General features: G+C 35.5%; 46 protein-coding genes and 1 pseudogene. 32 read left to right on the forward strand and 15 right to left on the reverse strand.

Annotated elements, in window-relative coordinates; genetic code table 11:
• The first annotated feature begins 616 nt into the window (after positions 1 to 616).
• Together AWJ19_RS03330 and AWJ19_RS03335 are read left to right on the forward strand one after the other, a co-directional pair.
• The gene (locus tag AWJ19_RS03330) at positions 617 to 898 is read left to right on the forward strand and encodes a CD3324 family protein (RefSeq protein WP_039876272.1); all 282 of its coding nucleotides are present in this window, start codon (positions 617 to 619) and stop codon (positions 896 to 898) included.
• Positions 899 to 1030: 132 nt separating this feature from the next.
• Positions 1031 to 1372 (forward strand): annotated as a pseudogene (locus AWJ19_RS03335) (AAA family ATPase); the annotation flags it as partial.
• A gap of 774 nt (positions 1373 to 2146) precedes the next feature.
• Here the strand turns inward: AWJ19_RS03335 and AWJ19_RS34545 are convergent.
• Complete coding sequence (locus tag AWJ19_RS34545; RefSeq protein ID WP_128083488.1) at positions 2147 to 2476, reverse strand: hypothetical protein; 330 nt, start codon at positions 2474 to 2476, stop codon at positions 2147 to 2149.
• A 721-nt stretch (positions 2477 to 3197) separates the two neighbouring features.
• On the opposite strand from AWJ19_RS34545, the gene AWJ19_RS03340 reads away from it, so the two are divergent.
• Both AWJ19_RS03340 and AWJ19_RS03345 read left to right on the forward strand, forming a co-directional pair.
• Positions 3198 to 3662 (forward strand): hypothetical protein, encoded by a 465-nt coding sequence (locus AWJ19_RS03340; protein WP_082707678.1) that lies wholly within the window; start codon positions 3198 to 3200, stop codon positions 3660 to 3662.
• Positions 3662 to 4480, forward strand: a complete 819-nt coding sequence (locus AWJ19_RS03345) for a hypothetical protein (RefSeq protein WP_068721552.1) — start codon at positions 3662 to 3664, stop codon at positions 4478 to 4480. The genes AWJ19_RS03340 and AWJ19_RS03345 overlap by 1 nt, the downstream gene beginning before the upstream one ends.
• A 572-nt stretch (positions 4481 to 5052) precedes the next feature.
• Here the strand turns inward: AWJ19_RS03345 and AWJ19_RS03350 are convergent.
• Complete coding sequence (locus AWJ19_RS03350; RefSeq protein WP_068721558.1) at positions 5053 to 5523, reverse strand: hypothetical protein; 471 nt, start codon at positions 5521 to 5523, stop codon at positions 5053 to 5055.
• A 180-nt stretch (positions 5524 to 5703) separates the two neighbouring features.
• Positions 5704 to 5913: a hypothetical protein gene (locus tag AWJ19_RS03355; protein ID WP_068721560.1), complete on the reverse strand. Its 210-nt coding sequence runs from the start codon at positions 5911 to 5913 to the stop codon at positions 5704 to 5706.
• A 710-nt stretch (positions 5914 to 6623) separates the two neighbouring features.
• On the opposite strand from AWJ19_RS03355, the gene AWJ19_RS03365 reads away from it, so the two are divergent.
• The 11 genes from AWJ19_RS03365 (at position 6624) to AWJ19_RS03415 (ending at position 14509) form a co-directional block, all read left to right on the forward strand.
• The gene (locus AWJ19_RS03365) at positions 6624 to 6830 is read left to right on the forward strand and encodes a hypothetical protein (protein ID WP_068721564.1); all 207 of its coding nucleotides are present in this window, start codon (positions 6624 to 6626) and stop codon (positions 6828 to 6830) included.
• Positions 6827 to 7783, forward strand: coding sequence for a hypothetical protein (locus tag AWJ19_RS03370; RefSeq protein WP_068721566.1), 957 nt, complete (start codon positions 6827 to 6829; stop codon positions 7781 to 7783). Before AWJ19_RS03365 ends, AWJ19_RS03370 begins: the two co-directional genes overlap by 4 nt.
• 4 nt (positions 7784 to 7787) lie before the next feature.
• Positions 7788 to 8276, forward strand: coding sequence for a hypothetical protein (locus tag AWJ19_RS03375; RefSeq protein ID WP_082707679.1), 489 nt, complete (start codon positions 7788 to 7790; stop codon positions 8274 to 8276).
• Complete coding sequence (locus AWJ19_RS03380) at positions 8263 to 10284, forward strand: hypothetical protein (protein WP_068721568.1); 2022 nt, start codon at positions 8263 to 8265, stop codon at positions 10282 to 10284. The genes AWJ19_RS03375 and AWJ19_RS03380 overlap by 14 nt, the downstream gene beginning before the upstream one ends.
• Positions 10285 to 10411: 127 nt before the next feature.
• Positions 10412 to 10924 (forward strand): deaminase domain-containing protein, encoded by a 513-nt coding sequence (locus AWJ19_RS03385; RefSeq protein WP_068721570.1) that lies wholly within the window; start codon positions 10412 to 10414, stop codon positions 10922 to 10924.
• Between the two features lie 14 nt (positions 10925 to 10938).
• Positions 10939 to 11289 carry a hypothetical protein gene (locus AWJ19_RS03390; protein ID WP_068721572.1) on the forward strand — a complete coding sequence of 117 codons (351 nt, stop codon included), beginning with the start codon at positions 10939 to 10941 and terminating at the stop codon, positions 11287 to 11289.
• A gap of 469 nt (positions 11290 to 11758) precedes the next feature.
• On the forward strand, positions 11759 to 12904 hold the full coding sequence (gene tnpB / locus AWJ19_RS03395) for an IS200/IS605 family element RNA-guided endonuclease TnpB (protein WP_198536461.1): 1146 nt from the start codon (positions 11759 to 11761) through the stop codon (positions 12902 to 12904).
• Between the two features lie 199 nt (positions 12905 to 13103).
• Entirely contained in the window at positions 13104 to 13376 is a 273-nt protein-coding gene (locus tag AWJ19_RS35565) for a hypothetical protein (protein WP_068721576.1), read from the forward strand.
• A gap of 15 nt (positions 13377 to 13391) precedes the next feature.
• Positions 13392 to 13667 carry a hypothetical protein gene (locus AWJ19_RS03405; protein ID WP_068721578.1) on the forward strand — a complete coding sequence of 92 codons (276 nt, stop codon included), beginning with the start codon at positions 13392 to 13394 and terminating at the stop codon, positions 13665 to 13667.
• A complete protein-coding gene (locus tag AWJ19_RS03410) occupies positions 13667 to 14176 on the forward strand; it encodes a hypothetical protein (RefSeq protein ID WP_068721581.1) in 510 nt (169 codons plus the stop codon). The genes AWJ19_RS03405 and AWJ19_RS03410 overlap by 1 nt, the downstream gene beginning before the upstream one ends.
• Before the next feature lie 72 nt (positions 14177 to 14248).
• The gene (locus AWJ19_RS03415; protein ID WP_068721583.1) at positions 14249 to 14509 is read left to right on the forward strand and encodes a hypothetical protein; all 261 of its coding nucleotides are present in this window, start codon (positions 14249 to 14251) and stop codon (positions 14507 to 14509) included.
• 528 nt (positions 14510 to 15037) lie between these two features.
• Here the strand turns inward: AWJ19_RS03415 and AWJ19_RS03420 are convergent.
• A complete protein-coding gene (locus tag AWJ19_RS03420) occupies positions 15038 to 15928 on the reverse strand; it encodes a hypothetical protein (RefSeq protein ID WP_068721585.1) in 891 nt (296 codons plus the stop codon).
• 694 nt (positions 15929 to 16622) lie between these two features.
• Between AWJ19_RS03420 and AWJ19_RS03425 the strand changes: the two genes are divergently transcribed.
• The 4 genes from AWJ19_RS03425 to AWJ19_RS03440 are packed head-to-tail and all read left to right on the forward strand — an operon-like array spanning position 16623 to position 22106.
• Complete coding sequence (locus tag AWJ19_RS03425; RefSeq protein WP_068721587.1) at positions 16623 to 17816, forward strand: site-specific integrase; 1194 nt, start codon at positions 16623 to 16625, stop codon at positions 17814 to 17816.
• The gene (locus AWJ19_RS33820; RefSeq protein WP_198536457.1) at positions 17800 to 20022 is read left to right on the forward strand and encodes a site-specific integrase; all 2223 of its coding nucleotides are present in this window, start codon (positions 17800 to 17802) and stop codon (positions 20020 to 20022) included. The genes AWJ19_RS03425 and AWJ19_RS33820 overlap by 17 nt, the downstream gene beginning before the upstream one ends.
• Positions 19994 to 21634, forward strand: a complete 1641-nt coding sequence (locus tag AWJ19_RS03435) for a hypothetical protein (protein WP_068721589.1) — start codon at positions 19994 to 19996, stop codon at positions 21632 to 21634. The genes AWJ19_RS33820 and AWJ19_RS03435 overlap by 29 nt, the downstream gene beginning before the upstream one ends.
• Position 21635: 1 nt before the next feature.
• Entirely contained in the window at positions 21636 to 22106 is a 471-nt protein-coding gene (locus AWJ19_RS03440) for a hypothetical protein (protein WP_068721591.1), read from the forward strand.
• A 92-nt stretch (positions 22107 to 22198) separates the two neighbouring features.
• On the opposite strand, the gene AWJ19_RS03445 is transcribed toward AWJ19_RS03440, so the two are convergent.
• Positions 22199 to 22420, reverse strand: coding sequence for a YegP family protein (locus AWJ19_RS03445; RefSeq protein WP_198536458.1), 222 nt, complete (start codon positions 22418 to 22420; stop codon positions 22199 to 22201).
• Positions 22421 to 22543: 123 nt separating this feature from the next.
• On the opposite strand from AWJ19_RS03445, the gene AWJ19_RS03450 reads away from it, so the two are divergent.
• Both AWJ19_RS03450 and AWJ19_RS03455 read left to right on the forward strand, forming a co-directional pair.
• A complete protein-coding gene (locus tag AWJ19_RS03450; RefSeq protein WP_068721593.1) occupies positions 22544 to 22942 on the forward strand; it encodes a DUF3908 family protein in 399 nt (132 codons plus the stop codon).
• 103 nt (positions 22943 to 23045) lie between these two features.
• Positions 23046 to 24299 (forward strand): replication-associated recombination protein A, encoded by a 1254-nt coding sequence (locus AWJ19_RS03455; protein WP_068721594.1) that lies wholly within the window; start codon positions 23046 to 23048, stop codon positions 24297 to 24299.
• Between the two features lie 80 nt (positions 24300 to 24379).
• Here AWJ19_RS03455 and AWJ19_RS03460 read toward each other — a convergent pair whose 3' ends face one another.
• The gene (locus AWJ19_RS03460) at positions 24380 to 24910 is read right to left on the reverse strand and encodes an ImmA/IrrE family metallo-endopeptidase (RefSeq protein WP_068721596.1); all 531 of its coding nucleotides are present in this window, start codon (positions 24908 to 24910) and stop codon (positions 24380 to 24382) included.
• Between the two features lie 28 nt (positions 24911 to 24938).
• The gene (locus AWJ19_RS03465; RefSeq protein WP_068721598.1) at positions 24939 to 25250 is read right to left on the reverse strand and encodes a helix-turn-helix transcriptional regulator; all 312 of its coding nucleotides are present in this window, start codon (positions 25248 to 25250) and stop codon (positions 24939 to 24941) included.
• Between the two features lie 388 nt (positions 25251 to 25638).
• On the opposite strand from AWJ19_RS03465, the gene AWJ19_RS35570 reads away from it, so the two are divergent.
• The 3 genes from AWJ19_RS35570 (at position 25639) to AWJ19_RS03480 (ending at position 27702) form a co-directional block, all read left to right on the forward strand.
• Complete coding sequence (locus AWJ19_RS35570; protein WP_198536459.1) at positions 25639 to 25809, forward strand: hypothetical protein; 171 nt, start codon at positions 25639 to 25641, stop codon at positions 25807 to 25809.
• Between the two features lie 273 nt (positions 25810 to 26082).
• Positions 26083 to 26757, forward strand: coding sequence for a hypothetical protein (locus AWJ19_RS03475; RefSeq protein WP_068721602.1), 675 nt, complete (start codon positions 26083 to 26085; stop codon positions 26755 to 26757).
• Between the two features lie 72 nt (positions 26758 to 26829).
• Positions 26830 to 27702, forward strand: a complete 873-nt coding sequence (locus AWJ19_RS03480) for a hypothetical protein (RefSeq protein WP_068721604.1) — start codon at positions 26830 to 26832, stop codon at positions 27700 to 27702.
• 19 nt (positions 27703 to 27721) lie between these two features.
• On the opposite strand, the gene AWJ19_RS37165 is transcribed toward AWJ19_RS03480, so the two are convergent.
• Positions 27722 to 28009, reverse strand: coding sequence for a helix-turn-helix transcriptional regulator (locus AWJ19_RS37165; RefSeq protein WP_347231081.1), 288 nt, complete (start codon positions 28007 to 28009; stop codon positions 27722 to 27724).
• A 114-nt stretch (positions 28010 to 28123) separates the two neighbouring features.
• Here AWJ19_RS37165 and AWJ19_RS03490 point away from each other — a divergent pair, with 114 nt between their 5' ends.
• From AWJ19_RS03490 to AWJ19_RS03500, 3 genes are all read left to right on the forward strand, one after another.
• Positions 28124 to 28546 (forward strand): hypothetical protein, encoded by a 423-nt coding sequence (locus AWJ19_RS03490; protein ID WP_068721609.1) that lies wholly within the window; start codon positions 28124 to 28126, stop codon positions 28544 to 28546.
• Between the two features lie 27 nt (positions 28547 to 28573).
• On the forward strand, positions 28574 to 29464 hold the full coding sequence (locus AWJ19_RS03495; protein ID WP_068721611.1) for a hypothetical protein: 891 nt from the start codon (positions 28574 to 28576) through the stop codon (positions 29462 to 29464).
• A 464-nt stretch (positions 29465 to 29928) separates the two neighbouring features.
• Positions 29929 to 31761, forward strand: a complete 1833-nt coding sequence (locus AWJ19_RS03500) for a hypothetical protein (protein ID WP_068721613.1) — start codon at positions 29929 to 29931, stop codon at positions 31759 to 31761.
• A gap of 518 nt (positions 31762 to 32279) precedes the next feature.
• Here AWJ19_RS03500 and AWJ19_RS03505 read toward each other — a convergent pair.
• From AWJ19_RS03505 to AWJ19_RS03530, 6 genes are all read right to left on the reverse strand, one after another.
• Positions 32280 to 33815 carry a methyl-accepting chemotaxis protein gene (locus AWJ19_RS03505; protein WP_068721615.1) on the reverse strand — a complete coding sequence of 512 codons (1536 nt, stop codon included), beginning with the start codon at positions 33813 to 33815 and terminating at the stop codon, positions 32280 to 32282.
• 88 nt (positions 33816 to 33903) lie between these two features.
• The gene (locus AWJ19_RS03510; protein WP_068721617.1) at positions 33904 to 34263 is read right to left on the reverse strand and encodes a hypothetical protein; all 360 of its coding nucleotides are present in this window, start codon (positions 34261 to 34263) and stop codon (positions 33904 to 33906) included.
• A 94-nt stretch (positions 34264 to 34357) separates the two neighbouring features.
• Positions 34358 to 34615: a hypothetical protein gene (locus AWJ19_RS03515; RefSeq protein WP_068721619.1), complete on the reverse strand. Its 258-nt coding sequence runs from the start codon at positions 34613 to 34615 to the stop codon at positions 34358 to 34360.
• A gap of 463 nt (positions 34616 to 35078) precedes the next feature.
• Positions 35079 to 36182 carry a GerAB/ArcD/ProY family transporter gene (locus AWJ19_RS03520; protein WP_068721622.1) on the reverse strand — a complete coding sequence of 368 codons (1104 nt, stop codon included), beginning with the start codon at positions 36180 to 36182 and terminating at the stop codon, positions 35079 to 35081.
• A gap of 27 nt (positions 36183 to 36209) precedes the next feature.
• The gene (locus AWJ19_RS03525) at positions 36210 to 37439 is read right to left on the reverse strand and encodes a Ger(x)C family spore germination protein (protein WP_068721624.1); all 1230 of its coding nucleotides are present in this window, start codon (positions 37437 to 37439) and stop codon (positions 36210 to 36212) included.
• Between the two features lie 3 nt (positions 37440 to 37442).
• Complete coding sequence (locus AWJ19_RS03530; protein ID WP_068721626.1) at positions 37443 to 39080, reverse strand: spore germination protein; 1638 nt, start codon at positions 39078 to 39080, stop codon at positions 37443 to 37445.
• A gap of 373 nt (positions 39081 to 39453) precedes the next feature.
• On the opposite strand from AWJ19_RS03530, the gene AWJ19_RS03535 reads away from it, so the two are divergent.
• From AWJ19_RS03535 to AWJ19_RS03555, 5 genes are all read left to right on the forward strand, one after another.
• Positions 39454 to 40029 (forward strand): TetR/AcrR family transcriptional regulator, encoded by a 576-nt coding sequence (locus AWJ19_RS03535; protein ID WP_068721628.1) that lies wholly within the window; start codon positions 39454 to 39456, stop codon positions 40027 to 40029.
• Positions 40030 to 40059: 30 nt separating this feature from the next.
• Entirely contained in the window at positions 40060 to 41061 is a 1002-nt protein-coding gene (locus tag AWJ19_RS03540; RefSeq protein ID WP_068721630.1) for an HD-GYP domain-containing protein, read from the forward strand.
• A complete protein-coding gene (locus AWJ19_RS03545) occupies positions 41062 to 42486 on the forward strand; it encodes a GGDEF domain-containing protein (protein WP_068721633.1) in 1425 nt (474 codons plus the stop codon).
• A gap of 217 nt (positions 42487 to 42703) precedes the next feature.
• Complete coding sequence (locus tag AWJ19_RS03550; protein ID WP_068721635.1) at positions 42704 to 44890, forward strand: methyl-accepting chemotaxis protein; 2187 nt, start codon at positions 42704 to 42706, stop codon at positions 44888 to 44890.
• A 313-nt stretch (positions 44891 to 45203) separates the two neighbouring features.
• A complete protein-coding gene (locus AWJ19_RS03555; RefSeq protein ID WP_068721636.1) occupies positions 45204 to 45560 on the forward strand; it encodes a hypothetical protein in 357 nt (118 codons plus the stop codon).
• Between the two features lie 751 nt (positions 45561 to 46311).
• Here AWJ19_RS03555 and AWJ19_RS03560 read toward each other — a convergent pair.
• Positions 46312 to 46770 (reverse strand): transposase (locus AWJ19_RS03560; RefSeq protein WP_198536460.1); only part of this gene is annotated, 459 nt, incomplete at its 5' end.

Genomic DNA, 46770 nt, shown 5'->3' on the forward strand with positions numbered 1-46770 from the left:
GGGGTGCACTTCAGTTTACAGGTGCGGTCCTTTTTTACTTAGACGAGGGCTCCGGGCTCTGCCCGCTGAACCGGAAACGGTCACCTGCTGCTGCATGTCTGCGGCCATAGCGGACAGCGCTGCGGCCGGGGAGGTGATCTCCTCGATCGAACCAGGCCCCTTTTTCCGACATTAATCGACCAAGTAATTAATTTTTCGGCAAAAAACCTTTTCCGGTTCTGGTGAAGAACGATTATAACTGTTCTTGATCTTGTATCACCCTGGCAGCTATGGCTTAATAATAAGTGTCCGGCCGGGCAAGATTACTTCTGGAAGGAGGCTGATTGAAATGATTTCAGTATACGAGGTGGTTTCCGTCTAAGACGGAAATCCTGTTTACGGGGAGGCCGCGAGGCCTCCTTACTTACAAACACCTGACAGCAGGCTCACCCCTCAGAGGGGAGAATGAAATAAATATGAGAACGAATGTAGACGCTAACCATAGGGTTTTATATAATGAACTTACGGTATTTACCAAATATGAGCTGAAGAAAGGAGGCAGGTGCAATGATTATTACTTTAGATGCTGCAATTGACGGACGCAAAGGGACACACCTGTTGAAGGAGGAAACACAACGTGAGTTATGTAAATGGAAAGGATGTGCTCCCCCCGGGCCTGCTCGAAGAGCTTCAGGGATACATTCAAGGTGAATTGCTCTACATCCCGAAGAAGACGGAGCAACGGGTAAGATGGGGTGAGAACAGCGGCTCCCGGCAGGAGATTGCCAGCCGCAACAAGGAGATTTTCTGCAGTCACAGCAGCGGCTGCTCGGTGAACGAGCTGCAGAAGAGATACCACCTCTCAGAGGAAAGCATCCGCAAGATTATTTCAAAAATGCGGCTTGCGATGAACCGCTAGCCTGAAATTTGAACTAAGAGCATGGCGCCCGCTTAGCGTAGCGAGGTCATGCTCTTTCTATGTTTTGTGGTATGATAGGGAGAGGTATTCAGGTGCATCTTGCCTGAAAGTTAAGAGCAAGGAAGTGGACTTATGGATTTATTCTCACTCGGGGACAATACCGGAGGCGGCCGTCTGCTCGCAGACCGCATGCGTCCGCAGAGTCTTGATGAATATATCGGCCAGGAGCATATTGTCGGGCCGGGCAAGCTGCTGCGCAGGGCGATCGAGGCGGATCAGGTCTCCTCGATTCTGCTGTATGGCCCTCCGGGCTGCGGCAAGACAACGCTGGCCCATATTATTTCCCATCATACACAGGGCGAATTTGTGCGGCTGAATGCGGTTGAAGCCTCTGTTAAGGATGTGCGGGAGGTTATTGACCGCGCGCAGAGCAACAAGGCGCTGTACGGCACGAAGACGATTCTGTTTCTGGATGTTCTGTGCACCAAAAGTATATCAATATAAATAATGTACTATGCAGCACAAAGCTCTAAACTGCAGCCTTCATACAGCGTGTACTCTTATAGGATAGAGTTCACTCATTGATGGGGGATTTTAATGGTGGAGGGCAAAGCCCAACCGAAGGGGCGGGAGCGGATTTTATTAATTCTTTCATAGCATTTGAATGAAAGAAGCATACCCAAGACTACAGATACTCATTACAAATGATAACAGAAGTAATGAATTTCAGCAAAGGGTAAGCGTAATCAAAAACACTTGATTATAAATGAGTGTCATCCCACATAAACGAAAAGTACAAATATGTATAAAAAAAGATGTAAACCAAAAGAACTTAAAAGTGCAAAACACCATGAACAAGAATGTCCAAGATTATATGGACTATAGAGGCTCTCAAAGGCTGTCTAGAACATGCATAGTTGAGTATACATTATCCTCCCCGCATTAAACCAATAGCCTGTTAAAATAGCCCCCAGTCAGCAAAATCACAATGACAGTTACGGGTGCTAATATCCCACAACGATAATGAGCTGAAATACGAACTATACCATTAAAAGAAATTCTCACATGCGTAAATTATTAGATTAATACGTTTGTGTTATTTACTGCATGTATGTTTACGAGAATACAGAAGGTATGCTCTGATAGTCTTAAGTGTTGATGTATTTAAGCTGCTGACGAATTGAAAGTGCGCCAAAGCCATGTAGAGAGGCTTTAGCGCTTTAACAGTTGTGCGAGGAAGGTTCGAATCTACGATTCGCTAGATGTAGGAGGAGTGTCGAAGAGAGTTTTCTTCACAGGACTCACTATTTGAGGATGAACTGAAATCCGTTTAAGTAAGACAAACAGCAACGCAGAATTTTTTTCAATATGAGGAATACTGGAGAGTTGATTGTAGGTCAGTTCCAATAGAGCTCCTATGGTTAAAATTTTAGCACGTACGAGACGCCTGGTTAACTCATTTATCTTGGGAAGTTCTTCTGGAAGGGCTGCCTTTTCGATATAGCGTATCCAAAGCGGATACAATTCAACAGGGATTGGGAAAAGCACTTTTAACAATTTATCTGGTTGTTTTTTCATGGTGTCCTTATTTTTGTTGAAGTTTAGTTTGGTAAGGTGAGTTTGAAGTGTCTTATATGTGCACATAAGAATAGAGGGAAAGATATTAAATATATAGACTATGTATAATTAGAGAAGATGGATAGGTTCATCGTCTCGTAAAAGAGGATAATTTACTGAATATCTAGATGAACGTATTAAAATAATTAACTTTAATAAAATGGATGGAGTTGGGATTTTTAATTGACCAGATTATAAGGCTATCAATTGTAAATAACTTGGATGGGGAGGAATAATTGCCTTCCTCGTTATAATTATTCCTTGTAGTAGACCAACCAAAGGATAACAGAAAGGTGAGTGAGGAAAGTGAAATATTTTTAGTCCATCTTTCCGTTGCTTTGGAGCAGCACCACTGAGCTTCATTTAAAGCTCAGTTAATATGCAACTTAGTGACATACATAATGGTTTCGTAAGACTATGTCGGAATACTCACTACAATCCTTAAAATTCTACATCTCCTGCTGTTTGCTATTGCTATATCTAAACATTGTCGATAACCTATTTGAATTATCGGCAATGCGTTTAGATTCTTTGAGAATATAATGCTCTAAAGTCATGGAAATAAGAGAGATTCAAATTAAAGTGTGTGATAGTTTGTTTATAAGACTTAAAAATAGAAATATGAGATAATAGAAAAACGCAAAAGGGTATAACTCAGGAATTATCTCAGGAGGAGATTTCAATGAGCGAAGTGAAAATGACGTTTACTATTCAAGGAGATAGTGAAGGGTACATAACACTAGAATGTCCGTTTTGCAATTCCGAATTTAAAGCTCAAGCTGGGGAGTTGCAAAATAATGATTTCCCGGTCATAGACCTGTTTTGTCCATATTGTGGATTAACAAGCAACAGAAATGATTTTTACACCAGAGAAACTGTGGAGAAGATACAAACAATGGCAACGAACTACGCCATTGAACATTTAAATAAAACTTTTGGTAAAATGGCCCGACGAATTAATAGTAGCAATCGTGGCATTATCAAAATGGATTTTAAACCATTGAAGTTGGTTAACGTAAAGGAACTTAAGGATAGAGATACAACAGAACAAATTTTTACTTGTAAAAGCTGTGAAAATCATGTGAAGGTACTCTATTGCGCAGGTGCAGCAAAAGTTTACTGTCCTTATTGTGGGGTGGATATATAATGAATTTGACTGAACTCAGACTACTAAGCCTGGACTTCAGAAGGGTATCAAGTAATATGCTTATGCCGGATGCAGATACAGCAACCGTGCAATTAAGACGGTTTAAGAGCTACATAGACTCTTCACCAGCTATAGCCACTATCATTCAGGAACGTATTCAGGGTGTAGAGTACGATTTTAAACAATGTTTTCTGATTGAAGGTTCAGGATGGCATTACATAGAGCCACCTGTTGATGAGGTAAGTCATCTCAAAGCTCAGTACGATTTTATGACGTTCTTATGTACTGAAAACATTGATGTGAAAGGTATTGCGCATAGTTTTCTGCATAATAAAGGAAATTGGACGGATATCGTTAGACAATTTTTAGATAAATCATTCAAGCCTCTTGTTGACTTTGTTGTCGATGCACTATCTAAAAGAATTATGCTACTGGAGGGGGATAAGGTTATGGGAAACATTTATCAAAACATTGGAAATAATTACGGGAACGTCAACGCAGCTGGAAGAGATGTTACATACAGCGGAAATATTTCAGATAATGATATTAGTGAAATTAAGGCATTAATTGAGAAGCTGTTACCCACTATTCAGGGTATCGACTTAACAGAAGAAGAAAAGGAAAGTTTGACTGATGATTTGGAAACGATTAGTGAGCAGTTGGACTCACCTAAACCTAAGTTTCCAAGATTAAAGAAAGCAATGGAAAACATTAAAGGGTTTGTAGATGATACTTCCAAAGGGGCTGTCGTAGCGACTGCGTGGCTTACTGATTGGCAAGAGTTAGTTACGAAGCTTGGAGAACTTACGGGGAAATGAATCGATACAACGAGTAATATGAACAGCGTAAAGAAGAGATTACTTCCTTCCTATATTTTTTTATTTAAACCTCATTGCCCGTTATCAAATTTTTACATTTATCGTCTGCCGCCCCCTATGCATTGATTATAGCTATATCCATATCATAATATGAATAGAATAAAATGGATGGAAAGTCGTATCATATATGAATGTTTTCAACAGGAACTTGCTGAACACGCCCTAGATTTCGCGGCTTCAATTGGATGACTGGTAACTACAGTTCAAAAAAAAGTTGAGTTGCGAATAGATTGGTATAGTCGGAATACGAATAATAGGCAATTAAAAAGTAAAAAGATATTTTGAAAGGGATTCATATGTTTTTTGTTGATACAGTGAAGTGCGTTCACATTAGATTTTGTCAAAACAATAATACCCTCACTTAGTCTGCTGAAGTGGGGGTATTATTGTTTTTGATAAACTACTCGCGTGTTTGTCACTGATTGATACGGATATTCTTTTTTCGTTACAATTTAATTATTCATCGAAACAAAAATGGAGGGTTAATACTGACCCTCCATTTTTGTTTTATCTTACCATCTCTTTCTACTAAACAGCTTCTTACCAACTTTCCAAGCAGCACCTATAGCAATTGCAGGCAGGACAACTGGTGCAGCGGCTATTGCCGCAGCTCCAACAGCAGCTCCTGCTGCAATAACAGCTCCGCCCGCTGCTGTTCCGGCAATTGCGGTACCAGCAGTTGCAATAGCTCCACCTACTGCTGTACTAGCCACGGCAGAAGTCACAGCAGTAGCTGCTGCCATAGTTGAGGCTATAGCGGCAGTTGCCGCTCCGGTTACAGCACCGGTGATTGCTGCTCCAGCCGCAATTGAGGCTCCACCGACTGTAGTTCCAGCTATTGATGCACCTGCTGTACCCACAGCACTTGCAATTGCTGCTCCAGCTGTAGTCTGAGCGGCGGCTGCAACTGCTGCTCCTGCGATATAAGCAGTTCCCGCTGATATAGCTGTATCAACGGCAATATCTTTTGTAGCTTCTTTCATTTCTTTATCGCCAGTAATAACATCAACCAGGTTAGAACCAATACTTATACCAGCTCCAAAATGTGCACCCGATTTAGCTGCCTGAACACCTGCATTATGGGCGTTAAATAAGTTCTTTGATGAGGCATATGCTTTAGAGGTAACTACTGCGTTCTTGTTTCCGGTTACTTTTCGTTCCAATTACATGGTCTTACTTAGTTGAGTAACTTGTTTATTGCTGATATCGGATTCAATGACTTTCATACCAGCTTGTCTTGCCTTTTGAGCTAAAGCAGTGTTGCCCTTATCGACAATGAGTGTTTGACCTTTGTATTTTGTAAAATTAATGTTTGCATTGGCTTGACCTACTTTTGCTTGTACAAAGAACTTTCTTCCATTTTTTTTAATCATAAAGTCTGCGACACCGTTGTTGTTAATAACAATGGTGAGGATGCCTTAAGCCGTTTCGTTTGATGCATGAAGGTGTTCAAACAAAAATCCTTTTAATCCGTATTTCCCTCCACGCCTTGTATTTAACAAGCAGAGTTGCTTTGCCAAATCTTTATTAACACGAGCTTTATGTAGGATTAAGGACATGGACTTGTTAGAAGTTTGCGTCCCAGCGATTACTCCAATCGACTTAGCAGATTCCTTCTTCCTTTTCCGAGCAACAAGATAGAATGAGGTAGCTTTATTAGTTTCTTGTTTAATTCCAATAGTTGAGTCATTTTGAGACTCATATATTTCTGCCACTTTTTTTGAGTACGTCTCTTACTGACTCGTGATGAATAGAATTTAAATGAGCACTACTACGTCCACTTGAACTGTCCATGCTATACCCACTTTCTTTATAAATCATACCGGGAAAATTTCCCTAGGTTTAAGTATATACCATAGGAATATTTGGCTGTCTATTAGAGAATCGAGCAAATAATTATATACTCATTCTTATAACTTAAGTAGTAGTTCACCTTTTAAAGTAGCTCAATAACATTATAAAAATATCCATTCAATTTTATATGGTTGCTCACTAACTTTAAGATATTACCTGATTGTTCTTTTGGGAATCTAATGGTAATATGAGGTTTTAAAGGGAATGTTTTGAGTGAGGAGCTGAGACAATGACTACTACAGTGCCTCGTGAAGATGACCAGCTGTTCTTTATTGACATGGAGGTAATCATTGTCAAGGTATATCCAAATTTCCAATTGGCTAAAGTTCGTTATCTGGGTGCTGTGGAAACTTTCATGGTGGATTACAATGTATTGCAACCATATGCGGATGTAAGAAGTTCATTATCTATATCATTATTAGGTGGGGTTTTATGATTTTGAAGTTTATAGACACTCCTTTAGACGGGAAGTCTTGGGAAACATTGATGAACTCATGTTATAGAATGAAATTTCAAGATGAGCATTTCACAGAAATACCGGCTGTACATGGTGGTGATGCTGGTATTGAAGGCTTTACACGTAAGGGAAGGGTATATCAATGTTACTGTCCAGAGCGTGAATACACAGATGATGAGTTACATGACCATTTAAGAGATAAGATGACTAAAGATATCGGTAAGCTAACATCACCTAAATATGCAGATAGATTAAAAGGATTAGGCGTACCAGTGATTACAGAATGGCATTTTGTTATTCCAAACTATAGAGATTCGAGAATTATATCGCATGCAGAAACCAAGCGTAAAGAAGTTATTACTTTGAAGCATGCTGACCCAATTAAATATGATTACATAGATGACAACTTTATTATTGTGATTAAGCAGGCAGAAGATTTTAAGGTTGAAATATCCAAGATAGTGAGAACAAACCTGACGGATATGCAGCTGAATATTGCAATTCACCATACAACTGCTGCTCCTGATTGGTCCCAGTGTGATTCAGAGAAAGTTAACAATATCAAGAGAAAAGTAAAGGCTGTAATGGGCGACATTGATGATTTGGATGAAGATTATAATGAACTAGTCAATATGTATGTTAATTCGTACATCAATGGAATAGAAATTATGAAGGTACTTCGAGTTTCCTATTCCGAAATGTATGAAGAAATATTTGCACTAGAGCAATCATATAAGAAGCAAGTTTTTTCCAAAACGAGGATGAATACAAATAGTTCGATTAATGCACAATTATTTAATGAAATTATGGATGATTTCCAAAAGAAGTTGGAAGATTTTAAATATTTGAATATGGCATCGATTATGGAATTAAAGCTTGACATTATTAGTGGATGGCTTGCTGATTGTTCCATGCAATTTAGAAGCAGGTGAGTAAATGATGAACAATAATAACTATATTTTAGCAGACGAAATCATTTTTGAAGCTAAACCAGACGCTGTGCCGTATAACTATCGAATCAGCTACAAGATGGCTCAGCTATGTTTAATTATGGAGATGTGTAGTCGTGGTGGCTGTTCATTATTAAAACTACACATGATTTCAGTCGGACTTAGCACAAAACAGGACATGGAAGATTTGAGGGAATTAGCATATGACCGATTAGCAAATTATACAGTCGTTCGTTTTGATCCTGCAGTTAATCATGCTATACGATTTGCAGTTGCTGATGGACTAATCGTTCAACAACAGAATGCCTTGTACAAGCTGTCCAAGTTGGGAAAGGCATATGTGAAAAAGATTATTAAGGACACACAACTAATGAAGGAAGAAAAACGTTATCTATCTGTATTATCCACGATGCTTACAGAAGATAAAATTAAGGCTCTTACATCTTTGTGGAGGTATTCCAGTGCTGAGAATTAAACGGTTAAAAACTCAAATCAAAACAAGCAATGGTACATACGGATTTGATAATATATTTATGGATGGATTAAATATTATAGCAAGTGAAGACAATACGAGCGGCAAAAGTTCTGTCATTGCTGCTATATATTATTGTCTTGGTTTTGAAGAAATTATAGGTGGTAAAGGGGAAAAGGTTCTTACAGCGGTTTATAAGACAGCCATTGAGGAAGGAGAAGAGGTCTGGCCAGTCCTAGAGTCAGGAGCATATCTTGAAATTTATAATGGGAAAGAAATAGTTACGATTTACCGTTCTGCTAAGATGGAGGGGAGAAATAGTAGTCTCATTACTGTTTATCACAGTGGAATGAATGATATAAAAAAAGCAGGTGTCTTAATTGAAGATATGTATGTACATATGCCTAACTCATCTGTAAATACAAAAGGATTTCATACTTTTTTAGAGAGCTTTTTACATATTGAACTTCCCCTTGTGCCAGCTGCCGATGATGGAACAAGAAAATTATATTTACAATTAATTTTCTCTGCAATGTTTATAGAGCAAAAAAATGGTTGGTCGAATATCATGTCAGGCATGCCATTTTTTGGCATCAGAGAGTCGAAAAAACGTGTGCTTGAGTTTTTATTACATTTGGATACTCTAGAAAATGAAAAGAAAAAAGATTCTTTGAGAACAAAAGAAAGTAGTATAAAGTTTCAATGGGACTCAATAATTAAAGAATTAAATATTCTTTTATACAGAGAAGGTTGCGTTCCCCATGGACTACCATTGACCCCACAGATATTATCTGAAGAAGATTTATTAGACCTTTTTATAAAAAAAGAAGATAGGGAGATAGATGAATATATTGAAAAGCTTCAAGAAGAGTATAATCAGCTAATACTTTTAAAACCTAGAGTAGTTGATAATTTTGATACTATTCAACAAGAGCTTAATGCTACTGAAAACTCTATTGATGAATTTGAACGTGAGCTCTATAAAAATAGAAGTATACTACATTCTGAAAGTAGCAGTATTGAAAAATTATCAAACAATCTAGAAATTATTGAAAATGATATTCGGAATAATAAAGATGCGGCTAGATTAAGAAACCTTGGTTCGGAACTGGATTTAGCGACAACGAAGGATACATGCCCTGTATGTAGCCAACCTATTCAAGATACATTAATACCCCATTCTGGTCATATGCAAGCCATGAGCATTGATGAAAACATTAGACATTTAATTGCTCAGAAAGATATGCTTGAATTTGCTCAAGCGGGTCATCGAAGAAATATGGAAAGAATAAGAGAGCGAATTGTACAACTTGAAAATAGCTTACTAAAACTTCGTAGCATGGCCAAATCTTTAAGAAATGATTTGTATTCAATTAATGACAATATATCTGAATCAATTATTCGTAAGAAGTTACAGCTAGATGCTGAAATGAATAGTTTATATCAATTAGTTGAGTATTTTAATTCAAAAAAACAAAAACTTAGTGAACTATCTGAGGAATGGAAAAAATATTTAACAGACAAAGCAGATCTTCCAAAAAAGAAATTCTCTGATTCAGATGAAGAAAAAAGAAAGACTCTAAGAAATCATTTCATCAGAAATCTTATGCAATTCGGATATAAAAGCATACCGAATTTAAATCAAATTGATATATCTATGGATTCGTACCTTCCCGTTATTGAAGGGTTTGATATGAAATTCGATTCGTCCGCAAGTGATAATATAAGAGCAATATGGTCCTTCGTGTTATCCCTATTAGAAACTTCTAATGAAAGGTCAGGAAATCATCCAGGGGTACTTATCTTTGATGAGCCTGCACAACATAGTATCGTTAGCAGCGATGTTGAGAAGTTTTTTAATCACATCATCAAACTTAAGAATAGTCAGGTTATTGTTGGAATGACGATAAGGGATAGTGATACACGTCAGACGATTAAGAAGTTATCTGAAGAAAGTTTTAATTTAATTAAAGTCCCTTACAAAGCTTTTAAAAAATTCTCTGTTGATTGAGTGTAAAGTAATTGATTAAGAATCTGTTTAAATAATATAATACGATATTAGTTGGATTTTGTAAAAAAATAGAAACTGTCGTATAATAGTTATGATATACTGATAGTAGAAGAGGTTGTGTCCACACTTGAAAGAACAGAAGTACTTAAAAAGCCAATGGGGCACAGTGCTAAAAGCAAGAGCTGATGATGTAAGAGCGGATATGCTAGAAATGGTGGAAATTATCGGAGTACATGCAAAAGCACTGGCCAAGAGTGGAAACATTGCAATTGCTTATTATGAAATCGACGGCAAAAATGGTTATTTGTATAGCCATAGCCAAGTAAATTATTTAACGCACCCTATAGCGGAATATAACCTTTTTGTACTTGTTAAAGACAATAGAAAATTTTCTACATTAATCGTAGATTCGGATGGGACAATTGGTGAGGGGTTTAACCGCTTTACGGATTCTGAAGCTAAAATCTTAGAAGAAATTGCTTCAACCTTTTCAAATGGTTCTTCTGGCTCAATAGAACTGTTTACCGATAATCAAACTTGTTCTAGTTGTGAGTATGTAATCGAGCAATTTGAAGAAATGTACCCTAACATTCATATAAACGTATATTATGAAAAAAGCATTACGAAACATAATCGATAAGGGAGGCTATCACTATGGCGACTGAAGTTGAAATCTTGGATACAATGGAAATTGCAGAAGTGTTATACTTCCAATTTCGCCATGCAGAAAGTAATACTGCTGTCGAAGCGAGCAGTCGTGTCATCGAAGAGTTGAGGGATAAATTTTACAACAGTGAGGCTATTTACAGAGCGGCGATTATGACACAGTTATTAATACTTAATAATAACAATCGGGATGTATATAGATATTTTACTAAATATATCGACAAACGGACATTAGTGCAGATAACTCACCAATTAAATCTACAACCGAGTACTCAAAGTTACGTCAGTATTATAAGAACGAATGTAGAAAAAGTAGAGGCAATGAAACTGGGGCATTAAAGCAAATAAGAAATTAACACCCAAAGAACCAATGCCCTTCCAGGGGACTTGGTTCTTTTTTTGAATGGAAGTTTAAGCATTAATTGATGATTAACTTTAATGACTAATTAATTTGAGGTCTTTTTTACTTTCGGCAATCTAAAAGCCCCCATGATTCATGGCTTTTACTATATCCGAACTTCATTAAGGGAGAGAAGACTATGGGGAATATCTCTCAAGATAAATGGAATATATGTAGTAAATAAAGCATACTATAATAAGGTGTGCTTTATCAAAAAGATAATACCCCCACTTCAGCAAAGCAAGTGGGGGATAATAATAAAGTAATGCTGAGCGTATATAATCACTGATTATATGCGCTTTTATATAAAAAATATCATAAATCGTATACACTAATTTGATGGTTTAAAGACTCCTCATATAATAAGTTTAAATGTTATGGAGGAGTTCAATTTGAGTTATGAAACACATCATCATGAAAGCTTACAAATTTAGAATCTATCCAACCTATGAACAAATCATATTGATTAACAAAACGATTGGTTGTAGTCGATATATTTTTAATTATTTTTTAAACCAATGGAATACTACGTTTCGTGAGACGGGAAAAGGTCTGTCGTATAAAATATGTTCTGACCAATTGCCACACTTAAAGTTGGAGCATGAATGGCTTAAAGAGGTCGATAGCATTGCGCTTCAGTCTTCAACCCGAAATTTGAGTGACGCATTTGACCGCTTTTTCAAAGGGCAAAATGAGTTGCCCAGATTCAAATCCAAAAAGAATAAGGTGCAGTCATACATTACGCGGTTTACCAATCATAATATTAAGATTGAGAAACAGGGTCTGTTAAAGCTACCTAAATTAGGATTCATACGCTTTGCGCAGTCTCGCCAGGTAGAAGGACGAATCATTAACGCTACCGTCAGGAGAAATCCTAGTGGTAAGTATTTTGTATCCATTATGAGTGAAGTGGAAGTTGAAAAACTGTCAAACAGCACACCAATGCGAAACATTGGAATTGATGTGGGACTCAAAACGTTTGCAACGTGTTCCAACGAAATGGTATATGAAAATCCAAAGTTCTTTCGTAAAAAGGAACAGAAGTTGGCCCAATTACAACGAATCTTATCACGCAGAAAAGTCGGCTCAAACCGTTGGAATAAACAAAGAGTAAAAGTAGCACGTATGCATGAGTCCATAACAAATGCACGTATGGATTTTTTGCATAAGGTTTCAACCGATATTGTCAAAAAACACGATATTATCGGAATTGAACATTTAAAAATTTCAAATTTAATAAAAAACAAAAAGCTTTCAAAAGCGATTAGTGAGGTATCTTGGTCCGAATTCTTCAGGATGCTGAAATACAAATCACTGTGGTACGGACGTACTACAATGGAAGTAGCGAGCGATTATCCTTCTTCCCAATTATGCTCCAATTGTAATTATCAAAATCGGGATGTGAAGAATCTTAATTTGAGAATGTGGACATGTCCAAATTGTAATGCGAATCATGACCGTGATGTTAATGCTTCAAAAAACATACAAAAAGAATCTCTTCGTTTGTACAACGAAAGGATTCAAACCACAGGAACTGTGGGGCTTGCTCAATAAAATAACGTTCCATAAGGAACGTGTTCTTGAGAATCGCCCACTTCAACAAGTGGGCGTTGTTCAAAGAGGAGTACTAATATCAATATTGAAAATTCAATTTATCTAGTAGTCACTGAATAGAGAATTTGATATTATATTTGGGTGATAATGTAAGGAAGGAGAATGTTAACCTGCATTGAGATGATAAGGAGAGATAAGAGTGGTTCCATGGGTACATGTCATATATTATGTGGATAGGATAAGAGTATCTAACAGCAAGGAAGATGATGTCTTAAAAATAGTATGGCATGTATCAAGTTTGAGTATAAGTATAGAGGATAAGATTCAGTTATTTGATAATATTTTCAAAGAACTGTGTTCACCGACATATCAAACGGAGAATGAATACTTAGAGAAGTCAAAAGATAACAAGCATTATCTTCAGCTAATAAAAATAGCATCGGATATTTTGAAGAACAACAATACAAAATAAAGGGGGGGCAGAAAGATGAAAGAAGCTTTAGTCAATAAATATGCAAAGCAGCTAAAAGAAAATGTTGGCACAAAAGAACAAACAGAGATACTACAAGAAATTAATGATGCAGAAATCGAAATGGATGATAAAATTTGGATATTTGACTCTTTATATAACGAGTTAAGTAAACCGGTTATAAGAAGAGGGTTCCTATTCTTACAAGAATCTCAGGACAATAAGCATTTGTTATCATTAATAGCTAATATGTCGACTGCACTAAAAAATAAGAACGAAAGTGAGAAGAAATAATGGCTCAACTAATAGTATCTATTATAGGAATAACTATATCTGCATTTGCATTGCTTGTAGCATTTAAGGCGAGTAAAGCATCCGAAAAAGCTAATGATGAAGCTACTAGACTAAAAGGTTATTACAATGGGCTTGTAGAGCGCAATAATCAATTTATGTCCGGTCAGACTGAACTACAGTTAAATCAAACGATTGAGGAAACAAAAAGGCATCTCATGAATGTTGCTTTTAAAATAGCAGACCTTCCAGAAAGTGTAGATGATAACGTCAAAAGTATGTTGGATAGTTTGTTTAAAGCTGCAATAGAAAGTAATGCAAATGCTTACGAAACTGCATGTGGATTATACATAGATGATAAGATTGACAAAGCACGATTCCAAAAGTTATATCATATTGAGATAAGAAGGATAATTGAAGACGCTTCATTTAATAACCTTTTTCATCCTCAAGATACTTCGAAATATAGAGCAATATGGCGTGTCTACAAAGAATGGAATCACCAAGAATAAATTGCAAAGTCGGCTCATAAAGCAAAAGTACCAGTTGGTTTTTTATAATCATAATAATAATGATGGGAAAGGATGATAACGATTAGTACACTTCCCGAAAATTACCGTAAACGTTGGACACAAGAAGAGAATAATAAAGTATATGAGTTTGCAGATAGTTTAAATTCTCAAGAAGAGCTTACTGAACGCGCTCCAGACTTTGCTGCATCGATTGGTAGACCAATCAGTACAGTACAATATAAGGTTGAGAAACGAAAAGGTTGGTATAGTCGGAATACAAACAAAAAAGCTAAATTAGTCAAGGATAACTCCAGGGAAATAATAAATAAATAAGGATTTCGGTTTTTTCGATTAATATTGATTGGCTGTTTATCATAAAGAGCTTAGCATTCGTCTAAATAAAAAAGGAGGGTTACTATTGACCCTCCTTTTTTTCGTAGTCTTACTTTCTTCTTGTGCTAATTAGATATACCGACTATCCAGACAGCTGCAGTTGTCGCTTCATTTCGACCAAATACGGTAGTGGCAGTTCTACCAACTGCGTTATTAGCAATTAAGTTACCAATGACTCTAATAGCGTCATAGTGCCCTACAGCAGCGTACAACGGCAGCAGTTATAGCCTAGGCATTGGATGGCTGTGGTTGTAGCAGCATTAGTCGCTCCGTACAGCACCAGCTAGTAGAAGTCGGGCAAGCTAGTGTAAATACATCTCAATCTGCGGTAACCACTTATGTCCCATTTGGCAAGTACAGGATAGTTCGGACTATACGGAGCTTCAATTACTACAGGAGTTTATGTCACAGCAAAACCATAAAAAGCTCTGTCCAATTAAAGACAGAGCTTAGAATAATTATTATCGTTTATTGTACTTTTTGAATTGTTGAGAGTGTAAGAAGAATAGCATTGGTTGTACCACCGCCTACATTTGAGAAAGAATATAGTGCTGATGGTACTCCTCTTAAAGTAACATAATCACCGTCAAGAATATCTCCAGTAGACCCGTTGTAAATGCCTATAAGGGAATCACCATTATCATTTAGAATATGGACACTTGCTAATGTTCCAAAATCTGTTTCTTCTTCGGAGATTTGTACTATAGTTCCAGAAACCTCAATCATTTTGTCAAAGTATGGAGTTATATTTTTGAAAAGGTGTCTCGATGTAATACTTGCGTCTACCTCAGCTGCTGCACTATTTTTTGTTTCTACTGTCATAGCAGGGAACAGTTCATAATGATTGATGAGGTAATCTTTGGTTTTGTCATCTAATTCAGCGGCATCTTCTGTAATAACGGGAACGAGTTGTTCCATAATTGTCGCAGCCTTAGATTTTTTTTCAAGTTCCTTTGCTTCCGCCTCGGCCTTCGCCTTCTTTTCAGCCGCCGCCTTTTCTTCAGCCTCTTTTTTTGCTTTCTTCTCTTCCTCAGCCTTAGCGTCAGCTTCTTCTTTTGCTTTTTTCTCAGCTTCCTTTTTTGCTTCATCTTCAGCGGTGCTATTGTTTTCTTGGCTTGCATTGGCACTAACATTAGTTACTTCACTTGAAGATGATTCTGTAGTATTTGATTTATCTGAAGCAGCGGTCTCATCGTTAGAACTATCAGCCGACACTGCTATAATAAACACTACGAAGCAAGCCAAAGCAGAAAGGAAAATTTTCTTTTTATTTGGTTTCTTTCGAATCAAATAAATAAAACCAGTAATTACTAAAATAATACTTGCGAGAAAACTAAGCAACCCCACTGTCATCCACATTCTCTAAAATCCCCCTAAAAATGATAATAAATGCTAAGAGTAGTCTATCAGATATAGGTAAAATTTACTATGTCGTATTTGTTATTAATTTGAAACAAATTGTGAATATAAAACAGTTTGGTTGGTTTTCATGTACTACAGTCATATACTGATAAAACATTCCTTTATCAATATCATTATTAGGAAGGGTCAATAATGTAGAAATTTTAGAAACTCCGTTAGACGGGAGGTCTTAAGAAACATTGATGAGCTCATGGTAAAGAATGAAGTTTAAGATGAACCTTTAAAAGGAATACCAGCTGTTAATGAGGGGACGCTGGTATTGAAGGGTTCATACATAAAGGAAGGAATATCAGTGTTACTAACCAGAGCATATGTATACAGATGTACATCTTAAGAATAGTTTGCTGACGCTACGTAACATGGAAAATCTTTACCAATGGAGCACAAACAGTCATTAATATGGCTGTTTGTACTCTTTTTTAACTGTACATAAACAGAATACATTGTCGTTCACTATTCAGACATAATTTAAAAATAATTTCTACGTTCTTTTCGTTTTTTATGTCGAACTCGTTATAATGCTAATAACACAGAAAAATATCAATCAAAATAATACAAAAAAGTATAAATATAACTAATGGTGTAGTATGTATAATTTAGGGATTTTTAATTTTAGGAACGAAGGTGAAGTATGACATTAAAAATAGAAAAAGCATATATCAAAGTTGCCAACTCAGAATTACAACTACGGTTTGTCATTACCGAAGATGGAATTCCACTGGATGAAGTGAATGCTTGGTTAGATTCAATGAGTGAGAATAGTCCTTTGACAGGAGAGAGATATGGATATGTCCTAAAAGGTTTTCTAGAGTATTTAAAGCTGCTTAGCATGCACTACAGAGACGTGACTAAGCAAGCTACTTTGAAATCATATATCAAGCATTTACTAGGATATAGCGGAGAAAAAATAGTAAATACCGATGGAGTAAAAAATGTTGATGTCGTTATGTACAATGTCTCTGTTATTACACAGTTTTACCTCTGGCTAGAAACCAATGGGAAAATTGATGAATACCCAACTGGAAACGCGATACAGCCCAATCGTAAGGGACAGTTCTATGTTAAGAAGAAATTTATGTATGGTCAAATCTATAAGTTCGACAACAGTAAGAAAAATGAGTTCTATCATCGATTGAGGTTTGCAGATAGACAAGAGCATACGAAATGGTACACCATTGAGGAGATTCAAAAATTTATTGATAATATGCCGAGTCATAAGGACCGGCTAATATTCAGAATTAGTGTTGAATGCGGTCTTCGGATATCAGAAATTTTAGGGCTTCATTTAGAACATGTAAACCGATTTGAGGAACTGCTCGAAGTTAGACGTAATAATAATATTGAAAATTTAGCTTATGCAAAAACCTGGGAGAGAAATGTACCTATTTTAGATGATTATCCGATTTTTGCAGATAACTTAATGACGGATATTGAAAACTATATTAATGGTGAAAGGGAACAATCAGATATCTATCGCAGTTCTTATCTTTTTATAAACAATAAAGGAAAATACAAAGGAATGCCTGTGAAACGAAGGAATTTCCTGAAAATTCTAAAAAGAGTTGGCGCTAAAATCGGCTTTGACCCTACTAAAATAAGAACACACAGTGGAAGAAGTACTCGTGCAGAGACATTAGTCCGAAAATGTTACGAGCAAGGAGATTCCATTGAAATTGTATCTGACTACATTGGAAATAGTGTAGAGACACTGCGTAAGTATTATCGAAACCAAGCGAGTACAGGGACCCAAAAACATACGATGAAAAGAATAGCCCCAAGGCAAATTAAACAGCGAGAGGATGAGAAAAATGCAGATAACAATTAAAGATATGAATAAAAAAACGGGTGGAGCACGAAAAGTATTTAGTATTAATGGTCATGAAATAACCTTTTCAAAAACAGAATCCAATCTAGAATGGATCGAAACTTTTGTGAATGAAGTTCTCACAACACTTGAGGGCTTAGATATAGATGGTTTTATTCGACTTCAACATAAATATAACAAATCTTATTTATTTAAAATTGCAATTATATTTCCAGATTCCCTTGAGAAATTTATTCGTTTTACGACTGAAAAAATGATTGTGCAAGAAAGAGCGCTCACCTATGATTCGATTTTTTCAGAAATATGTGTGGGCACTCCAGAGAGAAACCGATATCAATACAGATTTGCTGTAAGCATAATTGATAAAGTTATAAGAGAATGTGAAGAAAGTCTTTTAGATGCAATTAGGAAGAAAGATAAACATGCAGTATGGATGTACACAAAAATTTTAAATCTTCGCTTGAATGGAGTGGCATTACTGCAATTCTGCTTACAGTTGGGTGAAGCATTCAATGATTATGTACGTTTTTGCGCCGAGGAGTTAAAGGGAGAAGAATTAACATTAGGTTGGGTTCAACTATATAGATATACTTTATTCGGTGATACGAAGGGTTCTTGCACAAATTATGTTTTTCAATTTCTTAATGAGAATAACAATATCTTTAAAAAAGTTCGGACCCAAATATATTTGTCCAAACTTCAAAGCATTGAGAATAAGCAAAACTATAAATTTAACGATGATAAGTGGGAAGTATGTATAGTGGAATTTGAAGTAGTGAGGGTTCATAATTTTGACTTCACATGGTTAGAGGGGAATTTGAAAAAACAAGTTAAAAAGTATATGGATAAACGACTAAAAGAAAGGTCTGAAATACCTAATAAAACTCTTAGCCGGTTGAATGGAATTAAAAGCTGCTTAAATATACTGTTGCCTATATATCCATTATTATCAATTATGGATATTAACATGGCCCATATTGATTTTTTAATCGATGTTCTTCAACAACAAAAAGATAACAAAGGGAATAGAAAATATAGATTATCTACGATTAAAGGATTTTATACCGAATTAAAGCTCTTTTACCAATTCCAATATGAGAAGGAAGACTTATTAGAAGAAGGAATTCCAAATCCATTCGCAGATTTTATGTTTCCAAATATAAATGCATTTGTGAAAAAAACAAAATATATACCTGAAATCGTTATAAGTAAGCTAGAAGAATGTCTATATGAACTGCCACTCCGTGTACAATGCGTTTGGATTATTATGATGCACAGTGGAATGAGAATTGGAGAGGCCTTAGAACTGGATGAAGATAGTTTGTATTTTGATAATGAGGGAAACCAATGGATGCTAAGATATATTCCATTAAAAACAAGGAAAATTCGGAAACAGAAATATCATACAATTCCGGCGCATGAGCAATTATTCAAATATTTTAACATCCAAAAGGATAATACGGCAGCAGTCCGAGAAGAGACAGGCACTAAACGAATATTTGCAACCTTCTTTAACGATAGACTTACTATTCATTCCCGTGACCAGATGGCTGATTCTATTAACAATTTAATTAAAAAATACAATATTACTGATGGTAATGGAAAGCTATATAGATATAGTCACCATCAATGTAGAAAGTCACTCAGTGTTAGCTTGCTTACAAATGGAGCAACCTTGGAAGAAGTTTCAGATTTTTTAGGACATCTAAATTTGAAAACAACTGAAAAGTCTTATAAGGATTTAGAAATGGATAAGTTAGCTGACCTAGAGTTGAAATATTTTAATAATGTTTTTGATGAATCTGCAAATATTGAAGCGCTATCCCCGTATACCCAAGAAGAAAAAGAAATACTCATTCAAGAATTGGAAAGTGGGAGTCGTGAAACACCTGAAGGGCATGGCAGTTGTTTTAAACATATATCATTTGGACCTTGCCCTAAAAATAAGTGTTCTAGCTGCAATTTTCTTATAACTGGACCACAGTATTTGCCTAAATGGTACCAGTTATATATGGAACAGGAACAAGTACTTTGTGAGCTTGTAATGAAATATAAAGAACAGAATATAGAAGGTTATGAGAATTTTATTAATTGTCAGAAGATAAAACATGACCTGGATATTTATAAATTAAAAATTTTGGAAGTAGAAAAAACTGCAGAGAAAGTAGGAATATCATATGAAAGACCAAGTGGTTTATTTATCTGATTATTCTCATAACAACGAGATAAATATATTTAAGGAGCAGCTGCGAAAGAAGGTAACACAATATGGAGAGTTTACATTCGATGATGATAAATGGTACTGTTCGAAAAAACATAAAGATACTCGAAGAAATTCTGTGTATACTCTCTATTTTGAAAAAGTGCCTCCTAAGTACAAAGATTTATTGAAATACTACGCATTGTTTAAAAAAGGAGCTATTCATGGTAAACAGAAAGAAATTATCTACATTAGATATTTCCTGGAATACTTGCTTAAGTATCATCCCAAGACTAAATTGAATAAAGTAAGTAAGGAAATTATTTATCAGTATGAGGTATATATTGGTGAAAACTTAACACCTTCCTCAAAACTAAGATATTATCTGGGAATAAAAAACTTTTTCAAGGTGATGAAGAACTTTCCAGAGTTACCGGATATTAATCCAACAAAATTAAAGAACCCGTTTAAAGAATTTAGAAAAAACAATGATGATAAATACATTCCATTGGAGGTTATACAACAATGGGATAAGCATATGAAAAATGATGTGTTGGATATTCCGATTGAAATAAGAACTGCGTATTGGATACTTCGTAGTTTCCCAAATCGTAGCCATGAGGTATTCGGCAGCAAATTAGATGCTCTTACACGTGGGTTCAGTTACTATATTCTTAACGTTCCAACATGGAAGCAAAATGGTGGATACGATTATGAAGAACTGAAAGAGATACCTATTATTGATGTGGGGCATGGAGGGTATCTTATTCGATTGTTACAGGAATTGAAGGCTCTTAATGAAAAGCGTCTAAGAGAGTTTGAGGTGCCGAAACATAAAAAACAAGGGTTATTCTCGTGCCGGTGGTTTAGGTTTAAAAAGATTGAAGGTTCCTTAGTAGCGTATGAAGCCCCTTATCATAAAGATAAGTTTTCTGCTTTAACAGTAGATAAATTTAATAGATGTATAAAAGATTTGGCGGGTTTTTTAAATATAAAAGATAAAAATGGAAAAACATACGCGCCTACAAGTCATCAATTCCGTCACAATGCAATAACAGACCGTATTTATGTTGGTGGTTACTCGTCTGAACAGGTCTCCGTATTGTCCAAACATAAGAACATGGCGATGTTAAGTCGATACCGGCATCCGTTACATGATGCGATGAGAAAGATTTTAAGCGATAAAAAAAGCTCTTCTGAAACAGCACCTGTGGAAGTGAAAGGGAAGTACTGGAACTTGGATGAAAAGACAGTCAAAATTCTCGAAAAAAGTAAACCTGATGCTTATCTGACTTGGGAAGCAGGCGGTATCAAAGGGGTTGGCATTTGTAGCCAGATTGATAAGTGCAATCCGAAAGGAACCTCTCATCATTTTGAGTGTTATGAATGCGATTGGTTTGTTCCTAAGGCGGAGTATATTGATTATTACAGAAAAGAACTAGAGCACTGGAAAAAGAGGATGATTCAATATGCTAATCACCCCAAGTGGCTTCCAGCATTTGAGAACGCGGTACGAAATGCCCTCTTGGTTGAACGTATAATTAATATATGTGAAAACGGTATTGAGAAGCATAAAGAAGAACTTTTACAGAAAATTCTTAGAGGTGAGTTGATATAGAATGGCTCAAAATCTAAAACAAACTCAAGAAAAGCAGAAACAAGATACGATTCAACGATTACAAGCAGTCATCGATTTCATAAAATTAAATGAGGGCCAACATGCTATTATCTCTATGCAAAAACTTATTACTTATAGTGATGGAGTTTTTTATAAAAGTCTGTTATATAAAGAACATGTTCTCAAGGTTTGGAATCCATCAAAATGGGAAGAGAAGTATGGAAAATTAAAGATAATACGTGAACGCTCAAAGGATAAAGATGTGAGAGCACTTCAACAAGAATTAACCGATTCTTTAAAAAAAATTAAAGAATTGGAAAGAAAAAATTCGGCCTTAAAGATGGACAATGATAATATTCAAGCCAAATATAAAGGATTAAAATTAATATGGGAAGAAGAGCAGCATACAAATGCTATGTTAAGAGGGGAAATCTTAACACTACAGTCCAGACTTGCTGCGAGGGGGCTGTGATTCATGTATGATTGCATTATTCGCTTTATAATAAAATGATATGAGAATAAGATGAGATACGGAAGTTTGTTCAAGTATCTCATCTCAAAATACTAGGTCAAGTCTAAAACAGATGCAAGAGGTGCGTTGGTTCTTACGGATTGGATACCAGCTTTCGCAGACTCCTTTGTCGTATATGTTTCGCTTGTAACGAGTATTTGACCATTAGAAGCCTTTAATACGAAATAGTATTGAGAGTTTGAGCTTTTTTTAATCTCAAATCTAGTCAATTGATTCAACCTCCTTTCCAAATACTTCAAACATGACATTATCATTAAAAGGAGAAAATTGTCTATATGTTTTGATACGTCTAGTTAGACTGACGCTATTCCATATCCCCACTCTGCAGGAAACTCATTTTCATTGTCGAAATAAAGGTGTTAAGGAGGCATAAATTAATGGATGAATATAATCAATTTAGAAATAATTTTGGTGGACATTATCATTTTTTTGACTTTGTAGATAAGGTCGTACCGCAAGATAAAGTAAAACTTTTTTACCCAAAGTTCTTTTTCAGCGACAATCCTCCCTTTGTCGAATTGACGATATTTAGTGACAATAATATTTTCATTTTCACACAATCTGAGGAGATTTTAGAGGTAAGCGTCATCAAGGACTTCAAAGTCAAGAAACTGGGTTATAGGAAGCATTCTGCGCATGCTGTCAATGCTATCATTGAAATTTCATTTGTTTCTGGGGATGAACTAATATTTGATGCTAATCTGGATGCTACAGAGAATTGGCAGTATCACCTATCTAAAATCATTACTAGGATATTTGATACCCTAAGTATGTAGTTTAATGTGATGGAAAGTACCCTAAAGGCTATGGGTGCTTTTTTATTTTGATGTAAATCCAGTATAATGTATAGGTAACGAACATATGTTAGGAGAATTCTCAATGGACTTATTTGAATATAATTTAGACCAAGATAATAAATATAAACCTTTGGCTGAACGTATGAGACCAGTTAATCTCGAAGAGTTTTTCGGACAGAAGCATCTGCTAGCACCAGGCAAAGTTTTAAGAAGACTGATTGAAACTGACCACCTAACAAATATGATTTTCCAAGGGCCTCCATCGAGCGGAAAAACAAGTTTAGCCTCAATTATAAGTAAAATGACAAAAGCTGAGTTTATTCGACTTAATGGTGTAAACCTAACCATTGCAGATATTCGGGATGCGATAAAATCGTCAAAAGAATATTTAAGGCTTTATCAGCAAAGAACGATTTTATTTATTGATGAGATACATGCCATGAAATCAAATGTTCAAGAAGCGTTATTACCTCCAAGTGAAGACGGTACTCTAATACTAATTGGAGCTACAACGGAGTCGGTCATGCATGACATTATTCCTCCACTGGTTTCAAGATGTAAGGTATACTCTTTTACTCCAATGGAATCAGAAGACCATAAAAACATTATTCGTCTTGCTCTAAAGGAAAAAGAACGTGGACTAGCTGGAGAATATGAAATTGAAGAGGATGCCCTGGAATACTTAGTTGATATAACAAACGGCGATGTTCGTAACTCGTTAATTGCTTTAGAAAACGCAGCCTATTCAACTTTGTATGGAGCCGATAAGACAATTAAGTTGGAGCATATACAAGAAGCTGTAGAACAACGAATTAATGGATTATCGACGAGTGATTTTTATGATATTGTTTCAGCCTTTTGTAAATGTTTAAGAGGTGGCCAAACGGACGCAGCACTTTATTGGATGGCTCGGATGCTCTATAGCGGAGTAGACCCCGTTTATATTGCAAGACGAATGGTAGCCCATGCAAGTGAAGATGTGGGAATGGCTAATCCTACGGCTCTACAAATGGCTTTGGCGGCAAGAGATGCAGTACAGTTTGTAGGGATGCCTGAAGGCCGACTGGCGCTTGCACAAGCCGCTGTCTTTATATGTGAAAGCCCAAAGAGCAACAGCGTCTATAAGGCCATTAATTCAGCCATGGAGACCGTAAAAAATAATAGAGCATTTGATGTACCAGCTGAACTTAAAGTGGGTACAAAAACCTATATAAATCCTATTGACCATCCTGAGAGCAAAATGAACTATATGCCTGAACAGCTAAAAAATCATAAGTTCTATAAGCCACAAAATAGTGGAGTAGAAGCTAAAATATACAACAGATATAACGTCTGAATATATCCTCTGATACAAACGAATAAAAGGACCATTTTGTCATCTCAGTGATGAAAAATGGTCCTTCTATTTTTTATGTGTCATTCAAACCAATTTAATTTTCCGAGTCTAATCATTAGTGCTTGTGTACTTACACCAAAGGCATCTGCCATTGTTTTTATTTGCTCATCATCATTGTAATCAATATACCCGTCGTAATTCTCATTAATATATTCCTCTAGTAGTTCTTCAGGCATTAATAAAGCAGCTGCAAAGGCGTTAGCTTCGATTTCTTCGCTGCGCAGCCCATTAGATGAAATAGAATTTCTAAAATTTACAGTTATTGCAGTATCAATATGAGTTTCATGTCCTTTGTGTAATAAAAAATGTCCAATTTCATGAGCAATGGTGAATCTTTGCCTGTTTTTCTTATGCTTATCATTTACTCCAATTACGTAGGTACTTGTCTGAGAGTCTCTTATTAAAACACCAGATAATTGTCCGTCAAAAGGTTCATACTGAATATCAATATTTAGATTTTTCGCTATAGACTCTACATTAATTGGAGGGGTAGTGATTCTATGCTTGTTTAGCAGTTTTTCTGCACTCTTCACAGCAGTAAGAACACTCATTGTTCTCCCTCAGCTTTCTTTGAGTTAACTAATATTTTTTTGCAAAATTTAATACATCAACATCATATTTTCGAAGTTCTTCTTCATTACCAGGTAATTCTACATCGTTTAGAAGTATTCCTTCTGAAGGAAGTAAAGAAAATATATCAACATTCAAAACAATTGCAAAATAATATAAATTATCAATAGGAATCTTTTGTTTGCCTCTTTCAATATTCGTTATTGATGCTCTTGTTAGATTAACTAGTTTAGCTAATTCTTCTTGTGTTAATTTAGAGTTTTCACGTACTTTACGAATTCTTTTCCCAATATCCTCGTAAATAATATCTAAGTTCATCATTTGAATTCCCCATTTCTAATCCCTTCCTTTAATTTATTTTTTAAATACTTATAGTATCTATTCACCACTATTTTTTGTCAATGACACAAACATATAAAAATATAAAATAGTTGATAAGTTATTGTTGCTATACAATTAATGGATACATTTCTCTAAAAAATACAACTAATACAACTAATACACTCAAAAATGTATAAAAGACAATAATCTGAAATGATGTTTATATTGATTTACATGTATTTTATATTTGACAAAATAAATGACAAAGTAAATTTATATTATACAATAAAAAAACGAAGTTATAATGATGGTTGACATGTTTTGGGCCTGTATGTTACTATCACTCTAGCAAGATATCCCAGTCATATGGCAGAGAGGAGGACATAAGATGGCACGAAACGGTGCACCTGGTGCAGGAAGAGTGGGGCAGGTCAAAGGCCGCAGTCAGTTCCAAGCTCCCAATGGAAATTGGACCAAACGTGATGCTTCAACCGGTAAAATACTCGACCAAAAAACGAGTAGCCCAACTCCATTTAAAGGAGTTCGGAAAGAACGATAAAAAGGAGACTTCGCCAAGTCCCCCTTTGAAAAAACGGATGAAGTTTTTACCCCATTTATCATAGGATAATCAATCTTGTTCTTAAAAATGCTCCAACATTTTTAGAACAATTTCAACAGCTATGTTGTATTTATCATAACGTACCTTGGTTTGATTTACAATGTAAAAATCAAACTTTAATGGGTAATAAATGAATGATTATTAGCTGTTGAGAAGATATCTTTCTGTGATAAGTGGAATTTAACTACTCAAATACGAGAGGAAGATTCCATTATGGCAAACATTCAATTGCAGGACGTAGTGATTATTGTGAACGGGACATCCCGTTACAATGGGAATTCATATGATACAGTTCTTGTTAAGACCATGATTAAAACAGATGAGCCGATTCTCGACGAGTACTATGTACCAAGCGGTGTTACTGCTCCGCCAGCTATCCTTGAGCTTTTGCGTTTGCAAAATCTTGAAGTGACCCCATTTAAAGCGAGTACATTGCTGTCAGGAACCGAAGATATTCGTGATGAAGCTTTGAATGGAAATCCAGCTGGGACTTTGGAAGACGCGGCTAAGTTGCTTCTGCTTTCTGTTCTCAAAAAATCAACGCTTGTACCTGTCCCCGGTTCCACAAATCTATATGAATTGACCTACGAATATAAGATTTATCCACTTACCGCTCAAGGACTCCCTAACTCCTACGAGCTGCAAATCCGTGTTCCGTTTGACGGACTTGAAATGGCTGCTGGAGGTCGTGTAGAAGTTTCTGTTATCCTTCCGAGATTTGTAGAAATTGACCCTATTGCTACACAAGGCAAAGACCTTAATGGCCTTGAAATTTCCGAACTCGTATATGAGATGCAGAATGTCAACCGCAAATCAGTGACATTCTCATATCAAAACGACCCACTGTTCACGGTGCGATATAATCACACAGCAGGAATTCAAGGCTAGTCATAAGGTAATCGTTCCCCTGCATTTAAATTGCGGGGGAATGTACTCTTAAATAAATACTGGGGGATAAGAATGTCTCAAATCACGAATTATATACTAAACAATTCATCAGGAATCATTCAAGATACAATCTTTGCTTTTGTCGGAGTGCTTTTGGGACTTATCTTCACACCCAAAAATAATAATCCCGATATCACAAACGGAACCTCGGTTACACAAATTCAGCAAATTATTCAACAAAATATCTACTATTCACCTCGTAACCAACCATCACCACAACTCCAACCTCAAAGAAAAAGTAAGAGTAAGAATTCAACTGATGATGAGCCACCACTTGCATTTTATTTAGTTGTTGCAGTATTCTTGGCTTTCTTCTTCTATAAGTATCACTCCGTTCTTATGGATTACACAATTGGATTTATTATTATGGGACTGACAAGCACGATTACCGTAGCTATCAAACTGCATATGGACAATCAATACGATAATCTTAATAAGTATTGGTCTCTTGTTGCCCTTGTCATTATCGGAATGGATTTTATCACGTTGAGATTGATGAGTAATCAAATCTCAGAATCAACAAGTATAAGCTCACTGTCTGAATTTATCCAGGCCTTTGGTATGAATGGCATTCTTCAAGTTTCATACTTTGCTTTGGGCTTCATTGTTATACAATTATTAAATTTGTTGCTGTTGGCTTTGTTAATCCACATGTTTGCCGTAAACCAATACTTAGCAAGAAGTGGAAGAATATCCGAATTCTTTGTTAGAAAAACAAAAGGATTTGTCTCTAAACCTGTAAGTCTTGCAGTCATTACCGTTTTAATCAGTGCGGTTTCAATCTTATTATCTTCTGGGATATTGTATGATTGGGTATCGCAAGGGATTAATCATAGTACAGCCCTTATGGAGAACTTCACGAAATCACTATCAGAGTCAAAATAACCTTGTAGGCACCCTACTATTATAGAGGGTGTCTTTTTATGTACTCGGAAAAGTTGGTTTCATATTGCTTCATAAATTCAGACGGGCTAAGATTTAGTGCTTTAGTTAACGATAATATTGTGGGAAAGGTTGCTGCTTTTATTCCAGTCTCTAATTCTGAAATAAATGACCTATCTACCTTACTATACAAAGAAAGCTCGTCCTGTGTGAAACCTCTACTTTTTCTAATACTCTGAAGAGTTTGGCCGAATACAATTAATTCAGACCGTTTTTCCTTTTCCAAATGAACACCCCTATTTGAGTTCAAAATTTATACTCAAATAGTAGAGGTTTTTTTTATATGATTTCCGTAGGCTATTGCCTACAAAGATTATTGAATGCTAGTATGTAGATATAATTAGGACTAGGAGGTTTAAAAAAAATGTCGAAAATTGAAGAATATTCAGAAACAATAACCAAAAGTTACAGTGCTCCTATTTTTGGACTGAATGAAGGGCATGTTCAACAGGCGAACTATTTTCTCAACAATAATAATTTTAAGACTGTCCGATGGAACTTGGTTGCTCATGTCGGTGGGGCAAAAAGTATGACATTATTCGGAGAAAAAATTTCGCGGGAATTACCTTATCGATACGGAATGACTTACTTAGGTGCACCTGGTGCGAAAATCTTGGGTTGGATATCAAAAGTAGCAACAGGTTGGAATGTAGAAAAGGCTTTAAATAAATTCCAAATGATGAATCCAGGATATAAAATTAAACAGACTCGGATTATACACGACAGCGGGATTAATTGTGGTGTCTACATTCTATATACATTCAATTGTGAAAAAAATAGCAACTAAATTGAACTGATTGGAGATATTCGATAAATGAAAATTAAATTCTCGATTTTATATCTAGTAAGTTTAGCGCTTTTATCCGGCTGTACCGGCTCCCCAAATGAAGCAGCACTGTCCAGCACGTCAAAGCCACAAAGCACTGCAAAGGTTCAACCTTCCCCTTTTGGAATACCAACGCAGCCAGCAAGTTCAGCACCGGAGAATGAGACGGTTACAGAACAACCAGAAGTGAATGATGCTGAGACCGTCTTGAAGGAATATGCAGATGCATTTATTGAGAAGAGGTTTGATGACTTAAAACCGTTAATATATCCTAATAACTTTAATATTACTGCGGACGAATTGGTGCAGAGAATAAAGGAGAATGATTTCAAAAAAAGTATTTCGTATTCTGAATACATGATTACATCAATTACAGATTACGACGAAACACATAAGATGGCTAAATTACTAGTGAAGCCTTCAGATGGTTCTACTGCCCTTGAGGACACCGTTGGTCTAGTTTTCAGCGACAATAGTTGGAAGGTTGACCTTGCTTTAATTGTTAGAACAGAATCAAACGTTGTGAACATATCAAGTAATAATAATGAAGTGACAGTTACTAAAGTAACCAAGGTAACGAAGTTAAATGGCTACGAGTTTAATATTGAGTATAAGAATAATTTATCAGATAATCGACTTGTTATTGGATGGATGAACAATAGCTTCGCATTACTAAAAACTGAGAAAGGACAACTAACTGAGCAGTTGAGAAAAGCCAATGTCGGGCCACAGGCTACAGGTTCTGTTATTGCTACGTTTATAACACAAGAGAAAGCTTCAGTTAAAAATTTAATTATCCAGGGGGTTCATATAGCAGATTCAAACAATCTCCCTGTTCCAGGTGAAGATAAATTTGATATTAATATTCCTCTACAGTAAAATAGATTAACAACCTATAATTTCTAAAGACGGAAGCCCCGTTTAAATAAAGCGTTAATACGCTTATTTAAACGGGGCTTATTATTTATGGAGGCGACTAATTTGCGATGTGATATTCAAGTTTCAACTAATATTCAACTAGAAATGTGTATAAAAAGTAAAGCCAAAGTAAATGTAAGAATAGGAGATACCTATATTTCTACCGGGTACATTAATAAGTATACATCAAATAGTATTGTACTAAATGGGACGCACTATATTCGCCAAAATATATGCATTATTTTGGCGGGAAATTATTATAGTATGATATGTGGATAGTTTTACTCTCGGAGAAGAAAATAAAAAGGCGTGCTAAGAACATGTAATGAATTTATAAATATTCATTACATGTGACCAATATTATTCAGGCTGCTGTATAATTATGGTATGCTGTTTTATAAATTGCTTCGAGTGGAGGTTCTTTTGTGAACAGCATTCACGATATTAATGATTTATTGACCGAAATGTATGATGAGATTGATAAAGGATTTAACATCGATATTACTCTGGATAAGCATGAAAGATATAAAAACTACCATGAATACTTAACAAATTTGAAGAAAAAAGTAGATAAAGATAAATTGAAATTTGTTTTTATTGGTGAAAAAGGGAGAGGAAAGACAACTACAATAATAAATTTATTTGGGCTGCTAATGGATGATAAAGAACTGTTGGCAACTGGGTCTGGCGGAACGACAGTTTGCGAAGTGGAATTATTGGAAAGTAAGGATCAACATTCTTTTATTGAAATCGTACCTATAGAAGATAAATATATGGAACAATATGTTTACGATTTTTGTTCAACATTCAAGAGAGACGATAAGAATAATGAAACTTATTATGTTCCTACGGAAATAGCACGTTCGATTCGTAACATGCTTAAACTAAATACGATAAAGCTTAAAGAGCTTTATGTCGAAATGAATAATTTCGATTTATTCCATGATGAAATTACTAAGAGACTAAGACTTAATGAAAGAGAAGAGTTCATTGTTCAATGTCAAAGTGACGAATTTGGAAGTTATTTTGAAGATATTCAAAAGAAGTTTAATCTTATCAATTTAGGAAAACTTGATTATATAAAAATACCACAAAAAATTATTCTGCATCTTACAAAGGACGTTTTAGATTTTAGCTTGTTTAAGGATATTAAGACGGTTGTTGATACTAGAGGAATTGATAGCAGTTTAGGAAAAGAAAAGGATGAAACTAAGGAAAAAGATTCCTATAGACGAGAAGATATTCTAGCTTATATTGATAAGCAGCAGGAAGAATGCCTCTTTTTATTTATCGACGGGATAAAGCCGGCTCCTTCAACAGACATCCTGGAAACCATTAGTACTAGAATCACTAAGGAAAATGCGGATCGCTTTTATTTGTTGGTTAACGTACAACACGATGAAGCGGAAAAAGTTATGACTGATGATGGGCCAGCTGGCACGGTAGAATTAGGAGTTGAATATAAACGGGATGATATTATATCAAAATTTGAACAGGAAAATATCCCTTTTAAAGAATCCAACATTCTTTTCTATAATTCTAAATTGAATTACCCTAGTCCGAGTGATATCTTAAATGCGATTAGTCAGAACATAAAAAGTACAAAAAATGAAATATTCTCTTTATCCGATGGTGTTCAAACAGCATTCTACAAATTAAAATATGACCAAGAAAATAATGAACGGGCCTTGGAGTATTATGAAGAATTAATTGAAGAGGTCGGAAACATTGTTCCTAATAAGAACTTAGCGGATGAGATTATTAATGACTTTATAGGTGAAAGAATGCGTAGTGTACACTCTAGTAGACTAAATGCAATAAATAGAGTAAATGGCGACTACGTGTTCTTTAATTTCTATCATCATTTTAGTTTGGCAATAGAAAGAGCGTTTGACCGAATTTATCTTGAAGCGAAGAACGATGTAGCTAAAAAAGTAAACGGGTTTCTTAAATATAGAAACATCAATAAGTTAGAAGAAATTGATTATAAGGCCTTCTTAGATAAGTTTCAAAGAGATTATTTGGAGCAAAGAAGAGAAGTTACAAGTCGATATAAAGATTTATTATTAAAGAGTTTTAGAAACACTTCGTGGGCTAGCGCAAGGAATGAGTATGGGAGAGGTACAGGGGCATATACTTCGAATGTATGCGATATTTATAAAATCGAAATCTTGAATTTAAACGTACTCCACCCATTTAGAGATACCTTCATAGATTCATGGACTAGTATTATTGCAGGAAACAATTTAATAAAGTAAGAATTACTGGACTGAAATAACATTTATAGTTGAATACATGTAATAACAATACCCTCACTTGATTTTCAGAAGTGAGGGTATTGTTCAAGAAGTGTATGAAGCTACAAAAGAGATGATTATAAAGGGGAGATATTAAAGGTAGGAGTAAAAATGTTATATAGGTAAAAAAATTAATTTGAATTTGTTTTCTCAAATAAGCCTAAGATTATTAGAACTAAAATAATTGAATAAAAAAAATATATTTTCTCGAAATAAAAATAAATATTCAAATAAAATTATTAGTAGCCAACAAAAGCAGCGATAAAGGTATATAAAATAATTTTTCATGAACTATCCACCTCTTTAAGTATTAAAAAAAGTATGCCCAAAATAAGGGAGGATAATGTATCATTTTTACCCCAAAATAACCCCCACTTTAGCAAACTAAGTGGGGGTTAATATGAAAATCACCAAAATATTATATGTATAATTTGTACAATAATATTTATATGATACATGTATATTTGTTGGAGCTTAAATCAATCGACTGCAAATTTTCTTTGTAGGGAGTGCGAGAGTTCTTGTAAATCTTTAATGTTTTTATTAACCTGCTGAGAAGAAGTCATTTGGTCTTCACTACTTGCGAATAGTTCTTCTACACATGCAACATTCTCCTCAATTACAGCAGATATATTAGTCATGTCATTTGAAATTTCCTGTGAAGCTACCTCAATATCCTGTATAGATTCGTTTAATCCACTTATAGCTGTAGCCAATTGGCTTATTGTTTGGTAGACCAAATCAAAGTCTGACATGAATTCTTTTGCAGAGGTCATAGAATCATAGGAAGTCTGCTTACCTAATTCCATTTGAGAGACGGAAGTAGCGCTTTCTTCTTGAACTTTGCTGAGTATCACTCTGATTTCATCTGTAGAGTTATTACTGCGTTGGGCTAATTTACGAATTTCGTTTGCTACAACGGCGAAGCCTTTGCCATGCTCTCCAGCCCTTGCTGCTTCTATAGAAGCATTAAGAGCTAACAGGTTAGTTTGGGTAGCTATATCCTGAATTAATGATATGATACCTTCGATTTTTTGTGTTGACTCATTCAAAGTTATAATTGTCTCAGTGGCATTAGTAATTGTCTCGGAAGTTAGAGAAACTTGTTTGTATAATATTCTTGTATTATCACGGTTATCCGACAATGCTTGCTCAGTAGCTAAAGTTCTTTTTTGCATTTGCGTAGAACTTTGGGAGGTTTGCTCAATCATCCTAGTTATTGATTGTACGGAATTTTCCATACTTGATAATGTTTCGCTTTGGTCACTTAGTCCCATTGAAACTTCTCTGAATGACTGCAGCATTTCCGCATTAACACGTATGTTGTTTTCAGATAGTTGTGAAACGTTAGCAGAAGTCTGTTCAAGCTCATCGGAAAGATTTTTTACTGCTTCTAATAGATTAATAATTTCTTCTTGTTTTATTGCTTTCTCTTCTTCTAACTGTTCAGTGATTTTTGTCTTAGAGATGATTTGCAGGATAGTAGCTGCAGAGGTTATTAATAAAAATGCGGCATGAGTTAGCATCATTGTTAGTGGATAATCAGAAACACCAAAAACAAGTTCTGGGATAATAAGATAACCAATAATATGTTGTAATGCAAATAATGCAGTCATGAGAAGCGTAATAAAGATATCTTCGTAATATGCAATTATTGCAATCGCCATGAAAATAGAAAAGTGAAATTCAACGGTCCCTCCACCACCAGCAATCATGGAAAAACAACCGAAAGTAATGGCTAGAGTGTTATAAAGGGGGATGTATTTGTTCTCTGCACTTTTCCAATATAAAAAAATACTGAATCCAATGAAGAAAACTGGTATGACCAATAATATATTTAGTGCAAACGAATAATCATCAAAAATATTTAATGCATTGTTATTTAGATGAAGCATTCCTTGGTCCATTAGTTTGTCCATTACATGGAAAATTCTGTACAATAAATGAGTTAGGAAGCTAAGGAAAAAAGTAGCTAGTGACATTAAAATCATTAATCTGTTTTTCTTTTGAATCATCAATATCATCCCTTCATAATAAAAACAACTGAAAAAAAGTAAATGAATGTTTGGGTAAAGCCTGTATTACCTCAAATCAAATTAGGTATTATCTAATTGGTATACAAGTTTGAAGAAGTTGATGTTTAATAGTTTTTTGATTAGTAAGGAGTTCGTTCATATAAGAATTAATTTGTTTATCTAAATTTTCTAAGACTTCTCGATATAAATCTTTAATATGGTCTTCTGTACAAAATGCTGAACTGTAAAGATAACCATTTGAATAAAGTTTAGATTCGTCAAAAATTTTATTAAGTTTTTCTTTATATATTCTTTTCACAGAACCTTTATCAGGTTTAATTTCATAATAACGATTTGTTTCAATAAGTAATTTCCATGGTTCGATGTAGGTATCTAACTTATTCTTTGATATTTCTACAGTTAATTTGAATATTGTCTGACTGTTCATATTTGTGCCTCCTACTAAATTTTAGAGTAGCCTGAATTCAAGCTACTAATAAGGGAGATGTATTAATGGGGGACTCGGTTTTAAATAATTCTAGTTAAATTTGAACATTATTATTTTTAAGTTGAACTTCTAAATTTGTTTTAATGATAGCAATCCATAGTTGGCCTTTCCAAATACCAAAACGTTTCACATAATCAGTACTATTCCAGTATGAATTTATTTTTAAGGTAAGATGGACTAAATCATTTTCTATGGAATGGATACGTAAAACTTTGGCATATTTCCCCGCTTCATATCCACTAAGAATTTTAACAATATCATTCAGATGTATTTTGATTGTTTGAGAATACAATTATTTACTCCCCCTTATAAAATATTCTGTTTACTCAATGACTTAAGTGAACTGTAAAAGGGAGTTAGACTTAGCTAGCATATGTTCACAAGAATTATTCTAATTTACTATTAAATTTTTTTAGAGTCCAGCTTTTTTTATTAACTAACTAACATTCGTTAGTTTTTGGACAAATAAGCGCATATTTCCTAGAAATTCAATATATTCAGGACAAATGACGTACTCATACGAAAAAAAGAATAGTTCTAAATACACATTTTCTTGAGGTCTATTGATTTTATATCTAAAACCATCTCAGTATTGTGACCTAAATCACATTTTTTGTGTCTTTAGGACTAAAAATAAAAAAGCTAAAGAGCAAATTTTCCGGGTGAAAACCTCATACATTGTATATTTAGAACTATATAATGAAAAAATACATTTGTTGGTTCTTCCTGAGCTTAGCATCAGTATGAGTTATGGTTCAGGTTTTACCTCTTTGCCTTATGCCTTTTCGTAAATACATTGTAATTAACAGGAGTGCTGGCAGAGCGATTTGAAACACGGGCCACCAATATTTTACTGCAATTTCCCTGCCAACCTTTATGAATTCAGTATATGTAGGGGAAAGAAATGCGAGTATATAAATAATAACTCCAATAAAAAGAGTCATTTTCTTGTGGGTGAATCCTGTAACTCTTGTCATGCCTGCTACGGCTCCATTAAAAAATACAGCAAGTTTGATACCAAGGCTAAGGAAAAGTATCATGGTAAAAACAGGGTCAATTCTTTCGATTACCTTTGTTAGTTGAATTAACTGTACGGTTTGTAATAATGGAAGTGCACTATTCGTAGCTATTACAGGTCCTAGCACAAGAATGTTTATCTGATTTAAAATAATTAAGAATAACGCACTGGCACAGTAAGCAGCAATGACCTTAGGCACTATTCGAGACCTATTTGACGTTAAAGGGTAAAACGAAAGAAATACTACAACTTGACCAAAAGGAAATGAGAGGATATCGGGTATTGCTGCTTTAAAAACTCGCCCCCAGCCGTATTCTAATACAGGCAGCATATGGTCAAAATGTATCAAGTGGGTTGCCATCACCATTATGGCAATAAAGATATATCCGATTGTTATAAAGGGAAGGAGCACCATACACATCAGAAATAATACTTCTGGTCCGTAACGTACCGTATTAGATACAACCAATACAACAATTAACATGACTGACCATAATGGAGTACCAGACAGCAGTATAGTTAATGTTACTTCTCCCATATCCCGCAGATTTCTAGAAGCTTCGAGTGCAAAATACCCTATAAAGGCGAGATTAATCACTCCTCCAAGATATTTTCCTGTATACCGGCGGTTTAGTTGAAATAAATCCAGCCCAGGGTCTGTCCGGTGTATTATCAAATGCATCAACAGGAGGATAAGACCGGCTAAAGCTCCTACAAACATTGCAAGCCATGCATCCTGTTTCGCATCTCCGCCAATTAGAAATAAGCTTGTGCTTCCAACTTCAAATAATGCGAGAGTAGTCGCTAATTCAGAAACACGAACATGGGATTTATTAGCCACACAACTGGCCTCCTTTCAACTTTACATTTATTCAAGAGTTTTTTTCATCATTTCTTGGAATGAATTAATGAATAATCGTGTTCTAACGACATCAACTTTAACCTCTGCATTCATGTCGATACGAGCCAATTCTTCTTCCCAAACTGGTTTGAGCTTGTGCCATTCTTTGGGGTTTTGTGCATGAATCATATTACCAATTCCCAGAATATCGACATTCATTGCTTTACTAGAAGCCCAAGCCATTTCCATCTGATTCAGAATCACTTTTTCAATTTCTCGCTTGAGTATATCTATACCTAAAGTTTCACTTAATTCTTCCTGTGTCGTGGTTTCTGTGAGTTCTCCAGTCACATCAGCTTTTACTTTTATGGAATAATGAAAAGGTCCTTTTACAGGAGTGATTTTAACTTTCGATTTAAGGATTTTTACTGCTGACTGATTCTTATTTATGGCCTCATTTGAATTGGGGAAAGAAAGAGTGGTGCCTTTAACTCGGTTGGTTAACCACGATAGTCCCAAACTCTCTTCTGCATTCATCCTCCCTACACTTCGGTCACCTTTGAAAATTATGAGTCCTGTCAACCTTAACTTAGCTTGTTGTGAGGTCTTTGTCATGGATTCTGAAGATTCTAGTTCTTTCGCATTCTCCCCAGATATACCAACTTCAGGAACAGCACCTGTTTTAGATGGCGAGGTTATGGCTAAAGCAAGCTCAAACACAGTAGAAGTTGGATAGAACGATACGAGATATCGTTCTTTCTCTATAATCTCTGAAAGTGCTCGACCTGGTTGCTTCTCAGGGGGAATGTTTTTAGTTAAAATGTCTTTGGCTTTTCCTTCAGTTACAAGTACATGAGCTGTTTCTCTAAAGTCAGGGTTCCGAAAAAAAGAGTCAAAGATGGGAGTTATTCCGTTCTCGGCGATTTCTTTACTTAAAATGAGGATGCTGTTATGAGCGAAAAATATTTTCCGTGGTTCTTCTACCGCGCTCCTTGATATTGCTTCTTGAATTGTTTTACCTTTTGTTGTAAATACGTGGACACCTGCCTGCGACCCACTACCTGACGCGCCGCCCAATGCTGATGAACTAGAAGATGCTACGCTGACTTGATAAGTGACAGAGTAGTTTCCATCACTGCCTTCAACTCCTATACCCGTAGCAATACTAAGGTCATTCAGTTCGGTTGCTCTACCGCATCCCGTTAATGACATCAAAGTAATAACGGCAACAAATGCAACTAAGCAGTTCCGCATCATTCTTTATTTCCTCCTATGCTGTTGCGCTTGTTCAGAAAATAATTTCTTGGTTTCATCTGAACTGGTTGGATATTGATTTGGCGCTTGGCGGTATTTATTGGGCCCAGCTTTCCTGTTCGGTCTTGTCTTCATAGCCCACCAGGGTACTCTTAGTATTAAATCCTTCATATTTGATTTAAAATAAGGTGCATATGGCATGAAATAATTAATTCCGAATGAACGCAGTGATACGAGATGAGCGAGCAATGGAATAAGTCCTGCTAATATGCCAAATAGACCGAAAGTGCCAGCTAGTATCATTAAGGCAAAACGCATCAGTCGGACGGCTGAAGCCATATTGATTGCGGGAATGACAAAGTTTGCGATAGCTGTAAAAGACACGACAATAACCATGGCTCCAGAAACCAGACCAGCCTGAACAGCAGCTTGCCCAAGTACGAGCGCTCCGACTATTGAAATGGCCGGCCCAATGACTTTTGGCATACGAACGCCAGCTTCTCTTATAACTTCAAATATCAATTCCATGGCTAGTGCCTCATACAAAGCTGGAAGGGGGGTGCCTTCCCTCTGTCCCGCAAGTGTAATTAGTAGGGTTGTAGGTATCATCTCTTGTTGAAAAGTAGTTACAGCTATATAAAGGGATGGGAGTAGTAATGCTACAAAAAACGACATTAACCGGATTACGCGGAGAAAAGTTGAAATGTCATAACGCTGATAGTAGTCCTCACTGGACTGGAAAAAGTTAAAGAAAGTTACCGGAGCTATTAGAGTGAACGGCGTTCCATCTACTAAAATTCCTACCATACCATCGAGCATACTACCGGCCACCGTATCGGGACGTTCTGTGTTAAGCATAGTTGGAAACGGAGTGATTGCGGCATCTTGTATCATTTCTTCAATGTATCCACTTTCAAGGATACTGTCTGTATCAATAGCCCTTAGACGTGCATTTACTTCATCAACAACCTCAGGCCGAGCGATTCCTTCGAGATAAGCGACGACAACCCGGGTTTGTGTATACGTCCCAATAATATGTTGTTCAAATTTTAAAGCTGGGGTTCGAAGTTTGCGTCTGAGAAGTGCAAGATTAACGGATAGTTCTTCGGTAAATCCTTCTTTAGGACCACGAATAACAGTTTGAGAAGTAGGTTCTTCCACGGAACGACGAACGCCTCCAGCAATTGAAGCCCCAATCATACAATTATTATTTTGTAGTAAAACCAATGCACCTCCAGATAATATAGTCTTAAAGGCATCATTTTTCGTAAGCAAAATTTGTGTATTCCCTGTTGGTAATTTTGATTTCAAACTTGTAATATTGATGGAGTCATCACTACTGAGTTCTTTAATTACAGTTTCCATTAATTCGGGTAACAAGGTGGTGTCAATCAATCCATCGATAAAGCAAACAGCACCTGGTAGAACTTGTCCATTCATCCCCATCAATTCATTGAGTACAAAATCAGGACTCTGCCCAAAAACAGATTTTAGGGTAGAGATGTTTTTGTCTAATGAAGAAGAAAAAAAATCATGTGAATTTGTATCTGTTTTATCGCCTTGTTCTTTCCCTTGCTTTCCACTCTGATTATTTTGGGTTTCTCTTGCTGGTTTAAATGTTTGTTTTAACCATTTGAAGAACAATCCAATACACCTCCTTCTAAAGTATCCATTATTTTGAACAATTTTATTATTTATTATGTATGAGACATAATTTTCAAAAGCTACATCATCACAATCCTACAATTTGCAGTTAATGGTTTAAAGAATGAGTTATAAATAGTCGAAGAAAACTAAAGATTATGGAAAAGATAATCAAATCTTATGAAGGTTAAAATTATAATTGATACAGGATAGGAATTTATATCAGATGAAACTAAATTTAATGAATAATTAGTGAACTGCAAATTGCCCCCTAGAAAGTTAACATTAAATGTCCGATAATGATAAAAAGGTCAATAATCTCAATTCTGAGACAAAAACCTAACGAACGTTAATTAGATTGGAGTTGAGAAATTTGTCGGCTAATAGCGTAAAAGAAGCTGCCTTCAAATTATTTGCGCTAAAAGGGTATGAAGCAACGACAATGAGAGATATTGCAAATGAAGTTGGAATCAAGCCAGCATCTATTTATCATCATTATGAAAGTAAAGAGGCTATTTTTCTTTTGTTAGTCAATGAAATGCTTGCTCGTATTAGTTGGGAACTGAACGAAGAAAAATTGGAAAAGGAGATTGATTTAAAGCAAACTCTGTATGATGCATTTATTTCATATTATGATTTCTTTTCTACTCATGATTTAGAACTGAAATTCTGGCAAAGGATTCGTTTCTTTGCACCTTTAGGAATGGAAAGCGCATATAGTACAAATATTTTAGGAAGTGGGAGAACTTTACTAGAATTGTATATAGAATTATTCAATCGAGCTATGAGACAAAAAAAACTTGAGCACCCTATTGAAATGTATGTAATGTCTTATTTCTCATTTCTTAGTGGATACCTAGATTCTTTACTTATTGTCCCATTCAAATTAAGTACTATTCAGTTAAATCAAGCGTTTGAGATTTATTGGAATGGTTTTGAATTGGATTGATTTAAATTTTAATGAGATAGAAGGGAACTTATGCAAAGATTATTAGGAAGGAAACTGAAGAATGACGTTACCTCTCCAAATGGATTAACAATAATTCCAGCTCAAACGATATTACTAGAAGAGCATCTTACCCTTATATCAAAACATCATGTTGATATTCTAGATATCACTCTTATTGAGGACAAAGCAACTATTTTACAAAACCAAATGAAAGGCATGATTAATAAGTCTTTAGAGCTGTTTGATTATATAGGCTCCAGTTCGAAAATTCCTGTCAATGAACTAACTTCTAAGTTGGTTCCAGAATTAAGGGAGTTTGTCGCTAACACAAGTATTTACGAACTTTTAGATACACTCAAAAGTCAAGATGATTACACTTATCAACATAATATTGCTGTTGGAGCTATAGCTACTCTTCTAGGAACTTGGTTGAATTTAGAGGAAGAGGAACTATCTTTACTCACTTTGGCAGCCACACTTCATGATGTGGGTAAGGTGAAAATTCCTAATGAGATTTTGAATAAACCTGCTAAACTAACAACTGAAGAATTTGATATTATGAAAAAACATACTATTTTTGGTTATGAATTATTGGTAGGCACATTTGGTGAAAAACACAATGTGTCTCTTGTTGCTCTTCAGCATCATGAAAAAGGGAATGGAAAAGGTTATCCATATGGATTAAAGCGGAACAATATTCATTTTCATAGCAAGATTGTTATGATTGCTGATATCTTTCATGCTATGTCTTCGAAGCGTGTTTATCATGAAAGTATGCCATTTTTTGAAGTGATTAATCAGATGAAAAAATTCGCGTATGGAGAAATGGATGCGAAGATACTGTCGGTATTTGTAAACAATATGATTGATAGATTAGTTGGACAAAAGGTTAGATTGGTTGATGGTAGGATATGTAGGGTTGTTTTTATTTATCCATTTGGCCACGATGCAATTTTTTATACAGAGAATGGGGAGTTTTTAGACTCAAGAGAGGATAACAATTTGCAGATTCAGGAAGTGTTTTTTTATTAAATGGAGCGTGAATATCCTATACAAAATAGTGGGAGATTAACAGTGCAATACAATTATACGGTTGAAATAATATCCTTTGCTACCTTAGTAGGATTGTTTTTGCTAATCATAACGGTGATTCATAAAAACTGCACATTAAGAGAGCGAAGAAAGAAAAACCTTCTATCTTATATAGGAGATAGATTTGTGATTGTTAATCGAAAAGGGGCTATTTATTGTAATACATCCTTACTTGGTGAAAAGCCTTCAATAATGCGTAGTAGCAACTTTACTAACTGGATGGATATAATGCACCCTCATGACATTTTGGTGCTATGTAACTCAGCTTGTAAGATATTTAGAGAAGGAAATACGGATAAAATTGAAATACGTTTAAACGTAGATGGAAATATAAAATATCTAGAATGCATCCTTAGGCCTTTTGTTATAAAGAATGGTGAAGTTTCAGAAATAATTATGGAATACAAAGATATTACTGAACGTATAGTGAATGAACAGAAAATGAAGAAAACAATAAAGCATTTTAAAGAAATCAAATTTGCATTAGATGAGTCAATTTTGATTGAAGTTTTAGATAGTAGAGCAAATATTATCTATGCTAATAATCAGTTTTGTAATCTCTCTGGTTATCCCCTCGATGAACTGATTGGTAAGAATATACGGTTATTTAATAGCAAATATCACTCTAAAGAATTTTTTGAAGATATGTGGAAGACCGTGTCGATAGGGGAGGTTTGGCGAGGGGATATACGTAACCAATCGAAAAAGGGGAGTTACTTCTGGGTAAATACAACGATTGTCCCTTTTTTGAATGATAATAATAAACCGCACCAATATATCGTGATTCGTACAGATATTACTAAGAATAAAGAATATGAAGAAAAATTAGAGTTGTGGTCAAATGTAGATGGTTTAACGACTTTATTTAACCGGCGTTATTTTGAAAAGCAACTAAGCGAATATTGGGAACAACATTATTTACAGAAACAGCCACTAGCTTTAATTTTGTTTGATGTTGATTATTTTAAATCATACAACGACCATAACGGCCATATTATGGGCGACCAATGTCTGGTTCTGATATCGGATGCAGTAAAACAGGTACTTAGTTCTTATGAAGCTGTTGCTGCAAGGTACGGTGGAGAGGAGTTTGTAATAATCCTACCAGGTAAGAGGGCTGACGATGCATTTGAAATTGCAGAAACGTTGCGTATGAAAGTAATTGATTTACAGATTCCTCATGCTAAGTCAATAGAAAATCAGTATGTAACGATGAGCTCCGGGGTAGCATCAATTATTCCTAAAGAAGAGAAGAATATTGATAATTTAAAGAAAAGGGCAGATATAGCATTGTATCAGGCTAAAAATAATGGTAGGAATTGCACGGTTATGTGGAATTCAGAAGGATTAGTATTGTATGAATAAATGTTAACTTAATCTTTAGATAACGGAAGGATAGGTATAAAAATTGCCTATGAGAAAATGTATTAATCGATTCTATTCTTTTATAGACCATTAGTATATTTTCATAAGACTTTAATTAATGAATGTTAGACAACTTTAATAAAAGAGAAATACATAATCCAAAATAAAGAGAAATTTGATTAATTTAGCAAGTTTCTATAGGAGGAATCCTTTCTATATGGGAAGTAATAAAAACAGTACAACTAATCCATCATTGCAAAATTGGAAAGACAAACTTAGATTTTTTTTGAAGACCATTGCCCGAGAATGGAAGACAATAAGAGGAAGGTTAATTACTTCTTTTCTAGCAGTTCTTCTGATTCCCAGTGCAGTAATTGGATACTCATCTTATAAGAGTGCAAAAGATGAAGTTCGAGCACAGATTCGTGATTCTATTGTTAATACGATGGAACTAACTCGCACAAATATCGGGCAGTACATGATGCCAGTCATGAATAACTTGGATGAATATGTGCAAATTTTCTCCTCTGATGCAGCAGAAACTCAGAGTGATTCAGGGGCGTTTCTTGATATCATAGTTAGTACACATCCAGAAGTCAGTAGTATTATTATCGGTAATCAACAGGGTAATTATGTTAATTATCCTCAAGAAGAATTTACTGATTATGACCCAAGAGAACAGACATGGTATCAAAAATCAATGGCTGATACGTCAAAAGTTTATATCGGAGAACCAGTACAAAACACTACTACGGGCAAATGGATAATTTCTCTAGCTAAATCCCTTCCTGATGGACAGGGTAGTATGACTTTAAATGTGGATTTAGACCGTTTGGCGAGTTCATTTAAAAGTGTTGCTATTGGTCACTCCGGGAACATGGTGATTGTAGACGAATCAAACAAAATTGTCGCTGGTTCTTCGATGATTTTTGATGTTTGGGGACTTAAGTTAGGCGATACATTTGAAGCATTGACATCTTCTGAACAAACAAATGATTCATCAAAATCTATTGTAAAAGAAGCGGATGTTCATCTGACAGAAAACGATTCTTTAGGAGTGGTGTCTAATGCACCACTTGAAGAAATGAACGGCCTTCCTAATCCTAGTTCAAGTAGTGAGATTGCTGTTTCCTCAGACATTGTTAACTTTGGTGATATAGAACTGGAGATTTATAGCAGTACCGAACCAATGACAGGATGGAAAATGTACGGAATGGTTGGTACCGGTGATTATACTGACGCTGCCCGGCCTATCCTAAACAGAAGTTTGTTGGTAATGGGAATATCAATACTGTTATCAGGATTGATGATTTTCGTAATACTACGAGTATTTTTGACAGCCATGACTAAACTTAAAAAGGGAGTTCGTGCCATTAGCGATGGAGATTTGATGGCTAGAATCGATTTGAATACAAAAGATGAATTTGGTGAGTTGGCTCAAGATTTTAATCAGATGGCTGAATCGGTTCAAATGGTAGTTAATGAGATTAATGAAACAACAAACATGTTAAATGAGTTTTCACATTTAATTAAGGAAAGCACAGACCAAACTGCTCATTCTGTAAAACATGTGGCAGAGACTACTCAGGAAACAGCAGAGGCATCTATCCGTAGTGCAGATTCCTCGGTAGAAGCAGCAAGTGCGATGGAGGAGATGGCTCGAGGTGTGGGTGTTATCGCGGAATCAGTTGAAGTCATCGTTAATGCTGCTAACCAGACGGAGCAGGAAGTGGTAGAGGGCAGCCGGACCATAAACAGTGTCCGAATGCAAATGGATGAAATTTTAGGTTCTGTAGCTAAGGCAGGTGAACTGATGGCAGAGTTATCTAAGTTATCAGGCGATGCTGGCAGATTGAATGAAGCGATTGCTGAAATTGCTAATCAGACTAATCTGCTCTCCTTAAACGCATCAATTGAAGCGGCACGGGCAGGTGAGCACGGACTTGGGTTTGCTGTCGTAGCTGGCGAAGTCCGTAAACTCTCAGACCAGACAAAACAGACAGCTGATGTAATTGCCCATACTTTAGGTATGATGCTTACTTTAATTGAACAATCAAAAAATTATATGAATAACGATGTTAAAATTAAAGTTAATGAAGGTCTAAGAATTAGTGAAGAGGCAACAATGAGCTTTGGTAATATCGAACGTTCAACTTCCAATATTGTGGACCAGATTCAGGGTATATCTGCAGTAACTGAGCAAATGTCTGCCAGCACAGAAGAAATATCAGCAACGGTAACAGAATTGGCGGGTATCTCTAAACAAACGGCTGAAGGAGCTGAAACAACTTCTGCAGCAGTAGAAGAACAATTAGCTGCAATCGAAGCCATAGCTGCTTCTTCGCAAGAGATGGCTGGAATTACGTCAAATTTAACGAATGCCGTATCGAAATTTAAAGTATAGAATAAACTATAACGCAAAGGACAAGGAGTCATTGTCTCAACATTTGAGCAATGACTTTTTTGGGTTTTATCAGTCATTATAAGAAATACAACGCTTAAAAGTGCTTTGTTCGATAATATTATTTATATTTAAATATTTTGGAAATATATTATAACATACATATTTACTCAATGACGGTAAGATATTATTATATGGTTGAGTATTCATAATATTTATAAGTTGTGATTAGTACTTTTTTAAAGTTTGAATCACATCTTCTTATATACATAGGAGGTGTTTTATCATAGAAGATATAATTAGTCTTATTAATTCTATGAAAGAATTGGAAACACGAATAGACGAATTTATAAGAGAAGATTCTTCAATTGAGTATGTTGAAGGGTCTGATGAAGTTGTAGATGGTGGTGCGTTTGCTTGGTCTAAATTGGACCCTTCAGAGGTAAATAAACAGAACCTTATTCATGATGAATATATTGATTTATCGAATAAAGTTAGAGAGATTTTAAATAATGAAAATAGTCCTCATAAAGAGAGATTTGAACAGAGTTATGAGTTAGTTGTGAGCTATATTAGACAGGATACTTTATTATGGGTTCCTGGTTTAGTCAATGTTATTAATGATATTAAAGTGCAATTAAACCTTCAAAAGTTTTTTATTAATGATATTTAAACTAACTTTTAAGCTCTATGCTACTCATGCATATTATCATAAGTTTAAAAGAACAATGACTATTTTTCTACTAATCTGTGTTTAAATTTCTACGATTCGATAATTTGTGCAGTAATATTAATTGTAAAACGTTTAGTATTCGAATAATTAATCCAAAAAGGCCTGTTTCTCTAGATTACTAGGGAGAAACAGGCTCTTTTCACTATAAAAATGCTACTCACACTTCATTAAATGAACTTTTTATTTATGGAAAACAACACATAATTATGAATAACATTTGCTTCAATTCATAAATGAGGGGGGACTAATATGTAGTCACTATTGTAAGGGGGGAGGTGGACATGAACTAAGGAGTGTACTCAAAAATGTTCTAACGAACTAATCTTGACAATCGTTGGCCAGAGCAATCATTTATAATCATGGTTGGGAGAACAATTGTAGATTTAGTAGATGTATTTAAGGATAGATATATGCCTTCATGATTAATAAATCTTGTGTGAAATTATATTTTTACAATGCACTTTATTGTAGAGAATGGAAACCCTAAAATTCCAAACCCAGTATCTATAAGAATAATATCTTCACTGAAGCTGTTTTCACAAATTCCTTCAAACTTTTCTCCACTCACTAGATGTACATGAACTGGTAATTTATTTGTTATGGACTGTTCAATAAGAGCTGAATAGGTCTGTCAATAATTTTGTGTAAACACTTTTAAGCACAGATTTCCCCCGAGGGGGAAGTCGCGAATCTAACGCAAGTGTTGACCAACCCGGTCTGGGAAAAAGACCGACAGCTGGAGCAGCATTTGGCCCCAGTTTTGGACACGTCCTGTCCATTTTCGAGTAACATCCACGGTAGCCAGATAGAGCATTTTCAGCAAGGCTTCATCTGTAGGAAAGATGCTCTTTCCCTTCGTCACTTTTCGAAGTTGACGGTGGTAACTCTCAATCATATTGGTGGTGTAGATCAGTTTGCGGATCTCAGGCGGGTACTTGAAAAAGGTAGCGAGTTCGTCCCAATTGGTCCGCCAGGAACGGATAATGAGGGGATATTTCGCTCCCCAGACTTCCTCGAAACGGTCGAGTTCAAGCAAGGCACCTTCCTCGGTAGCTGCCTTGTAAATCGGCTTTAAGTCGGCTGTTACCTTCTTAATATCCTTGTAAGACACGTACCGTGTGGAGCTGCGGATTTGGTGAATAATACACTT

This window comes from Paenibacillus sp. DMB5 (assembly GCF_001517085.1).
Taxonomy (GTDB): domain Bacteria; phylum Bacillota; class Bacilli; order Paenibacillales; family Paenibacillaceae; genus Paenibacillus_AQ.

Excerpts from the sequence above, each read along its gene's own strand:
- AWJ19_RS34545 (WP_128083488.1), bottom strand. The coding sequence starts at position 2,476 with ATGAAAAAACAACCAGATAAATTGTTAAAAGTGCTTTTCCCAATCCCT.
- AWJ19_RS03340 (WP_082707678.1), top strand. The coding sequence starts at position 3,198 with ATGAGCGAAGTGAAAATGACGTTTACTATTCAAGGAGATAGTGAAGGG.
- AWJ19_RS03345 (WP_068721552.1), top strand. The coding sequence starts at position 3,662 with ATGAATTTGACTGAACTCAGACTACTAAGCCTGGACTTCAGAAGGGTA.
- AWJ19_RS03350 (WP_068721558.1), bottom strand. The coding sequence starts at position 5,523 with ATGAAAGAAGCTACAAAAGATATTGCCGTTGATACAGCTATATCAGCG.
- AWJ19_RS03355 (WP_068721560.1), bottom strand. The coding sequence starts at position 5,913 with ATGATTAAAAAAAATGGAAGAAAGTTCTTTGTACAAGCAAAAGTAGGT.
- AWJ19_RS03365 (WP_068721564.1), top strand. The coding sequence starts at position 6,624 with ATGACTACTACAGTGCCTCGTGAAGATGACCAGCTGTTCTTTATTGAC.
- AWJ19_RS03370 (WP_068721566.1), top strand. The coding sequence starts at position 6,827 with ATGATTTTGAAGTTTATAGACACTCCTTTAGACGGGAAGTCTTGGGAA.
- AWJ19_RS03375 (WP_082707679.1), top strand. The coding sequence starts at position 7,788 with ATGATGAACAATAATAACTATATTTTAGCAGACGAAATCATTTTTGAA.
- AWJ19_RS03390 (WP_068721572.1), top strand. The coding sequence starts at position 10,939 with ATGGCGACTGAAGTTGAAATCTTGGATACAATGGAAATTGCAGAAGTG.
- AWJ19_RS03405 (WP_068721578.1), top strand. The coding sequence starts at position 13,392 with ATGAAAGAAGCTTTAGTCAATAAATATGCAAAGCAGCTAAAAGAAAAT.
- AWJ19_RS03410 (WP_068721581.1), top strand. The coding sequence starts at position 13,667 with ATGGCTCAACTAATAGTATCTATTATAGGAATAACTATATCTGCATTT.
- AWJ19_RS03415 (WP_068721583.1), top strand. The coding sequence starts at position 14,249 with ATGATAACGATTAGTACACTTCCCGAAAATTACCGTAAACGTTGGACA.
- AWJ19_RS03420 (WP_068721585.1), bottom strand. The coding sequence starts at position 15,928 with ATGTGGATGACAGTGGGGTTGCTTAGTTTTCTCGCAAGTATTATTTTA.
- AWJ19_RS03425 (WP_068721587.1), top strand. The coding sequence starts at position 16,623 with ATGACATTAAAAATAGAAAAAGCATATATCAAAGTTGCCAACTCAGAA.
- AWJ19_RS33820 (WP_198536457.1), top strand. The coding sequence starts at position 17,800 with ATGCAGATAACAATTAAAGATATGAATAAAAAAACGGGTGGAGCACGA.
- AWJ19_RS03435 (WP_068721589.1), top strand. The coding sequence starts at position 19,994 with ATGAAAGACCAAGTGGTTTATTTATCTGATTATTCTCATAACAACGAG.
- AWJ19_RS03440 (WP_068721591.1), top strand. The coding sequence starts at position 21,636 with ATGGCTCAAAATCTAAAACAAACTCAAGAAAAGCAGAAACAAGATACG.
- AWJ19_RS03445 (WP_198536458.1), bottom strand. The coding sequence starts at position 22,420 with ATGATAATGTCATGTTTGAAGTATTTGGAAAGGAGGTTGAATCAATTG.
- AWJ19_RS03450 (WP_068721593.1), top strand. The coding sequence starts at position 22,544 with ATGGATGAATATAATCAATTTAGAAATAATTTTGGTGGACATTATCAT.
- AWJ19_RS03455 (WP_068721594.1), top strand. The coding sequence starts at position 23,046 with ATGGACTTATTTGAATATAATTTAGACCAAGATAATAAATATAAACCT.
- AWJ19_RS03460 (WP_068721596.1), bottom strand. The coding sequence starts at position 24,910 with ATGAGTGTTCTTACTGCTGTGAAGAGTGCAGAAAAACTGCTAAACAAG.
- AWJ19_RS03465 (WP_068721598.1), bottom strand. The coding sequence starts at position 25,250 with ATGATGAACTTAGATATTATTTACGAGGATATTGGGAAAAGAATTCGT.
- AWJ19_RS35570 (WP_198536459.1), top strand. The coding sequence starts at position 25,639 with ATGGCACGAAACGGTGCACCTGGTGCAGGAAGAGTGGGGCAGGTCAAA.
- AWJ19_RS03475 (WP_068721602.1), top strand. The coding sequence starts at position 26,083 with ATGGCAAACATTCAATTGCAGGACGTAGTGATTATTGTGAACGGGACA.
- AWJ19_RS03480 (WP_068721604.1), top strand. The coding sequence starts at position 26,830 with ATGTCTCAAATCACGAATTATATACTAAACAATTCATCAGGAATCATT.
- AWJ19_RS03490 (WP_068721609.1), top strand. The coding sequence starts at position 28,124 with ATGTCGAAAATTGAAGAATATTCAGAAACAATAACCAAAAGTTACAGT.
- AWJ19_RS03495 (WP_068721611.1), top strand. The coding sequence starts at position 28,574 with ATGAAAATTAAATTCTCGATTTTATATCTAGTAAGTTTAGCGCTTTTA.
- AWJ19_RS03505 (WP_068721615.1), bottom strand. The coding sequence starts at position 33,815 with ATGATTCAAAAGAAAAACAGATTAATGATTTTAATGTCACTAGCTACT.
- AWJ19_RS03510 (WP_068721617.1), bottom strand. The coding sequence starts at position 34,263 with ATGAACAGTCAGACAATATTCAAATTAACTGTAGAAATATCAAAGAAT.
- AWJ19_RS03525 (WP_068721624.1), bottom strand. The coding sequence starts at position 37,439 with ATGATGCGGAACTGCTTAGTTGCATTTGTTGCCGTTATTACTTTGATG.
- AWJ19_RS03540 (WP_068721630.1), top strand. The coding sequence starts at position 40,060 with ATGCAAAGATTATTAGGAAGGAAACTGAAGAATGACGTTACCTCTCCA.
- AWJ19_RS03545 (WP_068721633.1), top strand. The coding sequence starts at position 41,062 with ATGGAGCGTGAATATCCTATACAAAATAGTGGGAGATTAACAGTGCAA.
- AWJ19_RS03550 (WP_068721635.1), top strand. The coding sequence starts at position 42,704 with ATGGGAAGTAATAAAAACAGTACAACTAATCCATCATTGCAAAATTGG.
- AWJ19_RS03555 (WP_068721636.1), top strand. The coding sequence starts at position 45,204 with ATGAAAGAATTGGAAACACGAATAGACGAATTTATAAGAGAAGATTCT.